Origin of the sequence: Pseudomonas poae (assembly GCF_001439785.1) — a bacterium.
GTDB classification, from domain to species: Bacteria; Pseudomonadota; Gammaproteobacteria; order Pseudomonadales; family Pseudomonadaceae; genus Aquipseudomonas; species Aquipseudomonas poae.
The window spans coordinates 57,070-114,740 of record NZ_JYLI01000016.1; the positions used below are offsets into that span (position 1 = coordinate 57,070).

Below are 57,671 nucleotides of genomic sequence, written 5' to 3' on the forward strand. Positions count from 1 at the left end.
GCCGACCAGCCAGAAGCAAATGATGTAGTGGTCGTAGTTGACGCGCCAGTGGTGCCGGGTGAATTGCTGCTCTGCAGTCCACACTGCTGCTCCGAGCCGCTCAGCTTCTTCCCAAGCATCTAACAGACCGGGGAAGTAATGCGCCAAGTCAGTAATTGGGCATCCGGCTGAGTATTTGCGCAGAATTTGGTGCCAGTGTTTCTGAGCAAGTGTAAATTGGAATTGGGGCGCGTAATTCTGATCACCTGAGTTGTTATCAGCCGCTACAGATTCTTTTTTTATGTAATCGTCGTTGTACTCAATCCACTCAGACCAGTAGCTTATTTCCCCTAATGGTGCGCGAGTCATTTAGCGGCCCTTCCTAATAGTTTTGATGTGGCAACTGGATCAGCTACAAATTTTCCATTTTTTTCCAGGACGCCGACAGTGACATTTCCAAACGGGTCTGTATGGACTAGCCATTTTTCGACACGGCCTGCCTGTAGTGCTTTGTTGATGCTATCAGCAGCTTTTTCATTACCGTTGACAGACTCCAGAATCCGATTGTAGTTAGTAGAGCTACCTTGTAACCAATCATCACTCATCTGCAGCCCATCTCAAGTAGGCTTCAACTTGGACGAGCCAAATTTGTACTCAACGATCAGGTAGTCGACACCAGGCTTATCTACCTTGTACAAATCGTCAATGCCTGTCTGGCCAATATCGGGAGCCTGGCCAATTTTTTCAGCGCCGGGCACCAACGTCTTGATTTGCTCTTCACCCATGATGTCCCCGACGATGCTCTTCTGCGCGTTGGTCATGGCGCGGAAGTCCATCAGCGGGGTGCCGTTAGGGTTGAACTGCCCGCCGCGTGCTACAAGCTTGTCGAATTTGGAGAGGCTCGCCACCTCAGCCATCTTTTCAAGCTGCTGCGCTCCAACCTTGATCCCCGCCTTGGCCAGCGCCACGCCACCTTTCGCAGCCCCGCCGACGCCCGTTGCAATGCTGCCGACCTGCCAGGCGATTTCGCCGATGGCCTTGCCCAACGCTTCGGCGTTTTCATCGCCGCCGACTTCCAGCGAGGTCTTGATTGTTTCTATCTTGACGTTGAGTTCGTTGACGACGCTGTCGCCAAACTGCTTTCTGGCCTCCGGGTTATTAATCAGTTGGCCAAGGCCGGTAAGCCCTTCGATGGGGTGCGCGACAAATTCGGCGAGGCCCGTGACGTCATTCCAGCCTGACTGGGCCAACCCCTTGCCGATGCCGAATTGGGTCAGAACATCCTGCCTGCCGCTGATGTACGACCATTTGGCAACGACTTTGCCAGCGGCAATCAGGCCTTTTGCTTCGTCGTATTCCTTCTTGAACTGCACGACCTGCTGTGTCGCCAGCCAGTTGTTATCCACCGCCGCACCCGCCGCACCCGCCGCACCCGCCGCGGTATTGGCGGTGGTCGGGTCGATGGAGGCGCTGGTCGCTGCCAGGCCGGTTACCAGGCTGACGATCAGGTTGCGCTTGGCTTCGCGTTGTTCTTCGCTTTCGTCGGGGCTGGTTTGTGAGAACAGGCCGCCGCCCAGGCTGACGGTATTGGCGTCGTAATCCGCCTTGTTCTTGATGTCGTGGCTGGTGAGGCTGGATGTGACCAGGCTGTTTTTGCCTTGATGCCCGATTGTTCGGTGACGCTGGCATAGTTGGAGTCGATGTTGGTTGCGCCAAAGTTTGCGCTGGCACCGCTTATCGAGCTCATGCCGTAGCAGAACGGTGGAATACAAAGACTGATGCCGATGCCCAGGCTCTTTTCATCGACTTTGTACGTGTTGGTGTCTTGCAGGCTTTCGATATTAAGATCGCCGCCGACATTGGCGATCACCTTCTTGCCACTCGCCACCGCGCCTTTGATCTGGGTATCGAGTTAAAAGCGGGAAAAGTCTGATTATCTGATCGGGCGAGTTTTTTGAAAATCAGGCCATGAGGGCATCAAAAATCAATGTCTACTTCAGACCTTCCCTAGGTAAACTGTATTTTCTATGAGCATCTCAGTTGTCAGGGTATTTGAACTTTGTACTGACTTGCTCTCCATGTTTATATGAAATCACGAATGAAACCCAATCTTCACCGCGTTGCTCAGCGCTATGTTTAAGCTTATCTACCAATTCATACAACTGTGTATCGTCAATATCTGTCCGGGCGTTGGTAGTCTCCGCTCCATCCTTTTCGACAAGTAACTCTGTGTCTATGAATCCTTTTCCTACTACCACCTCGTAACGAAAACGATCATAGCCGTCGATAATTCCGTTATCAATAATGGAAAATATTTCTTTAATTAATGCAAAATCTTCGGTAATCATACGTGTTCCTTTCAAGGCTTGCTGGATTCATTTTTGAAAATACTGGTTCTGGTCCTGCCATAAATGGTATAGGTGACTGATAAAGTGTCGGGCCTAATAGAGTCCGCAGTTGATCTGTTGAATTTGATTGTGGTTGAGCCAACTGTCTTCGTCGGGTCGTCCAGAGCCTTTTTGATGATATTTTCTTAGAAAACTTTATAGGCTGAATTATTGAAGTTTTTATCTTGCGGGAAAAGGTTGTAGCCGTCACATGTTCCGCCTTGGCTGCAAGCTTGAGCATGACCACCCACATCAGTGTCTCGGCCCTGATGGCCCATCTCTGTTTGCCTAGAGTCGCGAGGGATTTTTTCATTCACAGGGGTAAAGGTCAACTCTTCAACCTGACCTGCGCTGTTGGTTGTGAAGGATTTCCCATTGTCAAGCTCATACCGTGTATTTGCAGCTCGTGCACTCGGGTTATTAAGCAGCTCATATTCTGGAGTACCCTTAACTGCATTTTCAGTTTTAACTTTTACGATCGGTATTTCAGTCGCCGACTTTACACGTTGAGCATCCCGAAGCTCAGCCTCAGTTTTAGCAAGCTGCCCGAATTTGGAGCTCGCACTTCCCTCCTGGCTATCTGCAACTCAGACCAGATAGCTTATCTCCCCTAGTGGTGTGCGAATCATTTAGCTATTCCTCTACTGAGTACGCCGGCCTAAGCCAACCGCCCATCATGCTCCATTCTCCTTTAGACCCATGTGGAGTACTGGTTAACTCCACAATTGATCCTGTTGCGAACGGAATAGTTATTTTATCTATTTAATCTTATTCAACGTCGTAATTGATCAAGAATCATCAGGTGAACATGAATATCCACCTTTTTCATATGCTCCAGGTCAGCCTTTCCTCCAATGCAAAGGGCGGGCTCGAACGCGAACATCTCATCTGCGCCAACCGGCCCAAGCTTTGCCAGTGCGCGCTGGAACAGCGGCTTGCCTTGATTGTCCTCAAAGTCGAGACTTTCTCGACTGGTAGAACCGAGGAATATACCCAGCATTCTATCCGGGACCGGGTTGGGCTTACTCAATTGGTTCTGCAACGCAACAATACCGCCCGCTAGACTTGATATTGTAATTTTGCGCTGGTAACGCTCACCCCATGCATACAACGAACCAAATGCATCCCTGGCGATCACATTATAGTTGTCGACTTCTGCCAAGCCACTGCCCTGCAGCCACCTATCGAGCGTCGCCTTGTATGGCTCGGGGTCTACAATCCAGAACAGCCCATCAGCATAAGAGCACCAACCTTCATTCTGCCAATAACCAAGCAGGGCCTTGGGTAATATTGAGCGATACTTGTCGATACTTGACTTGGGCACTTCTCGACGCGAGTTAGGTTCGCCTAGATTATCGATCAATGATTGAAAAAATTCGTCTCTCAATTTCCACGCCTTCTTAGTAACTCCAGTCTGACATTCATCTTCGCCTGCCCTGAACCGTTGGCGATGGCGGAAGACACTGTCTGATCCAGCGCTTTCAAGCGGCTCGGCCATCTACCGTTATCCTTTGATCCACTTCCTGGTCACGCCACCCTTTGCACCGCCGTCGCCTTCAGTCGCAATGCTGCCGACCTGCCAGGCAAATTCGCCGATGGCCTTTTGCGAGCTGACTGTTATAGGCGGAAATAAATTGCCATCTAGCAAACGACAGTATTCTCCCCGTTTACACTTTCAAAGATAGCGCCTGTCACACCAGCTTGCTCCATTCTAAGCTTGACTTTTTCGCTGACGATTAGAGCGCCTAGGTGTTTTTTGATTCGAAAAATATTTTCCCCATTAACCTTTGCTGGGTCAATAACAAGGTTCAAGAAAATTCTATACTCACCTGCCCTGTCTGGGCGGACTGAATCATCTGATTTGTATTTTTCAAATATAGAGCGTGTCTCATCTACACAGTCGATTTGCGTTTCCACAATCATTACATAAAATTCATCTTGGTGGCCTGCGACTTTCGCAGGCTCAAGTACGACGTGCCTGAAGGGTTCATCAAAATCGGAAATACCGATAAGTGATTTTTTTGCTTTATGACTGATGATGGGAACGGAGGCGTATCCAGCCAGGGAGAAGTCTAGAGCAACACCATCACTTTGCATTTCAATTTCATAAGTGCAAGGCTCCATATATTCTACCGGTGGGTCTGTAAAGAACCAGTTATTGCAGTGTTTGATGCTGCCTAAGTACCATCTATTGTTAATGTTTGTATCTTCTCGAAATAAGTAGGATTTCATGTCAGTCTCTCGTGAGCCACTTGTTGACGGCGCTGCCGGGTGTACTGCTTCAGTCTTGATTTTGTTGACGACACTATCGCCAAGCTGATTTCTGGCCTCCGGGTTATTAGTCAGTTAGCTAAGGCCGCTAAGCCCTTCGATGAGATGTGCGACGAATTCGTGCCGTCATTCCAGCCTGACTGGGCCAACCCCCCTCACCACTGGTTACGGCGCGCTTGAGCGGGGGTATCGCCGCCGCCGGCTCGTAGCAAACCCTAACTGAAGTCGATGCCGACGTTGGCACTTCTCGGCGGGTGCGTGCCTTGCGATAGCCGTGTCTTGCTTGATCACACTGGCGCTTATCTATCACTGGACCGGGTGAAAATTCGGGCCCAAAAGCCGGCTTTCTTTGCTGAAGCCAACGGTGGATGTGGCTCTGTTGTCTCTCTTGCCGGGTGAGTGCCAGGGCCATCAGGTCTCAAAAGGTCTCCCGGATAATGCTCTTGACCTAGACATGGCGAGTCATCCATTCCAAACGCCTTCACGGCAGCCACGGCCTCTACACACCAACGACCAAAATAAGCCCCGCCTTCAAAGTTCTGGTCGCCATAGGTATACCAATAAGGATGTCGATAGCTGACCGCTTGCGGGTCTGATCCGGATTTCGCGCCAGTGCGCACTTCCAGATACCAGTGCTCGACAAAGGCGTTGAGCAGCGGCGGCTGAGAGTCTGCGGGTGCATCCACGGCCTTCAACAAACGACCATACGGCTTGGGATATAGAAGCACGGCTCCTATCTTGCGGTCTGGACTGCGGCTGGCAATGATCCGATCAAGAAGTACGTCTTCGCCATCATTGCCGATCAAGGCCAGCAAGCGATGCCATTGCTTGTCTGGAATATCGAGTGCGAGTGCCAAGCCGACCAGCCAGAAGCAAATGATGTAGTGGTCGTAGTTGACGCGCCAGTGGTGCCGGGTGAATTGCTGCTCTGCAGTCCACACTGCTGCTCCGAGACGCTCAGCTTCTTCCCAAGCGTCTAACAGACCGGGGAAGTAATGCGCCAAGTCAGTTACTGAGTATCCGGCTGAGTATTTGCGCAGGATCTGATGCCAGTGTTTTTGGGCAAGCTTATACGCGTATTGAGGCGCGTAGTCAGGATCACCAGCGGGCTCCTTGAGAGTCCGTTGAGAACTTTTGATGTAGTCGTCATTATCATTGACTACTCGGCTCCAGTAGCTGATATCGCCAAGAGGGGCGCGTATCATTTATCTGCTCCTATAAGCTTAGAAGTTTTTATGGGGTCTACAACAAATTTTCCACTTTTGTCTAGAACACCCACAGTCACATTACCAAACGGGTCAGTATGAACTAGCCATTTTTCAACACGGCCAGCTAGCAAGGCATTGTCTATATTTTCTGCCGCTTGGGCATTACCTCCCACAGACTCAAGTATACGGTCATAGTTAGTGGTTGTGCCCTGCAACCAATCATCACTCATCTGCAGCCCATCTCGGGTGGGCTTCAGCTTGGACGAGCCAAATTTGTACTCAACAATCAGGTAGTCAACACCAGGCTTATCTACCTTGTACAAATCGTCAATGCCTGTCTGGCCAATATCGGGAGCCCGGCCAATTTTTTCAGCGCCGGGCACCAACGTCTTGATTTGCTCGCCACCCATGATGTCCCCGACGATGCTCTTCTGCGCGTTGGTCATAGCGCGGAAGTCCATCAGCGGGGTGCCGTTAGGGTTGAACTGCCCGCCGCGTGCTACAAGCTTGTCGAATTTGGCGAGGCTCGCCACCTCAGCCATCTTTTCAAGCTGCTGCGCTCCAACCTTGATCCCCGCCTTGGCCAGCGCCACGCCACCTTTCGCAGCCCCGCCGACGCCCGTTGCAATGCTGCCGACCTGCCAGGCGATTTCGCCGATGGCCTTGCCCAAGGCTTCGGCGTTTTCGTCGCCGCCGACTTCCAGCGCGGTCTTGATCGTTTCTATCTTGACGTTGAGTTCGTTGACGACGCTGTCGCCAAACTGCTTTCTGGCCTCCGGGTTATTAATCAGTTGGCCAAGGCCAGTAAGCCCTTCGATGGGGTGCGCAACAAATTCGGCGAGGCCCGTGACGTCATTCCAGCCTGACTGGGCCAACCCCTTGCCGATGCCGAACTGGGTCAGAACATCCTGCCTGCCGCTGATGTACGACCATTTGGCAACGACTTTGCCAGCGGCAATCAGGCCTTTTGCTTCGTCGTATTCCTTCTTGAACTGCACGATCTGCTGGGTCGCCAGCCAGTTGTTATCCACCGCCGCACCCGCCGCGGTATTGGCGGTGGTCGGGTCGATGGAGGCGCTGGTCGCTGCCAGGCCGGTCACCAGGCTGACGATCAGGTTGCGTTTGGCTTCGCGTTGTTCTTCGCTTTCGTCGGGGCTGCTTTGTGAGAACAGGCCGGTGAGCAGGCTTGATGCCGCCGCGCCTGCCGCGCCGCTGCCGCAACTTTGACTGCTGGCGGCGGCACCGGCGCAGGCGACGATGCCGTGCAGTGCCGCGTGCAGTGGCGAGCCTTCGGTGAGTTCGCCTTTGGCCACCAGGTCGCCGATGTAGCCGGCGCCCCGTTGCTGCACATAATTGACCACCAGGCCTTGCACGAAGGCAGCGTTGCCCGCGCTGATATTGCCGCCTGCAGCACCGATCAGGGCGGTGGTGATCTGGCGATAGGTGCCGCCTGCGCCCCAGTTTTCGGAGATCGCGTTGGCCTGTGCCGAGTACTCCCGCGCCTGGAGCTGCAGTTGCAGGCGCGCAGCGTCACTCATTGGCGTGTCACGATTGTCTGCTTTTGACTGCAGCTCTTTTGCCTGTTGGCGTTTGAGGTCCGCTTCCCTGGCTTTGTTCGCAAGGAAGGTACTGGCTTCGTTGGAGAACGCGCTGACGATCTCAAAACCGGCGCGGATTTCATCTTCGTCGAAGATCGGTTTGAGCGAGTTGCTGCCATCGCGATCACTGGACACATCACGGTTGAGGCTGGCGACGGTTTGTTCAGCGGTCTGGCCGGTGCGTTTCTGCTGCTCGGCGTCGTCGGTAATGACGACGGCACCGCCACTGATGCCGCTGCGTGTCACGCTGCTTGCCTTGTCGCTGGCGCTGATGGCGATCGGCATATTGGCGCCGATCTTGTTCTCGTTTTTGGCCAGGTCGGTGCCCGGGTTAACCTTGCCGCCAGTCTGCGCGTTGCCCTTCTGGTCCTTGCCGACTTCGTTGTAGCCGCCGCCCAGGCTGACGGTATTGGCGTCGTAATCCGCCTTGTTCTTGATGTCGCGGCTGGTGAGGCTGGATGTGACCAGGCTGTTTTTGCCGTCCTGCACGGCCTTGTCACTGCTGGCGATCACGGCGCCGACCAAATCGGTGTTGCCCCGCACGTTGATGTCGAAACCGTCATCGCCAGCCTTGATGCCTGACTGCTCGGTGACGCTGGCATAGTTGGAGTCGATGTTGGTTGCGCCAAAGTTTGCGCTGGCACCGCTTATCGAGCTCATGCCGTAGCAGAACGGTGGAATACAAAGACTGATGCCGATGCCCAGGCTCTTTTCATCGACTTTGTACGTGTTGGTGTCTTGCAGGCTTTCGATATTAAGATCGCCGCCGACGTCGGCGATGACTTTTTTGCCACTGGCCACCGCCCCCTTAAGCTGCGTGTCGCCGCCGGATGACAGCAGCAACTGGTTGCCAGCCTCCACTTTGGTATTGGTATGGTTCAGCTCGTCGCCGTCGGCCTGGCCCCGGTTTCCGGTGGCACCCAGGTCCAGGGTAAAGCCGTTTCTGCTACCGCCCAGCGAGAGGCCGATACCGATGCTGGCGCTGCTGCCTTTGCTGTCGGTGTTTTGCTGGCTGGTGTTGTTGGCGGCGAGCAGGTTGATGTCGCCGTCGGCCATCAGGCTGGCGTCACGCCCAGCCTTGATCTGGCTGCCTTGGACCGTGATGTTGCTGGCTGCACCTGCGCCGGTCGCGCGCAGGCGCACATCTTGACCGGCGGTGATGGTCGAACCGGCGGCGCTGTCGCTGGTCTGGGTGGTTTTGCTTTCGTTCTTCTTGGTGCCCAGCGACAGGCTGATGTTGATACCGCCTGCCGCGCCAGGGTCCATTGCCACCGCCGTGGCGGCGTTGTTACCGGCCAGCAGGACCGTGGCCGCTGCCAGCGCCTTCATGCGCCCATCATCGGTTTTCTCCGATGCCTGCTTCATCTGCTGGGTGGTCTGGATTGCACTGATGACAGGGTTAGTCACCGTCAGAGTGAACCCGGTCTGTTTGAACAGGGTTTCACGTTCGCGCTTGCTGGTGTTGCGGGCTTCAACGACATCGATGGTTTGCCCGGTGATATCGACGCTGCCTTCGGGCGCGCTCACCTGGCTGCCCACCTGGCGGTAGCCTTTGCCCGCTTCCATCAGCACATCGCCCTTGGTCGAGCCCACGGTACTCGCCGCTGCGGTCTGGCTGGTGGTGAGGTCCTTGACCGTCTGCTGCTGGGTGCCGAGCGTGACCGCGATGCCGCCGCCGCTGAACAGGCCGCTTTTCTTGACTGACTTGTCGTGACGTTCGCTGCTGCTTTCCGTCGCGGCTTCGATATTGATGTTGTTGTCAGCCACCAGAATGGTCTGGGTGGTGGACACCACGTTGCTGCCGCTGACGTTGATGTCGCGACCGGCCTGCACATAGGTTTTCTCGGCACTCAGCGTCGAGCCCTGCGCCTGGGTCTGGTTGACGGTGTCGCGTGTGGTGGTGGTCTTGCTGGAGAACAGGCCGTTGCTGCCTTTGAATTTGTGCGCTTCATCGGCGAACTGGGTGTTTTGCGCTGCGGTCAGGTTCACGTCGCGCCCGGCGTCGGCGATGATTGCACCTTGCTGACTGGTGACGCTTGCGCCTCGGGCATTGAGGTCCTGCCCGGCACTGAGGCGCACATCGCCTTGGCCTTGAATGGTTGAGCCGGCTTCGGTCTGGCTGGCGTCTTTGCGCCAGTTGCTGCCATTCCAGTTAACCGATTGCTGATGGGCTTCGCCAACGGTGGTCAGGTTGATGTTGTCGCCTGCTTGCAGCGAGGTATTGCCGCCGGCGCCTGCGTTGACCACCTGAGCGCCGGTCAGGTTGAGGTCTTTGCCCGCGTTGACGTCCATGGTGCCGCCAGCACCGCTGACAAACAGCCCGGCCACCCGCGAGAGATTGGTGCGCGTACCCTGGGTGCTGCTGCTGTCACGGCTGTTGGACACAACGTTGACGTTTTGCGCTGCATTGATCGCCAGGGTATCGGTGGCGCCGATCAGGCCGCCGAGGTTGTCGAGGTTGTCCCGTGCCGTCAGGGAGACCTTGTCGGCCTGGATGCGTCCGCCGAGGTTTTCGATGTTCTGCGCGGTAATCGCCATCACACTGCGCCCGGCCAGGCTGCCGCTGTTGACCAGATCGCCTGCAATATTCAGGTTCAGACGTTGCCCGGCGATCAGTGAGCCGGAGCCGTTGAGGTCGCTTTCCTGCACCCGCACGTAGACCTGTGGCACCAGCACGTTGCGGGTTTCGCCGTTGGCGAGGGTGACCTTTTTTTGTACCAGCCAGACGATGTCGCTGGTCAGTTGCGCCATCTGCTCGGGGGACAGCTCGACGCCGGGCACCAGTTGCCATTGATTGGCCAGGGTGACGGCGTTGTCGATCAGCGCCCGGTATTGCGCTTCGTCGTTGGCGTAGCCGTCGAGAAAGCGTCGCCCCGTCAGTTGCGCGACCTGTTCGCGAATCAGTTTCTGCTCATAGAAGCCATCGCCGAGGCGCTGCTGGGTCAAGGCAGGGTCGACTTGCAAGCGCTCCAGCATGTAATCCGACGACAGCCAGGTGCGATAGCTGGCGAAACGCGGATCTGTTTCGACCAGGTAATTGCTGGTGGTCTGCGGATGGGTGGTGAACAGGCTGTTATTCGGCAATTCCAGGGACGGGCCCCCGGTGCGAATTTGCTCGGCCACGCCTTGTGCGTTCTGGGTGGTCTGCGCTGCGACCTGAACGATCGGAGCTACTTGAAAGGTACGGGCGGCCGGAGCGCTGACCGTACCGGTGGAAGCGATCTGCTGACCGACGGCCTGAGTACCGCGTGCGCTGATCTGGGTGCCCGTGCCGCTGACCGCTGTGTTCTGCGCGAAGACGGTAGGTTGCAGGGAGATATCCTGAATCAGCGGGGCAGGGGTATAGGCTGCGCTGTTCGCGCCTTGCCGGTCGCGGCCCTTGCGCTGGATGCGGTAGAAGTTGGTGACGCTGCCGCTGTCGACGGTGGCGCGCTGGCCCGACACTTCGGTGTTGGTCAGGCTGGTGACGTCTGCCTGCAATAGTCCGCCGGCGATGATGCGGCTCTTGTCGTTGAGCACGTCGCCGGCGCTGATCTGCATTGTCCCGCCAGACAGGATCTGCGCCGGGGCCGAGGTGGCGATCTGGGTTTCGTTGACGACGCGGGTGTAGTCGTAGCGGTTCCAGTTGTCGCGCTGGCCCTCGGGGGTGACCAGGTAATTCACCTCATCGTGACGTAGGGAGATCTCGTTGGCTTGGTAGCGGTTGGTCGAGCCGGTGAGTTGAAACTCCTGCTCGGGAGTTCGACTGACCTCAACATCGCGCGTGCTGAAATGTTCGTTGGTGTTGCGCACGCTTTGTACGTTCAAAGACAGATCGCCAAGCGCTTCGAGGGTCGCGCTGGCATTGGTCAGTAATTGAGCGCGACCCTCGGCGGTATCGAGCGCGCTCAAGGTCCCGCCAATGGCGAGGTCGCCAGCACTGAAGACCAGCGATTGCTCGCGGTTATTCAGGGTTGAGGTGCCGATATTCAGTGATTCACGGGCTGCTATCGTTGCTGCGGTGCCATTTTCATCGAGGTTGTTCAACGTCGAGGTGGCTATCGCCAGTTGGTCGCCATACAGGCGCGCGGTGCCGAGGTTATTCAGCGTCGCTGCCTGCACGCGGACTTGCTGGCCGTCGATCAGCCCACGGTTGGTCAGGGTGCCAGCGACGTTCAGACGAACCTGGCCCGCGCTGATTTCGGCGTTGGCGCTGTTGTCGAGCGTCTGCGCGCTGACTAGCAGGGACTTGCCCGCCAGCAAACGCCCGGTGTTGTTGAGCGCCCCGGCGGTGCTCAGATCAACGTTGTTGTTGGCCTGAATCTGCCCGCTCAAATCAAGGCCGCTCTGCAACCTGAAGTTGATGTCACCCAGGCTCAGCGCCCGGCCCGTGCCGCTGTAATACGCGGCGTTGAGCGACAGCAGCTTGCCCGCAATCAGCGTGCCGTCGAGGTTATTCACCGATTGGCGACGCTGCGCGGTATCGCGGTCGCGGATGGTCAGGTCACCGGTCGAAGAGATCAGCCCGCTCTGGTTATTCAGCGTCTGGCTCACGCCCAGCAGCAGGCCTTCATCAGTGCGCACGGCACCGGTCTGGTTGTTGAAGGTGTTGAGCGCCAGGTTCATGCTGCGGCCTTCAAGGCCTAGGTTGGTGCCCTGGGTGGCGCTGTTGTCGAGCACATCGGTGCTCAGGTTCAACGCGCCTGCACTGCGGACCAGCCCACCCTGATTGATGAGGGCCTGACCCAGTGCCAGCTTGACGTCGCCGAGGCTTTGCAACTGGCCGCCACGGTTATCCAGGCGTGCGCCGTCGACGTGTACGGTTTTCTCGCCAATGATTTGGCCGCCGTTGGTGTTGACCACGTCGCTGGCGGTGAGCAACAGATTGCCCTTAGTACTCAAAAAGCCAGTGCTGTTATTGACGCTGGCGCTGCGGATTTCCACGGCATCCTGACCGCTGATGCCTTTGGTGGTGCCGGAGTCGAGGTTATTGAGGGCCTGATTTCCGGTGTCGATAAACAGTTTGCCTGCAGACTGAATCAAGCCCGCCGCGTTACGCAATTCGCCGCTGCGCAAGTCGAGCGTGGCGCGTGCGTCGAGCGTGCCATCGCTGTTGTCAAACAGATTGCCGTTGCTGTTGAGGTCCAGTGCCAGGCCACTGATCACACCGCTGTGGTTGTTCACACCTTGCGCCGCCACGGCGATGTCGCCCTGGGCTTCGAGACGCCCTGCGTTGTTGTTCAGTGCGCCATCGGTCACGTTCACCGACAGCCCGGACTGCACCGAACCCAGCACGCCATGGGTGTTGTTGAATTGTCCGGCGATGATCGCCATGCGCTGGGTCGAGGCGAGCGTGCCGCCGATATTGTTCAGTTGACCGAAGTGGGCTTGCAGCGTGCTGCCGGCGCTGAGGGTGCCCTGAGCATTTTCCAGGCGCGCGCCGCTCAGTTCAGCGCCGCCGCTGGCAGCCAGCGTTCCGCCGCTGTTGTCGATCAAATCACTGGCGGTCACCGTCAGCAGGCCGCCGTCGGTTGCAACAACTTTGCCGTTCTGATTATTCAGCGTGCCAACGTCGATCACCACAGCGCCAGGGCTGCTGACCTGGCCGTTCTGATTGTTGAATTGCTCGCTGACATTGATCTGTAAAGGCTCCAGCCCCGTTTGCAGAATGCGCCCGTATTGATTGGACAGGGTGCGGGCCTGGAGCGTGAGCTGTTGGCCCTGGGCCAGACCTTCATCCAGCACCACGTCGTCAGCCTTGATCGACACGCTGCCATTACTGGCAATGCTGCCTTTGGTACTGCCGAGTTGGTTGGCCTGAATGCCCAGCGAACCCTTGCCTGCGTGTTCGATGCTGCCGCTGCCGTTGTCGATGCGACCGGCGCTGATCCGGGTATTGGTCGCGTTTGAGGCAATTCGTCCGCTACGGTTGTCGAGGCTCACGGTGGCGTTTATCGATGTGTCGGCGACGCCGGTCTGCACCAGCTCGCCGCCGACGTTGGACAGATCACCGGCGTTCAGTTGCAGGTTGTCGGCGTTGACGCTGGCGCTGTCTGTGCGCAGGGTTTTTGTCGCGTTGGCCGCGAGGGTCTGGCTGGCATCCACGCGGCTGCCACTGAGATTGCTATCGCCGTTGTTGGCGGTCAGGGTGACATTGCGGCCTTGAGTCTGGCTGCCGCTGAGGTCCAGATCATCGGCCTGGATGCTGACATCGCCTGCCGCCAGGTTTTGACCCTGCGCTTTGACGTTGGTTGCGCGCACCGCAAGGTTGCCGCTGCTGCCCAGTTTGCCGTCCACGCCTGCGCCCGCCGCCAGGCTTGAGCCCTGGGTGCTACGAATCGATTTGGCGCTGAGGGTTGTTTGATTCTGGCTGGCAATCGTGCCGCTGTTGTCGATATCCCCGGAGCTGGTGAGGTTCAAATCGCCCTTGGCGTAAAGCGAGCCGCTATTGTCAACGCTTGTGGCAGTGATACGGGTGGCCGTGGTGCCGCTGATTGTGCCCATGTTGTGCAGTTTGCCGTCTGCGCTGACGACCACTTCACCCGCCATGGCGCCAATTTGCCCGGCATTGCGCATGCCGATACCCGATTCGGTCCCCACCAGCACGATCTTCCCGGCGTACATTCCACCCAATTGCGCCACGTCGATGCCGACGGCTGGCTTGTCGCCGTCGGCGCCGGCCTGAGGCTTGGCCTGGGTGTTATCGGCGTTGACCTGATTGCGTCCGGCAGTGACCTTAAGGTCATTGGCCCAGATACCCGCATTGACCTGCACGGTACGGGCAATCAGGTCGGTGTAATCGGCGTCGCGGCTATCAAGGCCCTTGCCCTGAATGTTCAGGGTGCCGCCGTTCACGGTGTAGCCGCTGATGCTGCCGTTCTCCAGCTGCACCTGACCGGTGCTCAGGGTCGCACGGTTGGCGTTGATGAAGCCGCAACCGTCGCAGGTAATGCCGGCCGGGTTGGCGATGACTACTTGGGCGCGTTGCCCGGCGACTTCGACATAGCCGCGTAACTGGCTGGGGTTGCTGGCGTTGACCTCATTGAGGATGACCCGCGCGCTGCCTTTGGCCATCGCTGCGTTGCCTTCGATCCAGCCACCCAGTTGCGTTTGGGTATTGGCGCCGCTGTTGTTGAGGATGACGCCGCGCGGGTCGACATCGAATTGATTGTAGGTGTTACGCGAAACCCCGGCCGCGCTGGGCGCCTGAATATTCACCTGCGGCGTGCCGTTGGCGCTTTGAATCACCGTCGGACGCTGGCCGGCTGCGGCAGTCGGATCGGCCACAATCGTGCCCGCCGCCCACGCCGGTACAGTGCTCCATGACACCAGCCCGAGCGCGATCATCAATGCAAAACGCATCGGCCCGAGCGTTGCCGTGCAGCCCGCGTCGGCGGTGGTGAGGCTGACGCGAGTGCCCGGCGCCTTGACCTGGCTGGTGACGTTCTCCGCCACCACCATCAACAGCCCGCGTGCCTTGTTGAAAACAATTCGGTACAGGTGCTTGTTCATAGCAATTCCATTTGCGGAGCCGGCCCGCGATACAAAAGTTGAAGTTACGGTGCTGTGGCAACCGGGTGAGCTGCAAACCAGGCTCTGGCCTGTTCAGGGATCACACCGATGCCCTGGAATGTCTTGATTTGCAGGCCTCGCTCGTCGCCCCGGTGATACAGCGCGCGACCGCATCGGTTGGCGAACAGGTGGCGCTGGAGGATTCTGGTAAAGGTGGCCGTATGGCCAAACGGCGCGATCCAGTCGTTGAGCCAGAGGCGCTCGCCGCAATTCCAGTCCGCGTCGCTCAATGTCAACGGTGATTGCTGCAAATAGCGCTGTTCTGCTGCTTCATCGACGTTAAGCCAAGAGAGGTAGCACACCGGCTTGCCGTGCTCGCTGCCCAGCACGAATTGGCGATGCTTGAGCGCCGGCAGCAGAAGTGTCGGTAAGCTGTGCAGTGGCGCATCACGGTGAGCGCTGGAATGCATCCACAACCAAGTGACCGAGCCCAGCACTGCCGCCTCGTTCCAAGGCTCGTCGATCAGGCCGGGTGCCGTGATGTCCAGGGTTTCAAAACGCATGGCATTACCCCTCAGAACGACCAGATGACGGTAAAGTCGCTGGTCACGTTGGCGGTCTTGAAGTCATCGGGCTTCTTGAGCGGCGTGCCTACCGACCAGTCATAAGACAGGCCCTTGTAACCACCACGCACACCCACCACAGCCCCCGCCAGTCGTTTACCAATCAGGAACTTACTGGCCTGACCGCTGACTTCGCCGTAGTCGACACCGGTGTAAAGCTCCTGGCCGGTTTGCCCCAGCGCCAGGCCGACTTCGTTGCGCAGTGTCCAGCCGCGATCGGCAGAAAGAATGTTTTCGCCGTCAAACCCGCGCACGCTGTAGCGTCCGCCAATCGAGAAGCGGTCTTGCGGCACCAACGGTGTGCGGTTCCATTGCGACCGCCAACTGCCGATATAGCGCAGGCGCTGGTCGCTGAGGGCGAATGGCACTTGCAGCTGGGCGTCGGCGGTGATGATCTGCGAGCGGGATGTGCCTGCACCAGAGGCTTCTTCGGGGGCCGGCAGCGAGTCATGTGCGCCGGTGCCGCGACGGTAGGCGACGCCAAGGTCCAGAATAGAGGTGCCGATAAATTCCCGGTGATCCAGGCCGAGCTGCCAGCCCGCCATGCGCCGATCCTGGTTGCCGATCTCGGTGTCGTCGATGAAGTTTTCAGAAGACCGTGTCCACAGGCCACCCCACGCCGTGGTCTTGCGCACGGCATCGCGGTAAAGCAGGCGAGACAGGCGCAGATCGTTGGTACGGCTTTCGCCTCGATACTGGTACGTCTGGGTGGCGCCGGCGACCGACTGCTCGTAGTTATACTCGCTGGTGGTGAACGCCAGTTGCCAGTAACCCATCGGCAGCGAGTAGTGGAGCGTATTGCCATTGGAGCCGTGTCGGCCGGACTCGCCGCCGCCCAGGTCGTGGTTGAAGCTGGCGTAGAACAAATCGTTGAGCGATAGCAGGTTGTCCAGCGACAGCGACACATTGCCCTGATACTTGCCTGTGGATTTGCTGCCCGAGTTGTCGACGGACAGGCTCACGCGGGCCGGAAACTGCTGGCTCCATTTGATCACCACATCGCTTTCGCCGGGCTTGGCATCAGCCGCCAGGGTGGGTGTGATCTGAATGTCGGCGTCGGCAGTGGGCACGCGCTTGAAGTTTTCCAGCGCCTGTTCGATATCGCGCAGGTTAAGCAGGTCGCCGGGGTTGGCAGGCATCGCATTCCATAGGGTTGCGCGACGGCTGGTGCCTTCGGCAAAGCGGATTTCGCGGATGCGCCCCGGCACGATTGTCAGCACCAGAATTCCGCTGTTGAGGTCCTGCGCTTCGGCAAGCACGCGGGTGGTGACAAATCCCGCCTGGATGATCGCATTCTGCATGCGCTTCATCGTCATGTTGATGCCCGCGCCACCCAGGCAACGCCCCACTGCGGGGTCTTCCTCGGGGTTGGCGGCCTTCAGCGCCCATTGAAACTTCTCGGATGCGTCGCCAATCAGGCGGATGTCTTTAATGGCGAAGCAGGGCGCTTCTTTTACGGGAAGACGAGAGCCGCCTTCGTCGAGCGAAGGTGCCTGAAGACGCACATCGGGCCGCGATTCCAGTTGATCACGCAGCGCGCGTTCACGCTCCTGCTGACGCAGTAATTCCTCTTCAGGCCCGGCAGCCTGAGCGGTGGCGGTCGTAAAGAGTGTCCACACTGCCAGCGCCGTCAGCGCGAGGTGTCTTGCATTCATCGACGACAAGCGGGCCAGCCCCACGACATATCGAGAGGGGCCAAGCTTGTGCAGTGGGCAGCGTGAGTCCGCAGGCATTTCACATCCTTGTGATCAGAATCAGAGGCACAATAAGTGAACCGCCTGGAACGGCAGTGGCACTGAAGAAAATAGAAAAATGTAAAGGTTTCGACGAGCAGAAAACGAAAGTTCCTACATTTAGTCATACGCTCTGATGGAGGCTTAGCCCGAAAGTTCCGTGACGGGCAAGGCTGCGATAACAACGCTCAGGAAAACGCTCAGGAATGTGACGATCTTCACGCGTACTGCGAGTGCTGAGGCAAGCGAATCAGATAGTTTGCTAGATATTAATACCTGGATCGAGCATATCCAGGAATGCTCGCGCCTCATTAGCGGGGTTGTGCTGATCTTAGGGGCTCGTAGCGCACGAGGCATTTGCCCTGTTGATGCGGCGCACGGTCTTATGGTCTCGCAGGTGAAATGTCCCGGTAGATCTTGCGCCGCTGTTTACGGTGTTGCAGGAAGTTTTCCTACATGCCGTCAGGCTTGGGCTCCAGCAAGGGCTATTTGAACTAAAAGAGGAAAGAAGAGGCAATACGATGAAACGTTGGGAGGTGTACCAGAAAGGCAAACGGTTTGAAGGTGTTCAGGCCCGCGACCATTCCGAGGCATTGCTTGAAGCATTGCGCAAACTCGACCTCGATGACGAGTCGGGGCTGGACGTGCGGCTGGCCGCGCAGTAATTCGGGAAAAGTCAGCCATGTCGTCCAGCACTAATCCGCTTGTTCTCTGCGTGTATAGCTGCACCGTGTATGGCCAACTTGCATCTGCCTTAATCATCGCCCGAGCTGACTAAGGCCTGCTCCGCATGCGGTGCCGAAGTCCTGGCTGAATGGGGCGGCGGCGTAGAGATGGTCACCAATCAACTCGAATAACGGAAAAATATGTGACGCAAGTTTTTGCTCCTAACCGATGACCGAACCGCATGAGTAATGCAATGCGTACGAAAACAGCTTTTCGTTAATGGAATTTTTCGTGGCATCAGCTGAAAAAATTAAAATAAAAATATGATTTTTAAAGAATTTTTATGGTTGTTTATGTTCGAGTGGGAGTGAGGTTTTTCGTCAACTATCTGATTTTTTTGTAAAAAATAAGAGTTGATAGTGATCTTTACTATGTCATTAATGGCATTGTTAATGGCGCACATTGTACGTATGTGAGAAAGCTCTATCGATACCCTGTCCCGGATAAGGAATGCCGGCATGGTATCGAGAACGCTTAGCCGCGCAGATGTCAGTAATAACTGTTTGCCCATCTCCCCTATGGTATGTGTCTTGAATTACTTCAAGCGCAGCCTTCAACCCGCGCAGATTTCGGTCTAGAAGTTATCAATCGCGTTGCACATCGACACCTTCCCCGCTGGCTGCGGTTGGGCCATGACCCACTGTTTGCCACCCGCCTCCAATTCATCCAGCTGGAACGAACAGTTCGCCGACATGGTGGCCTGCACCATGTAGTCCACGCCAGGCCGAGGCACGAAGGTCATGGTCCTGGCACACTGCCGGGAATATTGCAGGCGCCCCAGATAATGGAACGCGATCGGCTTGTTCGCTGGCACCACCAGCTCCGACGAGACCGCACCGGCCCACGAAAAGATCGGTCCGGGAATGCCGAGGTTTTCGCCGTTATGGTCGGGGAAGCCGGGTTTCGCCGACGCCATCACCCCCGCGCCGGGCACGTTCCAGTCGAGACAGTCACGCCCCGGCACGGCGCGCACCAGGCCGTCGGTGAGCAGGCGGATACGGGCAGTCTCGCCGCCTTGCGGGGGCACGTAGCCAGTGGACAGCGAACGCACGTTCGCCACTTGGCCGCAGCCGCCGAGCGCTAGCAGCAGCACGGCGGGGATTACAGGCAACAGTCTCATCGGGTATCGACTCGCAGGGGGAAGTTAAGGCTGACGGCAGTTGGCGCTGACCGACAGATGCGGCGCCGGCTCATAGCTCACGCGCTGCAAACCATCTGCGTCCTGGAACAGGAAGTACTTGACGCGACAGTCCTTGAACATTGCTGAGTAACCCTCCGCCCGGAAGCCTTGGCCATCGACCTGTTTGGTCACGGTATTGTTGCGGCTGACCACCGCGAGCACCTTCTGATAGCTGTCGCCCATGTTTACCCCAGGCTCGCCGGTGATCGCGGCCGAGGAGGCGCAACCTCCCAGCGCTGTTGCCGCCAGGGCCAATGCGGCGCCATACAGTCCGTTGCGTAGATTGTTCATTCCCTGTGTCCTTTTGGTGATGGGTTAATGGCGGCCGTCGCACACCGGCGATTCGCCAATACGGCCTAGCTTGCACAGATCCAGATCGTCCGTGCGGATAAAACCCGCATCCTTCATGCAGTAGAAGCGCGTCAGCACCACATCAATCGGCGACTTGTCGCCTGCGCCATCAAGATTGGTATACCCGCAAGCACGCATGGCGTTGTCAACGCCCGATTGGGTTACCCCCTTTTTGTACCACTGTGTGTAGTCCCCGGGTGGCGGTTGGAAGCCCCGTCCCGTGCAGCCAACCAGTAACACAGCGCAAAAACTCAGCAACAGGCTCCTCGTGAACATGGCGTTCTTCCTGATGGGCTGACTCGTATCAGTGTGAGACGCCGTAGGGTGAGTCGTTGTAGGCGTTACCCACGGCCTGAAACAACAAAGCCCGCATCAGTCGGCTTTGTTGTTTCAGGCGAAGGCGTTAATCAGAAGTCGTAACGCACGTTCGCAGTGAAGGTGTCGGCGTCGAAACCACTGCTGGTCAGGTAGTTGTACATCCCTCCCACACTCCACGCGCCCACGCGGTAGTTGGCGCCCAGTCCCAGCTCGTAGCTGTCGCGCGCCGGTGTTGTGCCTGTGGTGGTGAACGGGGTGCCGCCGAGCACGAAGGTGGAAGTGGTGCCGGCTTTGTCGCCGATGAAATCGTGCCAGGCCATCAGCTTGGCTTCCGGTTCCAGGCTGCCAGCACCTAGGTCAAAAGCGGCCGCCAGGCGAGCGCCCAGGCCCATTTCGCCGATTTCATAGCGCTGGCTGCCGACGTTGAGGGCGGCTGAGCTGCCTTTTTCACGGTACGAATCAATCGAGACATTGGCATAGCGCGCCCCGACCTGTGGTTCGAGCAGCCACTGCTTGTCCAGCTGGAACGTATAGCCTGCCAGTGCGTTGACGCCGAAGATCTCACTGTCGTAGTCGGCCTTGGCGCGAGTGCCGGCGATGTAGCGTTTGGGCTCGTTGTCATTCCAGCCGTACATCAGCGAGGTGTCGACAAAGAAGTTGTCGCGGGCCCAGTTGCCGTACAGGGTCAGTGCATGACCGCTCACGTCGGTTTTTTTGCCGAGGTCGGATTTGACGTCGCTGGTCAGGTAGCTGTAAGCCAGGCCAACGGTGGTGTCGGTGTTGAGCTTGCCGTCGGCACCCACTGCTATGCCGTGGGTGTTGGTGTCGTAGCCGTCGATACCGTGGCGGCTGTCCTGGTTGGCATCGCTGGACAGCGCCTGTATCCACACGCCTTTTTCTGCCAGGACGTCTCCGGAGGACAAACCGTTACGGGTTTTGCTGGCGCGGCGGTTGATGGCACCTGCGACCAGGTTCTGGCTGTTGGTGGCGGCGTTGATCACCCCACGGCTGACGTCCGGGGTCAGGGTTTCGGTAAGTTTGGCCAGGTCTTCACGGGTGGTGGCGTTGGCGAAACTCTGGAATACCGGATCGCTTTCGTCCATCAGGCCCAGAACCGTGTTCTTGAATGGCTTGATGGCGTTCACCGCGTTGCGCGATCCACGGGCACCCAGCAGGTCTTGCGTGATCACCTCATCACTGCGAGTGGCAACCAGTGCTTTCACGTCCTGGCCTTCAATGCCGAAGTTCCTTACCTCAAGCAGCGCCGAGGAGGAAACCACGGACAGGTTCTGCGGCTCTTCCCAAGTGCCAGAGTTGATGAGGGTGTAGCGGGTGCCCTGGGTCGACGTGCGGAAGTCGTCGGAGCGAGCCTGCAGTTCGATCTGGCTGCCTGGAGAGAAGAAGGTATTGCCGGTGACTTTCAGGATCGGCGTGTTGGGCAGCGTGTTGTTATCCAGCAGCAGGCGCAGGCGCGCAGTGTCGCTGTCCATATCGAGGTCGCCCACAATCGTGGTTTGCGGGCGAAGCAGCGTCAGGCGGCCACCGTCGATATCGACGAAACCGGCGCGGATGGTCGAGCCATCGAACATTGCGTCCCCTTGCACCAGCACACCACTCAGGCCCAGCAGGTCACCCTTGACCTGACCACCTTGCCAGTAGAAGTACGACGGGGAGGCATTGTCGTCCGCCGAAATTGCTGCAGTGCCGCCTTCGATCAGGCCACCTGTCTGCCTGATGGAGAGGGTGTCGAAACCGCCGGAAGTGTCGAGACTGCGAAAGCGGATGCCGATCCCGTCAGCGGAGATAGTCCCGCTGTTGTTGATATCACTCTGGAAGGGAGCGCCTGTCATCTGACCTGTAAAGCGGGCCTTCTCGACGTCAATACCGATAGAGTCGATGCCACGCGCGGTGATAGTGCCCGAGTTATTGACGCGCGCCTGGGTCGAGGTGATCAGCATGCCTTCGGCTTGTTCGCCAGTCACAGTGATGTTGCCATTGTTGTTCACTTCACCGGCGATCTTCGCCAGATACACGTCCAGCCCGACAACGGCGTTGCCGCTCACCGTAATGTCACCATTATTTATCACGTCGCCACCGACGTTGGAATCGAGGGTCATGGCGATACCGGACGGGAAGTAGGTGGGGGTCGCAGCCGTCAGGTTGATTTTGCCCTGGTTGACCAGGTTGCCTGCCAGGGTCAAGTTGTTCAGCACTACACCTGCATTTTGCGAGGTCCCGCTGAAGGTGGCGTTATTGAAAACATCACCGGAGCTGGTGTACGCCCCTGTGCTCAGATCGTAGTTGAGGTCGGGGGCGGAGGCGGCATGGACCGTGGCAGCGGCAGCCGCGACGGACAGCGCCAACAACGAGCGGCGCAGGTGGGAAATGTTCAAGGCAGTATCCTTACAGGGCAGAAACTGACAGGGAACAACCTACGCGTCAGCGTCTTTTTTTTGGCTTCCCTGCCAGCTTGTCAGTAAATGGCTGATTCAAGCGCGTGCGAATTTACACGATGCGTGTAAGAAAATTCATCATAAAAAAAGAATCAATGAAGAAAAAAAGCTGAAAATGCGACGCTGTGAGTGTTTTTTCAAGGTTCCACGAGGCTCTTTAGCAATAAGTGGAACTTTAGATGTGCGGTTGCGGTCTCGTCCGAGTCCGGCACTATTCGGATTTTTTTAAACGAACTTCTCAGCGCTTGATCTCAGTTGCCAACGGCGTTTCAGCCCATCGGCTCCATGTCGTTTCCCACCCCCTGTCATGGCTCGCTTCTGGTACCTGGACGCATTGTGAGAGGGGAGAGCCAAGCGCCTGTTGGTACCTGTCAGCTAAACCCGCTGGAATAATCAGGTCTGCTTCTGCGATGAGATGACGCTGGGGTACCAAAGCGAGTCGATCACGATAGTCCAATGGATCCAGTGAGCCGTCGAGCGGCGACAATCCTTTCATCGTCGCCCATAGACGTGGACTGAGATTGCCAGCAAGGGTTTGTACCTGAGTAACATCACTGCGCTGCGCCGCTAACAATAATGCGAGAGCGGCTCCACCAGAGTATCCCACCAGTTCGAACTCGCTGTTGCCATATCTTCGTTTTAATTCGTCCAGCGCCTGGTTGAGGCGGGTGACTACTTCCTGGGAAAATCGTCGATCAGTCCAGAGTGCGGGTTGACAGGCTGCGGTCATGACGAACTGGCAGGGGCGTGCCAGGTACGCATTCGGTGTCGGATCACCCACCGCCAGCCGTGGCACTAATAAATTGTGCGGGCTCGGATCCAGGCTGGGTCGATTCGCCGTCGCCCAGGCATGGCCATCGCCTTCCAGGTAGACACGCAGGCGAGTCATCTTTTCTGCAGTGTGCGGCGCAAGTATGACGAGGGGGAAGCTGTGTCCCGACAATACCTCCAATTGCCGGTCGTGCTCTTCAGCCAGTTGTTGCAGTGCCTGGCGCGGTGATTGGCAGGCGATGAGCAGCGCGCTGATCATTACCATCCAGACTTTATAGACGCAGGTCTGACAACAAGAAAAGTATTTGCTCATCAAGTCATCACGCATCATTACCAATGGAGGCCTCGGCGGGTTGTGATAACTGACTGACATTTTTGTTGTCCGGTAGAAAGCGAAAAAGTTACCTATATCGTTTAATAAACTGCAGGAATTGGCGTAGAGATTAAAGAAACTGCGATCGAATTAAATCCGTGTCGAACGGAGTTATTCCTTGGTCAGGCGCAAAGATCGCCTGTGCCTGCTGCGCCGAGGCCACCCGTTCTCCCCTGGCTCGCACATGTAAATCGAACAGCGTTTCCGGGTCCGGCCTTGGTGTGTGTATCAAGGCCCGTAGCATCAACGATACGCCACTGAGGTTATTGTTGACGTTGTTCCACCGCGCAGATGAAGTTAGCCCCAGATCGGCCCAAATCATCCGTCGTTCCTGCAGGTCCATCACGAAAGGCAGGCAGATTTGCGTGTCGGATGCGATGTCGATACGGTCGAACACGGAGCGCGGCTCGAATACTTCACCCGCCGCCACATCGGCGCGGGCCATCCAGCCTGCGAAGCATTCTGGAAGGTCGCAGTACGGTTGTTGGGTAAATGAGTTGATGGATGTAACAACATAGCGGATGCCTTTCTCGACGAGAACATCCAGGTCAAGGTCTATAAATTCCGAAGCGCCCTCGGGCGCGGTGACGATGTCGCCGCTATGGTAGCCGCCGAAACTTTTGAGGTTGTAATACGCGACCGTTTCTTTGAATACGAAGTCGGCGTCGAAAAAGGCTGCGGACAAGTCGATGTCCGTGCGTCCACTGCCGTTCTTCCACCACAGGAACAGGCGAATGAAACGTGTGTCCGGCATAGGCAACCGACTGCCCCGCACCAGCGTACGCATCGACTTCGATGAGGCGCGCTGCGCTAATGGTACTCGGTAGTCGCGTAACGCTGGGTCGATGAAGCAGCGACCCAGTGAGGGAAGTGACGCAAAACGCTTTACCAGAGCGGCCTCGCAGAGGCTTGTTGCCCGTGCGAGAACGTCGGGAGGGGGAGGTTCGCGTCGATCCTCGATGCCATAGATTTTGGCAAACGCACCTTTGGGGGTGAAGGCCCGCAAGGGGAGGGGGCGGGGGGCGCTTACCTGAGCCAGCAACTGCAGCAGAACAGGCGAGGACACCTGCGGGGCAACCGTCTCGAATGCATCGAGAACCGACTCTTGTTCTGTGGCTCGCCGCAGAGTCGCATCCAGTCGTCGTGCGAACTCACCAGGTCGGCTCTGCAGCAGGGACGTGAGAGTGGCAATATGACGCTGTGCGAACAATGTCTCGACACGCGATCCAAATGAGCCCCACGCTTCGTTGCGACGTGCTGCCGTGATGGCGGCTAACGCTGCTGGGTACTTGTCGGCGTAGTCGCCCGGATGCAGTACCTCAGCCAGGCGTTTCCATCGCTCGGCATGTCGCATGACGTCTTCTGTGGCATTGGGTATGCGGTCCAGCAGGCGCAGCAGCAGACGGCGCATCGAGCGCTTCATTGCAGTGAAGCGTGTCGACGCTGTGGTCAGTGACACGTCTCCGCCAGTCAGCGCGACCGCAAGTCGTAGCACGTCGGTCGTCGTTTCCACGTTTCTTCCCAGGAATGCGTTTACCCGTACATCGCCGGCTACATGCAGGATAAGTGCGCCGCCAACCTGCGCACGGATTTCCCGGAACGGTACGGTCTCAGGTAGCAGGCGGAACACATCGCTTTTGTAGGTTCGGATGAACCAGGCGACATCGGCAGCGTCCTGTTCGGAAAGCGAGGTGCGTGATGAAATCAGCGGTTCCAGCAGTGAGTCGAACTCGGAGACGCTTCCCGGTTCAATAACGCGGGATATGAAGTTGCCTTCAAGCATCGCGGGACGAGAGTCTTCAGTTGCCGGTAAACGTGCAAGCGTGAGGTAGTGGATTACCGCGTTAAGGTACAACTCCGCCTCTGATGCCTTTAGAACTTGCTCGGGAAAATCAGGATAGAACGGTCGGTGGTGTACATGGGCGCCAGTCTCCCGCCGAAGGACTCCAACGATTTCGCGCAGCCAATACTTAAGCTCTGTCGCTGACAATAGGCCGATTTGCTCGATCAGAGATTTTGATAGTACGCATCGGAACGCCGCAATTTCCCGAACAGCCGACGCAACCTGAGCACGCGTGGCGCCGCCAGTACCTATCGGCACATGGACTTTGCTACGACGACGCAGGAATATCCCTTGATTCATGCTTGATTTTCTCCTTTGGCCGCCGTCGTGTAGGGGCTGCAGCATCGTTTTACAACTGATGTAAAAACGCCTGCAAGCAGCAGGCGCAGTGTGGAGAGCGAAACCCCTAGGTCATAGGAGGTTAGAAGGAAGGTGTTCCATAGCCACGGACGCATTCTAGGCAATTGCGTCGTTTTTTGTCAGGTGGCGACATACCTTCAATGGTGGCAAGTTGCTTCGCCAGAACAACAGGGCTGAGAAACGCCAGATCGTTTTCCGGCGACTATGTTAACGGCGGCGTGATTGGCCAAGGTTTTGCGTTTTTGCAGTATAGGTTGGAGAATAACCAAGGCTTTCCCGTAATCGATTCTGCCGGCACTAGCGCCGTTTAAAATGCATGTGAGCGAACTGATACCGAGGTCTGTACATGAAGCTTGAAGATCGTATGCAGGCTGCCATCAATGGCATCCAGGGAAACGTGATCCTGCGCACGGATGTTGCGAAGCTTGGTGGGCATTCGCAGGTTTCTGTCGGCTTGGATCAGCTAATGCGCAAAGGCCTGATTGTCAGGATGGGCATCGGTATTTATGCAAAGGCTTCCCGCAACCCTCTCACGGGAGTCATCACGCCTACAGCAGACCTTGAAACACTCGCCGTTGAGGTTTTTCGTCGATTGGGTATAAGCGCCTCTGCCGGTACCGAGCGGTCAACTGTGTCAAAAGACGCAAAAATATGGGTAAAAGGTAGTCGCCGCATCCGTCGCAAGCTGTCACTTGGCGGACGATCGGTGGTTTACGTCAACGAGCTCTCCTCTCCCCGCAATGCAAATAGCTCCGTAAGGCGCCATCCAAAAACCGGAGCACTTATCATCCCAACGTCAGGCCTTCGGCGTTACGTAATGGATCTGGCGGACTCCTGTCAGGTTGCTTATACCAGGACCTACGCAGATGAATGGGCCGAAAATGTTTCCCGACTTTCGGGCGACGATGTCCGCACTGACGTGATTGAGAGTTTGGTAATCGCACTGAAGAAACAGAAGAAAGTTACTGGATTGGAAGCGGTTCACCTGCTCACAAATTACTTGAGGGAAAAGCAGCGTGTTTGACCCATTCAAGGATTTCGACGCAAGGGGTTATCTCAGAAATGTAGTGGGTGAAAAAAACCTCAATATCGTCAAGCAGCTGGAGCACGACCTGTTTACCGCGAACCTCGCGGACGCGATGGCCTACTTGTCCAGGAAAAAAAAGCTCACTTATCACGATTTCCTCAAGGTACACGCAATTCTGTTTGGCGACCTTTACCCTTGGGCCGGTAGCGACAGGATGACGACTTCTCCTGATCTGGCTATCTCAAAAGCGGGCACTTGTTTTTGCCTGCCCTATGAAGCCCGGAGAGCCGTGGAGGAAGGCCTTCGTCTTGGGCAGGATAAAGCTTTGCTAAGGCAATCGCCGGGTCTGGTGATGGGATTTTTCGCCTATGGCCATCCGTTCCTTGATGGAAATGGGAGAACGATGCTGGTAGTGCATTCGGTCCTTTGTCATCGTGCCGGGTTCTCGATCAGTTGGAGCAGAACTGACAAGGCTGCTTACCTGCTGGCACTGAGTGAAGAGATTGAGACCCCGGGGAAGAGCATTCTGGATGCGTACCTGAGCGACTTTATCGAGCCACCGCTTGAGCCGGCTGTCTGGGAGGCTGCTATTCATTCTGTCAGAGGATTGAATGGTCTGGCAGCAACGGACACTGTTGAGGGGTGCTCCGATGATCCTGCGATTTCAAAAAAATATGAGGAGTTTGATCAGCGTCGAGGCTACATCATCGATTGAGTATCCCTCGATACCGTCACGCTCAGCCTACCGCCGCGCCACATCCGAAAAATAAAACTTATCCAACGTATGCCGCGACTCGGTGTACTCAAACTGCCGCCCATCCTGCAAAAACGTCTGGTTACTCACCACAATCACATGACTCTGCCCGTCAAGGTCCAGGTGCGTCTGGTCGTCCTTGCTGCGGGGCAGGGCTTCGATGGTGCGCTGCGCGTAGCTGATCTGCAGCTGTAACTTTTCTTCGATAAACGCATAGATCGACTGTTCGGCAATCGAGCGATCCAGCCCGGGGAGCAGGTCGGCGATGAAGTGGTTGATGTCCAGGATCACCCGTTTGCCGCCAATGCGCCGCACCCGTTTGATGCGGGTGATCAGGGTGCCGGGTTCGGCTTCGATGTGCTGCAGCAGCGCGCCTTCCAGCGGCAGTTGGGTGAATTCGACGACGTCGGTGTGTACGTCATCGCCCAGATCGGCGTGGGTTTCATGGAAGCTGACGATGCCGCCCAGTTGGAATTCGATGGGGTTGGGTGACAGCACGAACGTGCCCTTGCCGTGGATCTTTTGCGCGAACCCGCGCTCCTGCAACTGCTCGATGGCGCGGCGCACGGTGCCTCGGCTGGCCTGGTAGCTGTCCATCAGTTCGGTTTCGGAGGGAAGGCGCGTGCCGCGCTGCAGGCGTTCAGTGGTGATGCTGGCAAGCAGATCCGTATAGATCTGGTTGTATTTGCTCATGGGGATGGCTCTGTGCCGGCTTTATGAAGGTGAACGGCGCGTTCAAGGCAGGAACCTTAGTGGCAGAGGTGGGGTTTGTCCATTGGGCGCGGGTGGGTGATCAGAAATGTCTTACTTCAAAATGGGAAAATTAAGCATTTTGTAACTCGTACAGACGAGTTATTGCTTTAACTCGTCTGTACGAGTAGTTTTGTCCTCGGCGTGCTGCCAATGGCTGCCCTCAATAAAAAAATCAAAGTGGATACCACAAGCATGAGCCACGACTATTCCAACATCGCCCGCGAGATCCTCGACAACCTCGGCGGGCGCGACAATCTTGAGCAAGCCGCCCACTGCGTGACGCGCCTGCGTCTGGCGCTCAAGGACCCCAGCCTCGTCAAGGGCAGCGCGTTGAATCAGGTCGATCTGGTCAAGGGCTCGTTCTTCACCGGCGGCTTGTTCCAGGTGGTAATCGGCCCCGGCGAAGTGGAAAAGGTCTACGCCGCCCTGCGCGAGCTGACCGGTCTGGCGGCGGCCACTATCGCCGACGTGAAGAAAGCCGGCGGCGACAAGACCAACCCCATGCAGCGTCTGGTGCGAGTGTTCTCCGACGTGTTCATGCCGATCCTGCCCGCGCTCATCATCGCCGGCCTGCTGATGGGCATTAACAACCTGATGGGCGCCAAGGGCATGTTCATCGAGGGCCAGACGCTGCTGGAGGCGTACCCGAACCTGGACGGTCTGTGGAGCCTGATCAACCTGATGGCCAACACCTCGTTCGTGTTCCTGCCGGCGCTGGTGGGCTGGTCGGCGGCCAAGCGGTTCGGCGGCAGTGAAATCCTCGGCATCGTGCTCGGCCTGATGCTGGTGCACCCCGACCTGCTCAACGCCTGGAACTACGGCAAGGCCGTCGCCGGGCTGGACGGCCAGAGCCTGCCGTACTTCGATATTTTCGGCTGGTTCCGGATCGAGAAGGTCGGCTACCAGGGGCAGATTTTGCCGATCCTGATGGCCGCCTTTGTGATGAGCGTGATCGAAAAATGGCTGCGGGCCCGGGTGCCCAATGCCATTCAGTTGCTGGTGGTGCCGATCACCACCATCGTGGTGACCGGCGTGCTGGCGCTGGCGATCATCGGCCCCGTGACGCGTCATCTCGGCATCCTGATCACCGAAGGGCTGGTCACCCTGTTCGAGATCGCGCCCATGCTCGGCGGCGCGATTTTCGGCCTGCTCTATGCGCCGCTGGTGATCACCGGCATGCACCACATGTTCCTCGCGGTCGACCTGCAGCTTATCTCCACCCAGGGCGGCACCTTTATCTGGCCGATGATCGTCATGTCCAACCTGGCCCAGGGCAGCGCCGCGCTGGCGGTGTTCTACATGACGCGCAATGCGCGGGACAAAAGCATGGCCTCGACCTCGGCGATTTCCGCCTATTTCGGCATCACTGAGCCGGCGATGTTTGGTGTGAATCTGCGCTTCAAGTTTCCGTTCTATGCCGCGCTGCTGGGCTCGGCCCTGGGCAGCATTTTCCTCGCACTGAACAAGGTGCAGGCGTCGGCCATCGGCGTGGGCGGGTTGCCCGGGTTTATCTCGATCGTGCCGAGCGCCATCCCGGTATTCGTGGTGGGCATGGTGATCGCGATGGTCGTGCCGTTTGCGTTGACCTGTGTGTTGAGCATGAAGATCGTTCGGCCGGGGTACAGGGTTGCCTGACCTGCCGCTATCGGGAGCAAGCCCCTCCCACAGTTGGAATGCATTTGAAGTGTGGGAGGGGGCTTGCTCCCGATGAGTCCCTCCTCCACGGCACAAAATCTACTGAAGGAACCCGCCATGCAACACTGGCAACACTCGGTGATCTATCAGATCTACCCCAAAAGCTTCCACAGTCACGCGGGGAACGCCACCGGTGACCTGCTCGGCATCGTGGACAAGCTCGATTACCTTCAGTGGCTGGGCGTCGATTGCCTGTGGATCACGCCATTCCTGCGCTCGCCGCAGCGCGACAACGGCTACGACATCAGCGATTACTACGCCATCGACCCCAGCTACGGAACCATGGCCGACTGCGAGTTGCTGATCGGCGAAGCAGCCAAACGCGGTATTACATTGATGCTCGATATCGTGGTCAACCACACCTCCATCGAGCACGAATGGTTCCAGCAGGCGCGCAGCAGCCTCGACAATCCGTACCGCGACTTCTACATCTGGCGCGACCAGCCGAACAACTGGGAGTCCAAGTTCGGCGGCTCGGCCTGGGAGTACGAAGCGCAGACCGGCCAGTATTACCTGCACCTGTTCGACCATACCCAGGCCGACCTCAACTGGGACAATCCCAACGTGCGCGCCGAGGTGTTCAAACTGATGCGCTTCTGGCGCGACAAGGGCGTGGGCGGTTTCCGCCTGGACGTGATCAACCTGATTTCCAAGCCCGCCGATTTCCCCGAAGACAGCAGTGATGGCCGGCGCTTCTACACCGACGGCCCGAACGTGCACCAGTATCTGCAGGAAATGCACCGCGAAGTCTTCGAAGGCCACGAGTTGATCAACGTCGGCGAGATGTCATCCACCAGCCTCGAACACTGCATCCGCTACTCGCGGCCGGAGTCGAAAGAACTGTCGATGACCTTCAACTTTCATCACCTGAAAGTCGACTACCCGAACCTGCAGAAGTGGGTGAAGGCCGACTTCGATTTTTTGCAGCTCAAACGCATTTTCTCCGACTGGCAACTGGGCATGCAGGCCGGCGGCGGCTGGAACGCGCTGTTCTGGTGTAACCATGACCAGCCGCGGGTGGTCTCGCGCTTTGGTGACGACGGCGAGTATCGCGTGGTGTCGGCCAAGATGCTCGCCACCGCGCTGCACTTTTTGCAGGGCACGCCGTTTGTGTACCAGGGTGAAGAGCTGGGCATGACCAATCCGGGGTTCGACCATATCGAGCACTACCGCGATGTGGAGACCCTGAATATTTTCCGTCTCAAGCGCGATGCCGGTGAGTCCGAGGCCTCGAGCATGGCGGCGATCATGCAGAAGTCCCGCGACAACGGGCGCACACCGATGCAATGGAGCCGCGAGGCGAACGCCGGCTTCAGCAGCGGCGAACCGTGGATCGGCATCCCGGCCAATGCGGCGCAGATCAACGTCGACTGCCAGCGCGATAATCCGGATTCAGTGCTGCATCACTACCGCACGCTCATCGCCTTGCGCCGTTGCGAACCGCTGATCCAGGAAGGTGTTTACCGCGAGTTGCTGCAAGGCCATCGGCAGGTCTGGGCGTACCTGCGCGAAGGCCATGGCGAACGTTTGCTGGTGATCAACAACTTTTATGGTCAGCCCTGCGATATCCAGCTGCCTGAGCATGTGATCAATGCGTCGACAGAGCAACGCCTGCTGATCAGCAACTACCCCGATTGCCCGGCGCGCACGGGCACGGTGGCCTTGCGTCCTTACGAATCCTTTGTGCTGCACCTCAAGGACTGAGCCTCGCTGCAACCCCTGCATGAGCGTGCAGGGGCGCTTCAAAAAACATAATAAAAATGAGTGGAGTGCGTCATGAAAACAACAATAAAGCTGGGCCTCGTTGCCTCCTGTCTGAGCCTGCCGTTGGGCGCCCAGGCGCTGGAATTTGCCGGCTATTTGCGCAGCGGCGTGGGGACGTCCACGGGCAGTGGCAAGCAGCAATGCTTCCAGTTGCCCGGTGCGCAGACCAAATACCGCTTGGGCAACGAATGCGAGCAATACGGCGAACTGGAACTGCGCCAGGACCTGCTGACCCTCGACGATGGTTCGGTACTCAGCGTCGATGCGATGGCGTCGCTGTACAACAAATATGACCGCGCCCTCAGATTTCAGGGCGAAGACCACGGCACGGCGCGTATGCCGCAGATGTATGCACAGTGGTCCAATTTGCCCGCCCTTAACGGCGGATCGCTGTGGGCCGGGCGGCGTTACTACAAACGTAACGACATCCATATTTCCGACTTCTACTACTGGAACCAGAGCGCCACCGGCGGCGGGATCGAGGACGTGCTGATCGGCGGCCTCAAGTACAGCTACGCGCTGTCGCGCAAGGACAACCTGTACCAGAAGGAATACGCCACCCGTCACGACTTCAACGTCGCCGGCTTCAATACCAACCCCGGCGGCGAGCTGGAATTGGGCTTGAGTTACATCGCCAAGGCCGGCGGGCGCGACACCAACAGCGGCTGGGCCCTGACCGCGCAGCATGTGCAGACGGCGTTTCTGGGCGGCAAGAACAAATTTGCCCTGCAATACGGCGAAGGCCCTGGCACGGGCCTGGGCTACACCGGCAATACCTTCCTCGACAAGAGCAGCAAAAGTTACCGTGCCGTCGAATTCTTCGACTGGCAGGTGACCCCGCGTTTCGGTGGACAGGTCGAGGCGGTGTACCAGAAGGACATTCGCCCCGGCAGCCAGGACCAGACCTGGATGTCCATCGGCGTGCGCCCCGCGTATGCGCTCACCGAGCAATTCAAACTGGTCACCGAACTCGGTCATGATCAGGTCGAAGCCGCTGGCGGCACACGCAAGCTGAGCAAATTCACCTTCGCGCCTACTTGGTCGCCCAAAGGCCCGGAATTCTGGGCACGACCGGAAGTGCGTTTGTACTACACCTATGCGAGCTGGAACGGCGCGGCCAAGCGTGCGGCGAATGAGCTGGCGGCCGGTTCGGCGCTGTCCGACACCGGTGCCTACGGCAGCGCGCGGCATGGTTCGAACGTGGGGGTGCAGGTTGAATACTGGTGGAAATGAACGCGAACCCATTCAAAAAACAACAGGTGAAGTCATGACCCCATCCAAACCTCTGGAACTGCTGGCGCCCCTGTCCGGTGTGTTGCTGACGCTGGAGCAGGTGCCCGACCCGGTATTTTCCAGCCGCATGATTGGCGATGGCCTGTGCATCGACCCTACCTCGCAGACCCTCTGCGCGCCGCTCGCCGGGGTGATCAACAACATTCAGGACACTGGGCATGCTGTCAGCGTCACCGACGACAACGGTGTGCAGGTACTGATGCATATCGGCCTGGACACGGTGCACCTGGCCGGCAAGGGCTTCACCCGGCTGGTCGTGGACGGCCAGCGGGTGGAGGCGGGGCAGGCGCTGATCGAGTTCGATGCCGATTACGTGGCGCTCAATGCCCGCAGCTTGCTCACGCTGGTGCTGGTGGCGAGCGGCGAACCGTTTGTGCTGCTGGCGCCGGAAGCCGACACGGTAGCGCTCGGGCAGCCATTGATGCAGGTGTCGCCCGCCCAGGCCAGTGACGCGGCATGTGAAGAGCAGGGCGATGCCGTGTTCTCGGAGCCGCTGACCTTGCCCAATGCCAACGGTTTGCACGCGCGCCCCGCGGCGGTGCTGGCGCAGACGGCCAAGGGTTTCAAGGCCACTGTTCATCTGCACAAGCAAGCCCAGCGCGCCAATGCCAAATCGTTGGTGGCGATCATGGCGTTGCAAACCGCGCAAGGCGATACCTTGCAGGTGAGCGCGGCGGGGGAGGATGCCGACGCGGCGATCAAGGCAGTGGTGACTCTGTTGGCGCAGGGTTGCGGCGAGACCGTCGAGGCTGCGCCGCAGGCAGCGCAAGTGGCCACGCCCGATACGTCGGCGACGTTGCTGCGTGGTGTCTGTGCGTCACCGGGCTCGGCGTTCGGCCAGGTCTTTCAAGTGGCCGAACCCGCGCTGCACATCACCGAAGAAGGCGCCGGCACCTCGCTTGAACACGCAACGCTCACCCGCGCGCTGCTGGCCGCCACCGAAGCCTTGCAGGCGCTTCAGGACAAGACGGCCGGCAGTGCCCAGGCGGAAATCTTCCGCGCCCATCAGGAACTGCTCGACGACCCCACTTTGCTGGAGCAGGCCCATGGCCTGCTTACCAAGGGCAAGAGCGCCGCCTACGCCTGGAACAGTGCCACTACGTCAACCGCCAAGCTGTTCCTCGGCATGGGCAATGCGTTGCTCGCCGAGCGGGCGGCGGACCTGGCCGATGTCGGTCGGCGCGTACTGAAGCTGATCCTGGGCATTCAGGACAGCGCCTGGGAACTGCCCGAGCGCGCGATCCTGATCGCCGAGCAACTCACCCCGTCGCAAACCGCCGGCCTGGATACCGGCAAAGTGCTGGGGTTTGTCACCGTCGGTGGTGGCGCCACCAGCCACGTCGCGATCCTGGCCCGCGCCCTTGGCCTGCCATCACTGTGTGGCGTGTCGATGCAGGTGCTGGCCCTGACCAACGGCAGGCAGGTATTGCTCGACGCCGACAAGGGCGAATTGCACCTGGAGCCGGACCTGGCCGAAATCGAAGCACTGCAAGTGGAGCGTGAACAGCAACTGCAGCGGCGTGAGCGGGACATGGCGCAGGCGTCAGCGCCTGCCACAACACGTGACGGGCATCGCATCGACATCACCGCCAACGTCGCCTCGTTGCAGGAAGTGCAACAGTCCCTGCCCCTGGGCGGCGAGGGCGTCGGCCTGCTGCGCTCGGAGTTCCTCTACCTGGACCGCAACCGCGCGCCAAGCCACGAGGAACAGGCGGACACCTACAGCGCCATCGCCCGTGCCCTGGGCACCGAGCGAAGCCTGGTGGTGCGCACCCTCGACGTCGGCGGCGACAAACCGCTGGCGTATGTGCCGATGGATGCCGAGGCCAATCCTTTTCTGGGGCTGCGCGGCATTCGCCTGTGCCTGGAGCGTCCCGAGCTGTTGCGCGAACAGCTCCGAGCGATCCTCGCCAGTGCCGGGCTGGCGCGGCTGCATATCATGTTGCCGATGGTCAGCCTGCTGTCGGAGCTGCACCTGGCGCGCAAGATGCTTGAAGAGGAGGCGCAGGCGCTGGGTCTGAGTGAGTTGCCCAAGCTGGGCATCATGATCGAAGTGCCGTCCGCCGCGCTGATGGCGGATGTGTTTGCGCCCCACGTGGATTTCTTCTCCATCGGCACCAACGACCTGACCCAATACACCCTGGCCATGGACCGCGACCACCCACGGCTGGCCAGCCAGGCCGACAGCTTTCACCCCGCAGTGCTGCGCCTGATCGCCAGCACCGTCAAGGCCGCCCACGCCCACGGCAAGTGGGTGGGCGTGTGCGGCGCGTTGGCGTCCGAAGTGCTGGCGGTGCCGCTATTGATCGGGCTGGGGGTGGACGAGCTGTCGGTCAGCGTGCCGCTCATTCCCACCATCAAGGCCACGGTGCGTGAGCGTGCACTGAGCGGCTGCCAGCTTATCGCCCGGCAAGTACTGGGCCTGGAAGAGGCCGCCCACGTGCGCGAGGCCCTGCGCCAATTTCACGCGGCCACCGTCGACACCTCACCTGTGCGGGAGAACTGAATATGCTGGATAAATTGAAGCAGGCGTTCTGGAAGGCGCTGACCCCGGACCTGATCGCCGAGACGGACACCGCGCCAGTGCCTGGGCTGTTGTCGGCCGAGGTGCTGAGTGCCTTGGGCGGGGTGGATAACCTCAAGTCGCAGCAACGGGTGGCGCTGACACGGGTGAGGGTGCAATTGCAGGAGGCGGGGCGGTTGGATGAGGCGGCGTTAAAAACGGCGGGGGTGCCGGGGGTGATGGTGTTGTCAGGCGGTGTCGTACACCTGATCACTGGCCTTTAAGCCCGAATGCAGATCCACCCAACAATGGAGATCCAAATGTGGGAGGGGGCTTGTGCTGTGTTCAGAGCTTGGGATTGTCTTCCGGCGGCTTGCTCTTGTCCACGCCCGGTACATGCAGGTCGCCTTCCACCACCTGATTGCCCTCAAGCTGCGGCTGCGTCACCCAGGTGAGGATGTCGTAGTAACGCCGGATGTTCGCCACGAAGTGCACCGGCTCACCGCCACGGGCATAACCGTAGCGGGTCTTGCTGTACCACTGCTTCTGCGACAGGCGCGGCAGCATCTTCTTCACGTCCAGCCACTTGTTCGGGTTCAGGCCTTCCTTCTTCGCCAGGATTCGCGCGTCATCCAGATGGCCGGTGCCCACGTTGTAGGCGGCGAGGGCGAACCAGGTGCGGTCCGGTTCGGCGATCTTGTCGTCCAGCTCATCCTTGATCCGGGCCAGGTACTTGGCGCCGCCCATGATGCTCTGTTTGGCGTCCAGACGATTGGACACGCCCATCGCCTGCGCCGTGTTCTGCGTCAGCATCATCAGGCCGCGCACGCCGGTCTTGGAGGTGACGGCCGGTTGCCACAGCGATTCCTGATAGCCGATGGCCGCCAGCAGCCGCCAATCGACCTTTTCTTCCTTGGCGTAGGCCCGGAAATGCTTCTCGTATTTGGGCAGGCGTTGCTGCAAGTGCTGGGCGAAGGTGTAGGCGCCGACATAGCCGAGTACATCGACATGCCCGTAATAGCGGTCTTTGAGACGCTGCAGGGTGCCGTTCTTTTCCACCTTGTCGAGGTAGCTGTTGATCTCGTTGAGCAGGCTGTTGTCGGTACCTGCGGCCACGGCCCAGCTCTGGTTGCTGGCATTGCCCAGGTCGAAGGCCACGCGCACGTTGGGAAAGTACACCTGGTTCATCGCCACTTCGTTGGAGTCCACCAGGGTCAGGTCGATTTGCCCCTCGTCCACCATGCGCAGCAGGTCGACCACCTCGACGGCATCGGATTCTTCGTAGTCGATGGCCGGGTTCTGTTTTTTCAGTGCCGCCAGTTGTTCGGCGTGGGTGCTGCCCTTGAGCACCATGATCTTCTTGCCCACCAGGTCCGCCGCGTTGGTGGGGCGTGACTGGCCGTTGCGGTAGATAACCTGCGGCGTCACTTCCAGGTACGGATGGGAGAAGCGCACCTGTTGCTGGCGCGGCTCGCTGCGCACCAGGCCTGCGGCGGCGAGCACCGGGCCGTTGGGTTTGCCCAGTTGGCCGAACAGGTCGTCGAGATTGTCGGCGGTCTCGATCTCGAGCTTCACGCCCAGGTCATCGGCAAAGCGCTTGACCAACTCGTACTCGAAACCGGTTTCACCGTTGCGGTCCTGGAAATAAGTAGCGGGACTGTTCCGGGTGATCACCCGCAATACGCCATCCTCCTTGATTCGTTCGAGCGTGCTGGGTTTGTCAACACAGGCGCTGAGCATCAGGAAGAGTCCGGTTGCGAGCAGCCATTTGGCGCATCGCGGGCGCAAAGCAGTTGGGGAGAACATCTGCGCAGTATACGCAAACGGCCCGTGGCGCCATATCTCGACAGCGGCGCACTTGTCTGCTAGCGCCGCGAAAACTGTGCTGCAGCCCGCAGAAACGTGGCTTGGCGCACGATTGTGACGGTTAAAATAACTGCGCCCAACGCCGAGGATTTTGCCCCGATAGGGTGCGACGGCTGCCAACTGACGTCCGGCAACGGCCAGCGGTGCCGTTTCGGGTGCCGTTGGCGAAGGTTTACGCTAGAATGCACGGCCTCAAAGCACACCCCCTCCGAGGCTGTCCCGAAGATGTTGATCCTGCGCGGCGCTCCTGCCCTTTCTGCCTTTCGCCACAGCAAACTCCTTGAGCAACTGAGCCAGAAGGTTCCAGCGGTTACAGGCCTGTATGCTGAATTTGCTCACTTCGCCGATGTGACCGGCGTGTTGACCGCCGACGAACAGCAAGTGCTGGCACGCCTTCTGAAGTACGGTCCCAGCGTTCCCGTTCAAGAGCCCGCGGGCCGCTTGTTCCTGGTTCTGCCGCGGTTCGGCACCATCTCGCCCTGGTCGAGCAAGGCCAGCGACATCGCCCGCAACTGTGGCCTGGACAAAATCCAGCGCCTGGAACGCGGCATCGCCTTCTACGTCGCCGGGCAGTTCAGCGAGGCCGAGGCCGAATTGATCGCCAGCAGCCTGCACGACCGCATGACCCAGATCATCGTCAGCCAGTTGGAACAGGCTGCCGGCCTGTTCAGCCACGCCGAGCCCAAGCCGCTCACCGCGATTGACGTGCTCGGCGGTGGCCGCGCCGCCCTCGAGAAGGCCAACACCGAACTGGGCCTGGCCCTGGCCGAAGACGAGATCGACTACCTGGTCGACGCCTTCACTGGCCTTGCGCGCAACCCCCACGACATCGAACTGATGATGTTCGCCCAGGCCAACTCCGAGCACTGCCGTCACAAGATCTTCAACGCCAGTTGGGACATTGACGGCCAGAGCCAGGAAAAAAGCCTGTTCGGCATGATCAAGAACACCTACGTGATGCACAGCGAAGGCGTGCTGTCGGCTTACAAGGACAACGCCTCGGTGATCGTCGGCTCCGTTGCCGGCCGCTTCTTCCCGGACCCCGAGACCCGCCAGTACGGCGCGGTGCAGGAACCGGTGCACATCCTGATGAAGGTAGAGACCCACAACCACCCGACCGCGATTGCCCCGTTCCCGGGCGCAGCAACCGGTTCGGGCGGTGAAATCCGTGACGAAGGCGCCACCGGCCGTGGCGCCAAGCCAAAGGCGGGCCTCACCGGTTTCACTGTGTCCAACCTGCAGATCCCAGGTTTTGAACAGCCGTGGGAAGTGCCGTACGGCAAGCCTGAGCGCATCGTTACCGCACTCGACATCATGATCGAAGGCCCGCTGGGCGGCGCCGCGTTCAACAACGAATTCGGGCGCCCGGCGCTCACCGGTTACTTCCGTACCTTCGAGCAGTCCATCACCACCCCCCGTGGTGATGAAGTGCGCGGCTACCACAAGCCGATCATGCTGGCTGGCGGCATGGGCAACATCCGTGAAGAGCACGTCAAGAAAGGCGAGATTCTGGTCGGCTCCAAGCTGATCGTGCTCGGCGGCCCGGCCATGCTGATCGGCCTGGGCGGCGGCGCGGCCTCTTCCATGGCCACCGGCACCAGCTCGGCAGACCTGGACTTCGCTTCCGTACAGCGCGAAAACCCCGAGATGGAGCGTCGCTGCCAGGAAGTTATCGACCGTTGCTGGCAGTTGGGTGACAAGAACCCGATCAGCTTCATCCACGACGTCGGCGCCGGCGGTTTGTCCAACGCCTTCCCGGAACTGGTCAACGATGGCGACCGTGGTGGCCGTTTCGAACTGCGCAACATTCCAAACGACGAGCCGGGCATGGCCCCGCACGAAATCTGGAGCAACGAATCCCAGGAACGCTACGTACTCGCCGTCGGCCCTGACGACTTCGCGCGTTTCCAGGCCATCTGCGAACGCGAGCGCTGCCCGTTTGCCGTGGTTGGCGAAGCCACCGCCGAGCCGCAGCTGACCGTGACTGACAGCCACTTCGGCAACAGTCCGGTGGACATGCCGCTGGAAGTGCTGCTGGGCAAAGCCCCGCGCATGCACCGTTCGGCGGTACGTGAAAGCGAGCTGGGCGATGATTTCGACCCAAGCACGCTGGACCTGTCCGATAGCATCGAGCGCGTGCTGCACCACCCGGCCGTGGCGAGCAAAAGCTTTTTGATCACCATCGGCGACCGCACCATCACCGGCCTGGTTGCCCGTGACCAAATGGTCGGCCCATGGCAGGTTCCGGTGGCCGACGTTGCCGTCACCGCCACCAGCTTCGATGTGTACACCGGTGAAGCCATGGCCATGGGCGAGCGCACACCGCTGGCCCTGCTGGACGCCCCGGCGTCGGGCCGCATGGCCATTGGTGAAACCCTCACCAACATCGCCGCCTCGCGCATCGGTAAGTTGTCCGACATCAAACTGTCGGCCAACTGGATGTCGGCCGCTGGCCACCCCGGTGAAGACGCGCGCCTCTACGACACCGTCAAGGCCGTCGGCATGGAGCTGTGCCCGGAACTGGGTATTACCATTCCGGTGGGCAAGGACTCCATGTCCATGGCCACTCGCTGGAACGAAGACGGCACCGACAAGAGCGTCACCTCGCCGCTGTCGCTGATCGTTACCGGTTTTGCGCCGGTCACCGACATCCGCCAGACCCTGACCCCGCAACTGCGCATGGACAAGGGCACCACCGATCTGATCCTGGTCGACCTGGGCCGTGGTCAGAACCGCATGGGCGCCTCGATCCTCGCGCAAACCCACGGCAAGCTCGGCAAACACGCGCCGGACGTGGATGACGCCGAAGACCTCAAAGCCTTCTTCGCCGTGATCCAGGGCCTCAACGCCGATGGCCACCTGCTGGCGTATCACGACCGTTCCGACGGCGGCTTGCTCACCAGCGTCGTGGAAATGGCGTTCGCCGGTCACTGCGGCCTGAACATCGTGCTCGACAGCGTTGCCGAGGATGCCTCTGAAATCAACGGCATCCTGTTCAACGAAGAGCTGGGCGCCGTGATCCAGGTGCGCCAGGACGCGACCCCGGACGTACTCGCCCAATTCAGCGCCGCCGGCCTGGATGACTGCGTGGCGGTGATCGGCCAGCCGATCAACAACGGTGAAGTCAATATCTCGTTCAATGGCGACACCGTATTCTCCGGCCAGCGCCGCCTGCTGCAACGTCAGTGGTCCGAGACCAGCTATCAGATCCAGCGCCTGCGTGATAACGCCGACTGCGCCGAGCAGGAATTCGACGCGATCCTGGAAGAAGACAACCCGGGCCTGAGCACCATGCTCAGCTTCGACGTCAACCAGGACGTGGCCGCGCCCTACATCAAAAAAGGCATCCGCCCTCAGGTTGCCGTGCTGCGTGAGCAGGGCGTCAACGGCCAGGTGGAAATGGCTGCCGCGTTCGACCGTGCTGGCTTCAATGCGATCGACGTGCACATGAGCGATATCCTCGCCGGGCGCGTTGACCTCAATGAGTTCAAAGGCTTGGTCGCCTGTGGCGGTTTCTCCTACGGCGACGTGCTGGGAGCCGGTGAAGGCTGGGCCAAATCGGCCCTGTTCAACAGCCGTGCCCGCGATGCGTTCCAGGGTTTCTTCGAACGCAACGACAGCTTCACCCTGGGCGTGTGCAACGGTTGCCAGATGATGTCCAACCTCAGCGAACTGATCCCCGGCAGCGAGTTCTGGCCGCACTTTGTGCGCAACCGTTCCGAACAGTTCGAAGCGCGCGTTGCCATGGTGCAGGTGCAAGAGTCCAACTCGATCTTCCTGCAGGGCATGGCCGGTTCGCGCATGCCAATCGCCATCGCTCACGGTGAAGGCCACGCCGAATTCAGCAGCGAAGAAGCGCTGCTCGAAGCCGACCTGTCCGGCACCGTCGCCCTGCGTTTCGTCGACAACCACGGTAAGGTCACCGAAGGCTACCCGGCCAACCCGAACGGCTCGCCGCGCGGGATCACCGGCCTTACCAGCCGCGACGGCCGTGTGACCATCATGATGCCGCACCCGGAACGTGTGTTCCGCGCCGTACAGAACTCGTGGCGCCCGGAAGAGTGGGACGTAGACGGCGCGTGGATGCGCATGTTCCGCAACGCCCGCGTTTGGGTGAACTGAGGCCGTGTACAAGCTCGCCTTCTTTGTACCCGCAAGCCACGTGGAGACGGTGAAAACCGCCGTCTTCGCTGCCGGCGGCGGGCGCATCGGCAACTACGACAGCTGCGCCTGGCAAGTACTCGGCCAGGGCCAGTTCCGCGCGTTGGACGCCAGCCAGCCGTTTATCGGGGAGGTCGGCCAGGTTGAAGTGGTTGAAGAATGGAAGGTTGAGCTGGTAGTGGCGGATGAGTTGATCGTGGCTGTTGTGGCTGCGTTGAAGCTGAGCCACCCGTATGAGACACCGGCGTATGAGGTGTGGCAGTTGGCGGATTTTTGATCTGTTGGTTGCATGAATGAGAAACCCGCTGGGCCAGTTTGGCCGGCGGGTTTTTTGTTGGCTGTGAAGGCCTCATCGCGGGCAAGCCCGGCTCCCACAGTTTGAACGTGTTGTCCTGTCATGCATCAATCGACGGTGGGAGCTGGCTTGCCTGCGATGGCAGTGGTGCAGGCACCTCAGACCTTTCCCACAAGCCTTCAGGTTGTCCGTCGGAACTCGCACAACTAACCTTCGCCAGTCACTGCCAATTCAGCGACCGGGACTGCAAGCCCGCCGAAACCTCACCAGTTAGTCACAAGCGCCTTTATAATTGCGGCGCTTTTTCATGGTCGCCATTTATGGCGGCTGTATGTGGGAGACCTTCGGGTCTACCGAGACTTGCTGGTGACTCTCGGTCTTGCAGGCCCGCACACAGCTGCCACCCATCATCTGCAAGTGATGCTGGTAGTTCTTACTTCACACCAGAGGTTTACCATGATCGAAGACAGCCCAAATCCCCCATCTGACTCCCTGCCCACCGACCAAATCTTCACCGTCCTAACCTGCCTGAACAGCGAAACCCTGCTCGCCACAGGGGATATCAGGCGTTGATCGGACGAGTCACCAACCGCTCCAACGCTTCACCCAACCCGGACGCCTTGGCACCCATCAACAGGTGCCAAACACCGCTCTCAAGCTGACTCACACCCTGGCAACCAAGCGTAATGAGCTGAGCTTCAGACAACTGCGAATCATCCCCCAGCTCCACCCGCAACCGCGTCATCGCCACTGCCTCCAGCTGCCGCACATTGGCTCGTCCACCCAGTGCACTCAGCCATTTCTCGGCCTCCTGCACATTCACCGCGGCTGGCTTATCCACAGGCGCAACCGGCGCACTGGCAACAAACGACGGCATCGCCAGGCGAATTTCATCAGCAATGCTGTCAGCCATCGGCCCGACCACCACCTGCAAACTCCCGCCATTACCCGGCCGCACCACCGCCATGGCGCCCAGCGCTTTCAGCTCAGCGTCGACGGCTTTGTTGCGATCGACCATGTCCAGCCGCAGCCGCGTGGTGCAGGCGCCCACACTCAGCAGATTGTCCGCACCGCCCAGGGCCTGGATATAAGCCGTAGCCCGCTGGTTGTCGCTCATCACCTCGGCCTGCACCACCTGGATATCTTCCCGGCCCGGCGTTTTCAGATTGAAACGGCGAATGCAGTAGCTGAACACGCTGTAGTAAATCACCGCATACGCCGCCCCCACCGGGAATATCAGCCAGCCGTTGGTGGACTTGCCCCAACCCAGCACCATGTCGATAAACCCACCGGAGAAGGTAAAGCCCAAGTGGATATTCAGCAGGTTGGTCACGGCCATCGACAGGCCGGTGAGCACCGCGTGGATCAGGTACAGGAACGGCGCCAGAAACATGAATGCAAATTCAATCGGCTCCGTCACCCCGGTGAGGAATGACGTCAGCGCCATCGACAGGAAAATCCCGCCCATCACTTTGCGCCGCTCCGGCAGCGCATTGCGGTACATCGCCAGGCACGCCGCTGGCAGGCCGAACAGCATCACCGGGAACATGCCGGTCATGAACTGGCCGCCTTTGGGATCGCCGGCGAAGTAGCGCGTCAGGTCGCCTGTGACAACTGCGCCGGTGACCGGGTCGGTAAAGGTGCCAAACACGAACCACGCCATATTGTTGAGGATATGGTGCAGCCCGGTGACGATCAGCAGCCGGTTGAACACACCAAACACGAAGGCGCCGAGGCTGCCGCTTTCCATCAGCAACGCGCCGAAGCTGTTGATGCCCTGCTGGATCGGCGGCCAGATCAGCCCAAAGATCACGCCCAGGCCAACCGCGCTGAACCCCGTGACAATCGGCACGAATCGTCGCCCGCCAAAAAAGGCGAGGTACTCCGGCAACTTGATGTCCTTGAAGCGGTTATACAGCGCGCCGGCCATCAAGCCACTGGCGATACCGGCGAGCATACCCATGTTGATGGTGGTGTCCATCACCTTGAGCGTGGAGATCATCACCAGATAACCAATCGCCCCGGCCAGGCCCGCCGTGCCGTTGTTGTCGCGGGCAAAACCCACGGCGATACCGATGGCGAAGATCAGCGCCAGGTTGGCAAAGATCGCTTGCCCGGCATCGTGCATTACCGCGATGTTCAAAAGGTCCGTATCGCCCAGGCGCAGCAATAGGCCGGCAATCGGCAGAATCGCGATCGGCAGCATCAAGGCGCGGCCCAGCCGTTGCAGGCCTTCGATAAAATGTTGATACATGGCGTGTCTCCTTTTTTGTTGTTGTCAGCTCAGCGGCCAGTGGTGTTGACACGCGTGGCGAACTGCCTTGGCGCTGCTCAGGTCGAGCAGGCCCTGGCTCAGTTGCCGGCAATGCGCCGCGTCCAGGTGGCGGACGCGGTCCTTGATTTCGCCGATCTGCAGCGGGCTTACCGACAATTCGCTGACCCCCAGGCCGATAAGCACCGGTGTCGCCAATGGATCGGATGCCAGCGCACCGCACACACCCACCCAACGCCCGTGCGTCGCTGCCCCCGCGCACGTCTGGGCGATCAGCCGCAGCAGGGCCGGGTGCAACGCGTCGACCCGTGCCGCCAGGCCAGCGTGGTCGCGGTCCATGGCCAGGGTGTACTGGGACAGGTCATTGGTGCCGATGGACAAAAAGTCGGCATGCCGCGCGAGCTGCTCGGCCATCAGCGCGGCGGCGGGCACTTCGATCATCACGCCCAGTTCCGGGCGCTGTGTAAGGCCCAGCTCGGCGCACAGTTCATCCAGGCGCTGGCGGATCTGCAGCAATTCATCCACCTCGCTGACCATCGGCAGCAGAATGCGGCAGCGTCCGAGCGGCGATACTTGCAGCAGCGCGCGCAGTTGCTGGTCGAGCACATCGGGGCGCACCTGGGCCAGACGAATACCGCGCAGGCCCAGCACCGGATTGGCTTCGGCGGGGAGTGGCAGGTAGTCGAGCTGCTTGTCGCCGCCCACGTCGATGGTGCGGATGATCACCGATTTATCGCCCATGGCATCCAGCACGGCCTGGTACGCCTGGCGCTGTTCCTGTTGATCCGGCGCGGTGCGGCGGTCGACGAAGAGGAATTCGGTGCGCAGTAGACCCACGCCATCGGCACCGTTTTCGAAGGCCACCTGGGCCTCGGCGCTGGAGGCGACGTTGGCGGCCACTTCAATGCTCACGCCATCGGTGGTGAGGGCCGGCAGTTGAGCCTGAGCCTGTTGCTGCCGGCGACGCAGTTGCTGTGCGTCGCGAATCTGGTGCACCTGGGCATGACGCGCCTCGCTGGGCGCCAGTTCCAGGCGACCGTTGGCGGCGTCCAGCACCACGCGCTGACCCTGGGGCACATCGAGCAGTTCGTTGCCCAACGCCACCACGCAGGGCAGGCCTTTGCCGCGCGCCAAAATAGCTACATGGGAGGTCGCGCCGCCTTCGGCCATGCAGATACCGACGGCCTGTTGCGCGCTCAGTTGCAGCAGGTCCGAGGGCGTCAGCTCATGGGCGCTGACAATCGCTCCCGCCGGTAATTCGACGTGCCAGGCTTCACCGAGCAAGACGCGCAACACGCGCTGTTGCAGGTCGCGCAGGTCATTGGCGCGTTCGGCGAACAACGGTTTGCCCACCGCCAGCAACACCGCGCATTGGGCCTGGATTGCATCGCGCCAGGCATGGGTGGCGGCGCTGCCCTGTTCGATGGGTGCGCTGGCGGCGTCAAGCAACGCCGGGTCTTCCAGCAGGGCCAGGTGGGCGGCGAAGATGTCTTCTTCCTCGGCGTTTTTGCGCTGCCGAGCCAGCGCCAGCGTGTTGCGGATTTCGCCGCGTACCTGCTCCAGTGCTGCGTCCAGACGTTTGAGTTGTTCATCGACGCGATGGCCGCCGGTATCGGCAGGCAGCTCAATACCGCTGAGGCGGATCAACGGCCCGCACACCAGGCCGGGTGCGGCGCACACGCCTTGCAGCACGTCGGCTTCGCTGCTGACCCGGTGTGGCGCGGCGGCAACAGCCTCAGCCTGACGGGCTTCGCTGATCGCCACGGACAGGGCTGCCACCAATGTCTGCAACGCCGCATCGGCATCGTTGCCGTGACAGCTGACGCGCACTTCATCGCCCTCGCCAATGCCCAGGCCCATCAGGCCAATCAGGCTGTCGCAGGCGGCGGATTGACCGGCGAAGTGCAAGTGCGACTGGCTGCTGAAGCCAGCGGCCGTTTTGCGAATCAGCGCCGCCGGGCGCGCATGCAGACCGCCGCGATGGGTAATGCGTACGCTGGCGCTGGCCTCGACGCCGAGGTTATCCACAGTGGCTTCAGCGGAAATTGACGAACGCACAGCGACCCGCATCAATGGCTCGCCAACCTTCACGGTTTTCAATGCACACGGCGCCAGTTCAAAGCGCTCGCTGTTGGTCAGAATGATCGGACTCACCAGGCTCTTGCACCGTCGCGCGATGCGGTCCAGGTCAAAGCGCATCAGCGCTTGCCCGTCGCTCACCTGCGCGCCGTGCTCGACCAGCAGCTCAAAGCCTTCGCCGCCCAGCTCCACGGTGTCGATGCCCAGGTGCATCAGCAATTCGGCGCCGTTTGCCGCGCGAATCGTCAACGCATGCCCGGTGCGGGCGACGTGGATGATGACCCCGTCGCACGGCGCATGCAGGCAGTCATTCAACGGGTCGATGGCGATACCGTCGCCCAGCGCGCCGCTGGCGAACACGTCATCGGGGACGCTGCCCAGGGCCAGCATCGGCCCACTGAGGGGGGCGCTGAGGGTCAAAACATTATTGTTGTTGGACATGGGCACGGTACTCATCAGGAAAACACCACTCAGTGAGTGCGGGTAACTTTGCTCAGGTGACGCGGCTGGTCCGGATCCATGCCCCGTGCTTCAGCGAGGCCTGCGGCCATCACGTAAAAGCTCTGGATGGCCAGGATCGGGTCCAGGCTCGGGTGCTCGGCGCGGCTCAAGGTCAGGTCGCGCTCGATGACATCGTCCGGCGCGGCCAGCAACACCCGAGCGCCGCGTTGGCGCATATCGGCGGCCAGGCTCAGCAGGCCGGCCTGCTCGGCACCGCGCGGGGCGAATACCAGCAGCGGGTAGTTTTCGTCGATCAAGGCCATCGGCCCATGGCGCACTTCGGCGCTGCTGAAGGCTTCGGCCTGGATTGCCGAGGTTTCCTTGAGCTTGAGCGCGGCTTCCTGGGCCACCGCAAATCCGGCGCCACGGCCGATCACCATCAGGCGCTGGCTGTCCTTCAGGGCCTCGATGGCCTGGATCCAATCCTGTGTGGCAGCTGCACGCAACTCATCGGGCAAGGCGCGGCATGCCTGCAGCAAATCGGCTTCCTGGCTCCAGTGCCCGATTAACTGCGCGCTGGCGCTGAGGGTGGCGATAAAGCTTTTGGTCGCCGCCACGCTGAGTTCCGGCCCGGCGCACAGTGGCACGTGGAATTCGCAGGTGGCTTCCAGCGGTGAGTCCTCGGCGTTGACCAGCGAGATACTCAAGGCCCCGCGCTTGCGCAGCAGGCGCAGGCTGTCGACCAAGTCCGGGCTCTGTCCCGATTGCGAGAAGCCGAACGCCACCTGGCCTGTGACCTGCAACGGCGCCTGCAACAGGGTCACCACCGACATCGGCAGCGACGCCACCGGGATGCCCACATGCTGCATGGCGAGGTAGGCGAAGTAGCTGGCGGCATGGTCCGAACTGCCCCGGGCGATGGTCATCGCCACCTGCGGCGGCTGGCGGCGCAGGTGCCCGGCGATGTTCTCCAGTGGCGGGCCGAGCCGTTGCAGTTGTGCGGCGACGGCATCAGCGGAGGCCAAGGCCTCTTCAAGCATTTTTGAAGTCAATGGTTTCTCCTTCGACCATTACGTCGGTGAGGGTCAGGGCGCGGTCCAGGCGCACGCAGTCGGCAAAGCTGCCGGGTTGCAGGCGGCCGCGCTCCGGCAGGCCCAGGTAGTCCGCAGGAAATTGCGACAGGCGTTGTGAGGCTTCGCTGATGGCCAGGCCGATCTTCACCAGGTTGCGCAGCGCCTGGTCCATGGTCAGCGTGCTGCCAGCCAGGGTGCCGTCGGCCAGGCGTACACCGCCCAGGCATTTGGTCACGGTGTGGCTGCCCAGCTTGTATTCGCCGTCGGGCATGCCGGCGGCGGCCGTGGAGTCGGTCACGCAGTACAGGCACGGGATCGAACGCAGGGCCACGCGCATGGCGCCGGGGTGCACATGCAGCAGGTCCGGGATCAGTTCGGCGTATTGGGCGTGGGCCAGCGCGGCGCCGACGATGCCGGGTTCGCGGTGATGCAGCGGGCTCATGGCGTTGTACAAATGGGTGAAGCTGGTGGCGCCGGCTTCGAGGGCGGCCACGCCTTCTTCATAGCTGCCCAGGGTGTGGCCGATCTGCATGCGCACGCCGCGTTCGCTGAGGGCGCGGATCAATGCCGCGTGGCCGGCGATTTCCGGCGCGATGGTGATCACGCGGATCGGCGCCAGGGCCAGGTAAGCCTCCACTTCGGCCATCAAGGCGGTGTGGGCGAAGTTGGGCTGGGCGCCGAGTTTGCCCGGGTTGATGTAGGGGCCTTCCAGGTGGACGCCAAGCACCCGCGCGCTGCCGGATGGGCGTTGCTTGCAGAAGGTGCCGAGCTGGCCGAGTACGCGGGAAATTTCCTCCACCGGCGCGGTCATGGTGGTGGCCAGTAATGAGGTGGTGCCGAAGCGCACGTGGGTGCGGGTGATGGTCTCGAAGGCTTGGGCGCCTTCCATGATGTCGGCACCGCCACCGCCGTGCACATGCAGGTCGATAAAGCCCGGCAGCAGGTAAGGCAAGTCGTTGTCGGCCGGATCGCAGGGCGTGCCTTGGATGGCGCTCACGCGGCCGTTTTCGTGCACCAGGCGGCCGCGAATCCAGCCGTGGGGTGTGAGGATATTGTCTTCGGACATGGGCAGTTCTCTAGAGCCGCAGCTCAGCGGAGTAGTCATGGCGGCGCAGCTCTGCGACAAAGTCGTAGTAGTCGTTGCGGCAGTAGGTGTCGGTGATCTCAATCGGCGTGTTGTCGGCGGTATAGCCGACACGGGACATCAGCAGCATGGCGGTGCCGGGGGCGATGCCCACGAGGGCGGCGAACTCGTCCGACGCGTTGATCGCCTGCACGTGCTGCAGGGCGCGCACAATGGGCTTGCCGATGCCTTCCAGGTATTCGTAGAGCGAATTGCCCAATGCCTGCGGCTGCGGCAGCACCGAGGCGGGTAGGGTGGTCATTTCGATGGCCATGACCGTGTCATCGGCTTTGCGCAAACGCTTGAGGCGCGCGACCTTGTCGGTGGGCGACAGGGCGAGACGGATCAGCTCTTCGTGGGTTGGCGGGGTGATATCGCGCTCCAGCCAATGCGAGCTGGGCACAAACCCCTTGAGGCGCAGCATTTCGCTGAAGCCCGAGAGGCGCGACAGCGGTTGTTCCAGGCGTGGCGTGATAAAGGTGCCGGAGCCCTGGCTGCGGCGGATCAGGCCCTGGGAAAACAGCACTTGCAGGGCTTTGCGTGCGGTGACCCGCGAGATACTCAATTGCTCGCTGAGTACGCGCTCGGAAGGCAAGGCCTGCTCCGATTTCCACTCGCCGGCATGGATGGCCGCTTCCAGGTTGCGGGCCAGCTGCAGGTACAGCGGCGTGGATTGTGTGTCGTCGGGGCGCAAGGCCAGGATGGGGTTCATGAGTGAGTGTCCGATGCGTTATTTGGAATGTTGTCGCCCGGTATTGGCCGGAAGCTAATACCACTTAGATACCATGTCAATGCACCCAAAATCGTGCAGGCGGCGGTTTCAAGGCCCTGTATTGGGGCCTGGTATCAAGTGGTATTAGAGAGGTCTTTATGGCGCGCAGAACGGCGCAAGCCCGCGCGGTGAACTGGTATTCACCTGCAGGCGCTGCCAGGGGCGGGAATTTATTTCGAATTATTTTACGAGCGGTTGAGGATCAGGGGCGGATCTCGATCAGGGTGCCGTCCTTGACCAGGTTCCATACCTCGCGCATGTCGACATTGCGCATGCCGATGCAGCCATCGGTCCAGTCCAGGGTGTGGAACCACTGCTCCGGGTAGTCTTCGGTGTCGGGTGTGCCGTGGATCATGATCATGCTGCCCGGCTTCACGCCTTCGCGGCGGGCGCGGGCGGCGTCGCTGATATTGGGGTAGGAAATGTGCATGGCCAGGTTGTAGCGATCGCTGACCTTGCGCCAGTCGAGCCAGTAAAAGCCTTCCGGCGTGCGGCGGTCGCCCTCGATCAGCTTGTGGCCCTTGGGGTTCTTGCCCAGGGAGATGCGGTAGGTCTTGAGGGGCTTGCCGTCGTTGATCAACTGCAATTGGTGGGCAGATTTAAGCACCAGGACTTTTTCCACCGGTTTGCCGCCCAGGGTTTCCAGGGTGGACGCCGGCGACAGCGTGGCGAACGACAGGCAGAGCAGAGCAAGCAACCAACGCATTGACACGATTTCCTGGGAGCCGGATCAGGACCGGGCGATTTTCGACATGGGTGGCACCGCTTCGCTACGCACCGGGAAGGTCTGTTGCCGACGGTCGGCAAAAAAGCATTCCAGGGTACGCCCAACCGTGCGGAAAGCCAGGTCGGACCAGGGGATATCGGCCTCGTCGAACAGCTTCACCTCAAGGCTTTCGATGCCGGCGGCGAAGTCCAGGTCGACCAGCTCTGCGCGGTAAAAAATATGCACCTGATTGATATGGGGCACGTCGATTAACGTGTAGACCTGCAAATTGCGTATGCGCGCGCAGGCTTCTTCAAAGGTTTCGCGCACGGCGGCCTGTTCGACGGTTTCGCCGTTTTCCATGAAGCCCGCAGGCAGGGTCCAGTAGCCCAGGCGCGGCTCGATGGCACGGCGGCACAGCAGCACTTTGTCGCCCCAGACCGGCAAGGTGCCGGCGACGATATTGGGGTTCTGATAGTGGATGGTGTGGCAGTGATCGCACACATAACGCAGATGCGCGTCGCCATCGGGGATGCGTTGGGTGACCGGTTTGCCGCACTGGCTGCAGAAGTTCATGCTCGGGTTCCTGGAGAGTGCGTGCATCTTGGCTTGGTGCCAGGCGTTCCTGCAAGTTGTCGTTTCACGACAGGCTTGCGGTTTTGGGGTTGGGCGCCCGCTGGCTTTGGTGCATGATGCGAGGTAGCCAACAGACCGAGATGACTCATGCTGGACGAGCTACTTCGCCGGGTAAGCAATCACACGCCGCACACGCTGGAGACCGACGGGCGGTTCCCCGAGGCCGCTGTGCTGGTGCCCATCACCCGCAGCGACGAACCCGAGCTGATCCTGACCCTGCGCGCCAGTGGGCTGTCGACCCATGGCGGCGAAGTCGCGTTTCCCGGCGGGCGCCGTGACCCCGAAGACCCGGATCTGATTTTCACCGCGCTGCGTGAAGCCGAAGAGGAAATCGGCCTGCCGCCGGGCCTGGTGGAGGTGATTGGCCCCTTGAGCCCGCTGATCTCCCTGCATGGCATTCGCGTTACGCCTTACGTGGGGGTGGTTCCCGATTACGTCGAGTACCTGGCCAACGACGCCGAAATTGCCGCTGTTTTCAGTGTGCCACTGGATTTTTTCCGTCAGGACCCGCGCGAACACACTCATCGCATCGATTATCAGGGCCGCAGTTGGTATGTGCCGAGCTATCGGTTTGGCGAGTACAAGATCTGGGGACTGACCGCCATCATGATCGTCGAGCTGATCAACCTGCTGTATGACGACGCCAGGATCAGCCTGCACGAACCGCCCAAGAGCTTCATCAATATCTAAGCCATCACCCAAATGGCAAGCCGCGAGGACACACCATGAAATACCGCCTGGGCGACGCCCGCGTCGAGACGCACCCCGACAGCTGGGTGGCACCCAATGCCACGCTGGTGGGCAAGGTCAAGCTGGAGGAGGGCGCCAACGTATGGTTCAACGCGGTGTTGCGGGGCGACAACGAACTGATCCTGATCGGCAGGAACAGCAACGTGCAGGACGGCAGTGTGATGCACACCGACATGGGCTACCCGCTCACCCTGGGCACCGGCGTGACCATCGGCCATAACGCCATGCTGCACGGCTGCACGGTGGGTGACTACAGCCTGATCGGCATCAATGCGGTGGTCCTCAATGGCGCCAGAATCGGCAAGCACTGCATCATAGGCGCCAATTCGCTGATCGGTGAAGGCAAGGACATCCCCGACGGCTCACTGGTGATGGGCTCGCCGGGCAAGGTGGTGCGTGAGCTGACCGAGGCGCAAAAGCGCATGCTCGAAGCCAGCGCTGCACACTATGTGCACAACGCCCAGCGTTACGCGCGTGACCTGGTTGAGCAGCAGGAATGAACCCGGCCGAACGTCCTGTCGCCTCGCCGTGTGTGAGTATCTGTGCGTTGGATGATGACGATATCTGCACCGGCTGCCAGCGCACGGTGGATGAAATTACGCGCTGGAGCCGCATGGACAATGCCGAGCGTCGGGTGGTGCTGGGGTTGTGTCATGAGCGGGCGGTGGCCGGTGGTTTGGTGTTTATGATGCCGGGGAAGTCCGGCGCCTGACAGGCCGCTATCGCAGGCAAGCCAGCTCCCACCCTGGAATGTATTCACAGATCAAGCGATGTGAACCCCCTCCAGGGTGGGAGCTGGCTTGCCTGCGATGAGGCCTTCTCTGACAACATAATTACCCACAGGCCCTACCCCCATGCTCTTCCTGATCGCCTACATCAGCAGCGTCGTGCTGATCAATTTCGCCTTCTCCACCGCCCCGCACCTGGACGTCATCTGGTCCGCTTGGGGCGGGCTGGTGTTCATCCTGCGCGACATGGTGCAAACCCGCTTTGGCCACGGCGCGATCATTGCCATGCTGGCCGCGCTGGTGCTGTCCTACATCACCTCCGACCCGTCCATCGCCCTGGCCAGCGCCACGGCGTTCGCGGTGTCCGAATGCATCGACTGGTTGGTGTTCAGCATCACCAAGCGCCCGTTGCACGACCGCCTGTGGATCAGCTCGGCGCTGAGCATTCCTCTGGATACCTTCATCTTCTTCGGCCTGATCGGCGCGCTGACCCCGGCCGTGGCAGGCACGGCGTTGGTGTCGAAGTTCGCCGGGGTGACCGTGGTGTGGCTGGTGATGGCCTGGCGCATGCGTAAACGGGCTGTCGTCAACTGAGGCCAATTTTTACAGTTCATGTAAAATTCCGGCCTTTCTCCCCATGATCCGCTCCCCTGAGGACCTGAGATGACCCGAATCGGAACTCCATTGTCGCCAACCGCGACCCGCGTAATGCTGTGTGGCTGCGGTGAGCTGGGCAAGGAAGTGGTGATCGAGCTGCAGCGCCTGGGCGTTGAAGTGATTGCCGTGGATCGCTACGCCAACGCGCCGGCCATGCAGGTGGCGCATCGCAGCCATGTGATCAACATGCTCGATGGCGCCGCTCTGCGTGCGGTGATCGAGGCGGAAAAACCGCACTTCATCGTGCCGGAAATCGAAGCCATCGCCACCGCCACCCTGGTTGAGCTGGAAGCCGAAGGCTTTACCGTGATCCCGACCGCGCGTGCCACCTCGCTGACCATGAACCGTGAAGGCATCCGTCGCCTGGCCGCCGAAGAGCTGGACCTGCCGACCTCGCCGTATCACTTCGCCGACACCTTCGAGGACTACAGCCAGGCCGTGCAGGCGCTGGGTTTTCCGTGCGTGGTCAAGCCGGTGATGAGTTCGTCGGGCAAGGGCCAGAGCCTGTTGCGCAGCGCCGATGACGTGCAGAAAGCCTGGGATTACGCCCAGGAGGGCGGACGTGCCGGCAAAGGTCGCGTGATCATCGAGGGCTTCATCGACTTCGACTACGAAATCACCCTGCTGACCGTGCGCCATATCGGCGGTACCACGTTCTGTGCGCCGGTGGGGCATCGTCAGGAGAAGGGCGACTATCAGGAATCCTGGCAGCCCCAGGCCATGAGCCCGGTGGCCCTGGCCGAATCCGAGCGCGTCGCCAAAGCCGTGACCGAAGCCTTGGGCGGTCGTGGCCTGTTTGGTGTGGAGTTGTTCATCAAAGGGGACCAGGTGTGGTTCAGCGAAGTGTCGCCGCGCCCCCACGACACAGGCCTGGTGACCCTGATTTCCCAGGATCTCTCGCAGTTTGCCCTGCACGCGCGCGCCATTCTGGGCCTGCCGATTCCGTTGATTCGTCAGTTTGGTCCTTCGGCATCGGCGGTGATTCTGGTAGAGGGGCAGTCGACGCAGACCGCGTTTGCCAACCTCGGCGCGGCGTTGAGCGAGCCCGATACGGCGTTGCGGTTGTTTGGCAAGCCGCAAGTGAATGGCCAGCGCCGCATGGGTGTGGCGTTGGCGCGGGATGAGTCGATTGAGGCTGCTCGAGCCAAGGCGACCCGTGCTTCGAAGGCTGTTGTTGTAGAGCTCTGAAAGCATCGGGAGCAAGCCCCTCCCACATTTGAATGTATTCACAAATGTGGGAGGGGGCTTGCTCCCGATAGCGGTCTATCAGGCCACCTTGTTCAGATCATTATCCCGCGTCTCTCTCAGGCACAGCACCGCAATCAAGCTGATCAACGCCGCCGCCGACACATACCCACCCACATAACTCAGCCCACCCATCGCCACCAGCTTGGTCGCGAAGAAGGGGGCCGCTGAAGCCCCCACGATGCCACCCAGGTTATAGGCCGCTGATGCGCCGGTATAACGCACTCGTGTCGGGAACAGCTCCGGCAGCAACGCGCCCATTGGCGCGAACGTCACGCCCATCAGAAACAGCTCCAGCGCCAGAAACAAGGCGACCGCCCAGGTCGAGCCCTGGGTCAGCAGCGGTTCCATGGTAAAGCCCGACAGCATCGTCAGCACCGCGCCGACGATCAGCACCGGCTTGCGCCCGTAACGATCACTGGCCAGCGCCGCCAGTGGTGTCGCCAGGCCCATGAACAGCACCGCAAAGCACAGCAGGCCGAGGAAGGTTTCGCGGCTGTAGCCCAGCGTCGACACCCCATAGCTCAGGGAAAACGCCGTGGTGATATAGAACAGCGCGTAGCACACCACCATCGACGCGGCGCCCAGCAGCACCGGCAGCCAATGCTGGCTGAACAGCTCCACCAGCGGCACTTTCACCGGCGCCTGTTTGGCCACGGCACTGGCGAACACTGGCGTTTCATGCAGCTTCAGGCGTGCGTACAGGCCGACCATCACCAGCGCCGCGCTGAGGATGAATGGAATACGCCAGCCCCAACTGCGGAACTGCTCGTCGTTCAGGCTCATCGCCAGAATCAGGAACAGGCCATTGGCCGCCAGGAATCCGATGGACGGGCCCAGTTGCGGGAACATGCCAAACCAGGCGCGCTTGCCCTTGGGGGCGTTCTCGGTGGCCAGCAACGCCGCGCCGCCCCATTCCCCGCCAAGGCCCAGGCCCTGGCCGAAGCGCAACACACACAGCAGAATCGGCGCCCAAGCGCCGATGCTGTCGTAGCCGGGCAGCAAGCCGATCAGCGTGGTGCACACGCCCATCAGCAGCAGCGAAGCGACCAGTGTCGACTTGCGGCCGATGCGGTCGCCGAAGTGGCCAAACAGCGCCGAGCCCAGCGGACGGGCGATAAAGGCGATGCCGAAGGTCAGGAACGACGCGAGCATCTGCGCGGTACCGGAGGTCTGCGGGAAGAACACCGGGCCAATCACCAGCGCGGCTGCGGTGGCGTAGATATAGAAGTCGTAGAACTCGATGGCGGTGCCGACAATGCTTGCGGTGGCAACCCGTGCGGTCGAATTGCTCGGGGCGGCAGGCGTTGCCTCGTTATACGTGGTGGTCATGAGGTATCCCTGGCGGTCATTGTTATTGGTCGAACACCCATGGGCTGGGTGGGCGGGGCTCGCGGGGATTATAGGAACAACAGGGGCGCAGCAGCCACCGCAAATCCGTCAGACGGCGACAGGCACGCGGTGGGTATGCCAGATCAGCACCTTGCTGACCCGGTTGTCCTCGGTTTCGAGGATTTCCAGGCGATACCGGCCGATCTTCAGGCACACCGCGCAATCCGGAATGGTCTCCAGTGCTTCGGTCACCAGGCCGTTGAGGGTCTTGGGGCCGTCACTGGGCAGGTGCCAGGTCAGGCTCTTGTTCAGGTCGCGGATTGAGGCGGCGCCGTCAATGATGTAGCGGCCGTCAGTCTGGGCCTCGATATGCGGGTTGTCCGCAATCTGCTCGCTTTCGAACTCGCCGACGATTTCTTCGAGGATATCTTCCAGGGTGACGATACCCATCACTTCGCCGTACTCATCCACCACCATGCCCAGGCGCCGCTGCTGCTTGTGGAAGTTCAGCAGTTGCAGTTGCAATGGCGTGCTTTCCGGGACGAAGTAAGGTTCGTGGCAGGCCGCCAGCAGCGCGTCTTTGCTCAGGCTGGCATCGGGCAGCAGGTGCTGGATCTGGCGGGTATTGAGCACGGCTTCGACCTGGTTGATGTCGCTGTGAAACACCGGCAGGCGAGTACGCGGGTTGGTACGCAGTTGTTCGATGATCTCGTCGATCGAATCATCCAGGTTGATGCCATCCACTTCACTGCGCGGCACCAGGATGTCATTGACCGTGATGTTGTCCAGGGCATGGATGCCGGGCATGCCAGGCGTGCGGTCTTCATCGGTATCGGCTTGCGGCTCGTCGTCATGATCAGGCAGCGGGTCATCGCTGTGTTTCACCACGCCGGGTTTGCGTGCGAACGGACGCAGCAGCGACAGGCCCAGGCCATTGAGCAGCCAGGCCAGTGGATAGAGGAGTTTCAACGGCACGCCCAGCAGTGCATTGCCAAACCCCAGCACCGCTTGAGGGTGGCGGATGGCCAGGGCGCGGGGCAGGTAGTCGGCCAGCACCAGCAGCAGGGCGCTGGAGATCGCCCAGCCGAGCCACGGCCCATTGTGCTCCCAGGCATAAATTGCCAGCAGGCTGCAGAGCATCACCACCATGCCCCGGCACAGGGTGTTGCACAGGATAAGGCTGTTGCGCGGGAAGTTCAGGCGTGCGGCCGCCTTGTCACCCTGGCGTGTGCCGGGGCGTAGCGCCAGCAGGTGCTGCTGGGCGGTTTCGATGGCGGTAAACAGCGCGGCCCATAACACCAGCAGGGCGATTACCGCGAGCATCGGCCCCAGGGGCAAGTTGTCCATGTTTGCTGCCCGTCAGATATGCAGGATGTATTCGCGAACCAGCTTGCTGCCGAAATAGGCCAGCATCAGCAGGCAGAAACCGGCCAGGGTCCAGCGGATTGCCTTGTGCCCGCGCCAGCCGAGGCGGTTGCGGCCCCATAGCAGCACGCTGAACACCACCCAGGCCAGGCAGGCCAGCAGGGTCTTGTGCACCAGGTGCTGGGCAAACAGGTTCTCGACGAACAGCCAGCCGGAAATCAGCGACAGCGACAGCAGCGTCCAGCCGGCCCACAGGAACCCGAACAACAGGCTTTCCATGGTTTGCAGCGGCGGGAAGTTTTTGATCAGGCCCGAAGGGTGCTTGTGCTTGAGCTGGTGGTCCTGCAACAGCAGGAGCAGGGCCTGGAACACCGCGATGGTGAACATGCCGTAGGCCAGGATCGACAGCAGGATATGCGACAGGATTCCCGGCTCCTCATCGATCACCTGCACCGTACCGGTAGGGGCGAACTGTGCGAGCAGCACCGTGAGCATGCCCAGCGGAAACAGCAGCACCAGCAGGTTTTCCACCGGGATGCGCGTGCAGGCGATAAGCGTCAGGCCGATCACGGCAGCCGCGATCAGGCTGGCGGCGCTGAAGAAGTCCAGGCCCAGGCCGATCGGTGTCATCAGGTGGGTAAGGAGGCTGGCGACGTGCGCCACCAGGGCGAGGCCGCCAAGGCCTGCGAGCAGGCGTTTGTCGGCCTTGACGCATT

General features: G+C 60.1%; 44 protein-coding genes (2 of these 44 only partly in view). 15 read left to right on the top strand and 29 right to left on the bottom strand.

What is annotated here, in order from left to right; genetic code table 11:
- From TU75_RS18750 to TU75_RS18795, 11 genes are all read right to left on the bottom strand, one after another.
- Nucleotides 1–348 carry the beginning of a PoNe immunity protein domain-containing protein gene (locus TU75_RS18750; protein ID WP_060549729.1) on the bottom strand. 558 nt of this gene lie to the left of the window's left edge, so 348 of the gene's 906 nt are visible here — the first part of the coding sequence; it begins with the start codon at nucleotides 346–348; its stop codon lies beyond the left edge, outside the window.
- On the bottom strand, nucleotides 345–584 hold the full coding sequence (locus TU75_RS28130) for a hypothetical protein (RefSeq protein WP_082630467.1): 240 nt from the start codon (nucleotides 582–584) through the stop codon (nucleotides 345–347). The genes TU75_RS18750 and TU75_RS28130 overlap by 4 nt, the downstream gene beginning before the upstream one ends.
- Before the next feature lie 12 nt (nucleotides 585–596).
- Nucleotides 597–1,385 carry a hypothetical protein gene (locus TU75_RS28135; protein ID WP_082630469.1) on the bottom strand — a complete coding sequence of 263 codons (789 nt, stop codon included), beginning with the start codon at nucleotides 1,383–1,385 and terminating at the stop codon, nucleotides 597–599.
- A 98-nt stretch (nucleotides 1,386–1,483) separates the two neighbouring features.
- Complete coding sequence (locus tag TU75_RS28140) at nucleotides 1,484–1,849, bottom strand: hemagglutinin repeat-containing protein (RefSeq protein ID WP_231981905.1); 366 nt, start codon at nucleotides 1,847–1,849, stop codon at nucleotides 1,484–1,486.
- Nucleotides 1,850–2,015: 166 nt separating this feature from the next.
- Complete coding sequence (locus TU75_RS18760) at nucleotides 2,016–2,327, bottom strand: hypothetical protein (RefSeq protein WP_060549731.1); 312 nt, start codon at nucleotides 2,325–2,327, stop codon at nucleotides 2,016–2,018.
- Between the two features lie 811 nt (nucleotides 2,328–3,138).
- Complete coding sequence (locus TU75_RS18770) at nucleotides 3,139–3,864, bottom strand: GAD-like domain-containing protein (protein ID WP_231981908.1); 726 nt, start codon at nucleotides 3,862–3,864, stop codon at nucleotides 3,139–3,141.
- Between the two features lie 143 nt (nucleotides 3,865–4,007).
- A complete protein-coding gene (locus TU75_RS18775) occupies nucleotides 4,008–4,598 on the bottom strand; it encodes an imm11 family protein (RefSeq protein WP_060549733.1) in 591 nt (196 codons plus the stop codon).
- Nucleotides 4,599–4,936: 338 nt separating this feature from the next.
- Entirely contained in the window at nucleotides 4,937–5,842 is a 906-nt protein-coding gene (locus tag TU75_RS18780) for a PoNe immunity protein domain-containing protein (RefSeq protein ID WP_015372904.1), read from the bottom strand.
- On the bottom strand, nucleotides 5,839–14,934 hold the full coding sequence (locus tag TU75_RS18785) for a hemagglutinin repeat-containing protein (RefSeq protein WP_060549734.1): 9,096 nt from the start codon (nucleotides 14,932–14,934) through the stop codon (nucleotides 5,839–5,841). Before TU75_RS18785 ends, TU75_RS18780 begins: the two co-directional genes overlap by 4 nt.
- Nucleotides 14,935–14,978: 44 nt before the next feature.
- Nucleotides 14,979–15,497: a toxin-activating lysine-acyltransferase gene (locus TU75_RS18790; RefSeq protein WP_060549735.1), complete on the bottom strand. Its 519-nt coding sequence runs from the start codon at nucleotides 15,495–15,497 to the stop codon at nucleotides 14,979–14,981.
- An 11-nt stretch (nucleotides 15,498–15,508) separates the two neighbouring features.
- The gene (locus TU75_RS18795; protein WP_060549762.1) at nucleotides 15,509–17,212 is read right to left on the bottom strand and encodes a ShlB/FhaC/HecB family hemolysin secretion/activation protein; all 1,704 of its coding nucleotides are present in this window, start codon (nucleotides 17,210–17,212) and stop codon (nucleotides 15,509–15,511) included.
- 599 nt (nucleotides 17,213–17,811) lie between these two features.
- On the opposite strand from TU75_RS18795, the gene TU75_RS27400 reads away from it, so the two are divergent.
- The gene (locus TU75_RS27400; RefSeq protein WP_156422784.1) at nucleotides 17,812–17,955 is read left to right on the top strand and encodes a hypothetical protein; all 144 of its coding nucleotides are present in this window, start codon (nucleotides 17,812–17,814) and stop codon (nucleotides 17,953–17,955) included.
- A 635-nt stretch (nucleotides 17,956–18,590) separates the two neighbouring features.
- Here the strand turns inward: TU75_RS27400 and TU75_RS18800 are convergent.
- From TU75_RS18800 to TU75_RS18825, 6 genes are all read right to left on the bottom strand, one after another.
- On the bottom strand, nucleotides 18,591–19,136 hold the full coding sequence (locus TU75_RS18800; RefSeq protein WP_082630473.1) for a hypothetical protein: 546 nt from the start codon (nucleotides 19,134–19,136) through the stop codon (nucleotides 18,591–18,593).
- A gap of 24 nt (nucleotides 19,137–19,160) precedes the next feature.
- The gene (locus tag TU75_RS18805; RefSeq protein ID WP_003238092.1) at nucleotides 19,161–19,487 is read right to left on the bottom strand and encodes a hypothetical protein; all 327 of its coding nucleotides are present in this window, start codon (nucleotides 19,485–19,487) and stop codon (nucleotides 19,161–19,163) included.
- Between the two features lie 24 nt (nucleotides 19,488–19,511).
- Nucleotides 19,512–19,823: a hypothetical protein gene (locus tag TU75_RS18810; protein ID WP_060549737.1), complete on the bottom strand. Its 312-nt coding sequence runs from the start codon at nucleotides 19,821–19,823 to the stop codon at nucleotides 19,512–19,514.
- Between the two features lie 131 nt (nucleotides 19,824–19,954).
- Nucleotides 19,955–22,258 (bottom strand): autotransporter family protein, encoded by a 2,304-nt coding sequence (locus TU75_RS18815; protein WP_060549738.1) that lies wholly within the window; start codon nucleotides 22,256–22,258, stop codon nucleotides 19,955–19,957.
- Between the two features lie 298 nt (nucleotides 22,259–22,556).
- Nucleotides 22,557–23,348 carry an alpha/beta hydrolase gene (locus tag TU75_RS18820; RefSeq protein WP_141719180.1) on the bottom strand — a complete coding sequence of 264 codons (792 nt, stop codon included), beginning with the start codon at nucleotides 23,346–23,348 and terminating at the stop codon, nucleotides 22,557–22,559.
- Between the two features lie 184 nt (nucleotides 23,349–23,532).
- Nucleotides 23,533–25,605, bottom strand: a complete 2,073-nt coding sequence (locus tag TU75_RS18825; RefSeq protein WP_060549739.1) for a TerD family protein — start codon at nucleotides 25,603–25,605, stop codon at nucleotides 23,533–23,535.
- Between the two features lie 406 nt (nucleotides 25,606–26,011).
- Between TU75_RS18825 and TU75_RS18830 the strand changes: the two genes are divergently transcribed.
- Both TU75_RS18830 and TU75_RS18835 read left to right on the top strand, forming a co-directional pair.
- Entirely contained in the window at nucleotides 26,012–26,689 is a 678-nt protein-coding gene (locus TU75_RS18830) for a hypothetical protein (protein ID WP_060549740.1), read from the top strand.
- Entirely contained in the window at nucleotides 26,682–27,407 is a 726-nt protein-coding gene (locus TU75_RS18835) for a Fic/DOC family protein (RefSeq protein WP_015372893.1), read from the top strand. The genes TU75_RS18830 and TU75_RS18835 overlap by 8 nt, the downstream gene beginning before the upstream one ends.
- Before the next feature lie 27 nt (nucleotides 27,408–27,434).
- On the opposite strand, the gene treR is transcribed toward TU75_RS18835, so the two are convergent.
- The gene (gene treR, locus TU75_RS18840; RefSeq protein ID WP_003238088.1) at nucleotides 27,435–28,139 is read right to left on the bottom strand and encodes a trehalose operon repressor; all 705 of its coding nucleotides are present in this window, start codon (nucleotides 28,137–28,139) and stop codon (nucleotides 27,435–27,437) included.
- 252 nt (nucleotides 28,140–28,391) lie between these two features.
- Between treR and treP the strand changes: the two genes are divergently transcribed.
- The 5 genes from treP to TU75_RS18865 all read left to right on the top strand — a co-directional run bounded on the left by treP (nucleotide 28,392) and on the right by TU75_RS18865 (nucleotide 35,738).
- Nucleotides 28,392–29,834 carry a PTS system trehalose-specific EIIBC component gene (gene treP, locus TU75_RS18845; protein WP_032871515.1) on the top strand — a complete coding sequence of 481 codons (1,443 nt, stop codon included), beginning with the start codon at nucleotides 28,392–28,394 and terminating at the stop codon, nucleotides 29,832–29,834.
- 117 nt (nucleotides 29,835–29,951) lie between these two features.
- Nucleotides 29,952–31,598 carry an alpha,alpha-phosphotrehalase gene (treC, locus tag TU75_RS18850; protein WP_060549741.1) on the top strand — a complete coding sequence of 549 codons (1,647 nt, stop codon included), beginning with the start codon at nucleotides 29,952–29,954 and terminating at the stop codon, nucleotides 31,596–31,598.
- Between the two features lie 72 nt (nucleotides 31,599–31,670).
- A complete protein-coding gene (locus TU75_RS18855) occupies nucleotides 31,671–32,891 on the top strand; it encodes a maltoporin (protein ID WP_003238085.1) in 1,221 nt (406 codons plus the stop codon).
- Nucleotides 32,892–32,925: 34 nt separating this feature from the next.
- On the top strand, nucleotides 32,926–35,457 hold the full coding sequence (gene ptsP / locus TU75_RS18860) for a phosphoenolpyruvate--protein phosphotransferase (RefSeq protein ID WP_060549742.1): 2,532 nt from the start codon (nucleotides 32,926–32,928) through the stop codon (nucleotides 35,455–35,457).
- Between the two features lie 2 nt (nucleotides 35,458–35,459).
- Nucleotides 35,460–35,738 (top strand): PTS sugar transporter subunit IIB, encoded by a 279-nt coding sequence (locus tag TU75_RS18865; RefSeq protein ID WP_003238083.1) that lies wholly within the window; start codon nucleotides 35,460–35,462, stop codon nucleotides 35,736–35,738.
- Nucleotides 35,739–35,799: 61 nt separating this feature from the next.
- On the opposite strand, the gene mltF is transcribed toward TU75_RS18865, so the two are convergent.
- Nucleotides 35,800–37,260 (bottom strand): membrane-bound lytic murein transglycosylase MltF, encoded by a 1,461-nt coding sequence (gene mltF, locus TU75_RS18870; protein WP_003238082.1) that lies wholly within the window; start codon nucleotides 37,258–37,260, stop codon nucleotides 35,800–35,802.
- Nucleotides 37,261–37,545: 285 nt separating this feature from the next.
- Between mltF and purL the strand changes: the two genes are divergently transcribed.
- Nucleotides 37,546–41,442: a phosphoribosylformylglycinamidine synthase gene (gene purL / locus TU75_RS18875; RefSeq protein ID WP_060549743.1), complete on the top strand. Its 3,897-nt coding sequence runs from the start codon at nucleotides 37,546–37,548 to the stop codon at nucleotides 41,440–41,442.
- A 4-nt stretch (nucleotides 41,443–41,446) separates the two neighbouring features.
- Nucleotides 41,447–41,758, top strand: coding sequence for a YqfO family protein (locus TU75_RS18880; RefSeq protein ID WP_060549744.1), 312 nt, complete (start codon nucleotides 41,447–41,449; stop codon nucleotides 41,756–41,758).
- Between the two features lie 580 nt (nucleotides 41,759–42,338).
- Here the strand turns inward: TU75_RS18880 and nagE are convergent.
- From nagE to TU75_RS18920, 7 genes are all read right to left on the bottom strand, one after another.
- Nucleotides 42,339–44,030, bottom strand: a complete 1,692-nt coding sequence (nagE, locus tag TU75_RS18890) for an N-acetylglucosamine-specific PTS transporter subunit IIBC (protein WP_060549746.1) — start codon at nucleotides 44,028–44,030, stop codon at nucleotides 42,339–42,341.
- Between the two features lie 24 nt (nucleotides 44,031–44,054).
- Nucleotides 44,055–46,568: a phosphoenolpyruvate--protein phosphotransferase gene (gene ptsP, locus TU75_RS18895; RefSeq protein ID WP_060549747.1), complete on the bottom strand. Its 2,514-nt coding sequence runs from the start codon at nucleotides 46,566–46,568 to the stop codon at nucleotides 44,055–44,057.
- A 29-nt stretch (nucleotides 46,569–46,597) separates the two neighbouring features.
- Nucleotides 46,598–47,608 (bottom strand): SIS domain-containing protein, encoded by a 1,011-nt coding sequence (locus TU75_RS18900; protein ID WP_060549748.1) that lies wholly within the window; start codon nucleotides 47,606–47,608, stop codon nucleotides 46,598–46,600.
- The gene (nagA, locus tag TU75_RS18905; protein ID WP_060549749.1) at nucleotides 47,601–48,707 is read right to left on the bottom strand and encodes an N-acetylglucosamine-6-phosphate deacetylase; all 1,107 of its coding nucleotides are present in this window, start codon (nucleotides 48,705–48,707) and stop codon (nucleotides 47,601–47,603) included. The genes TU75_RS18900 and nagA overlap by 8 nt, the downstream gene beginning before the upstream one ends.
- A gap of 10 nt (nucleotides 48,708–48,717) precedes the next feature.
- Entirely contained in the window at nucleotides 48,718–49,476 is a 759-nt protein-coding gene (locus tag TU75_RS18910; RefSeq protein WP_003238944.1) for a GntR family transcriptional regulator, read from the bottom strand.
- A gap of 262 nt (nucleotides 49,477–49,738) precedes the next feature.
- Nucleotides 49,739–50,242 carry a L,D-transpeptidase family protein gene (locus tag TU75_RS18915; RefSeq protein ID WP_015372884.1) on the bottom strand — a complete coding sequence of 168 codons (504 nt, stop codon included), beginning with the start codon at nucleotides 50,240–50,242 and terminating at the stop codon, nucleotides 49,739–49,741.
- Between the two features lie 24 nt (nucleotides 50,243–50,266).
- Nucleotides 50,267–50,818 (bottom strand): NUDIX hydrolase, encoded by a 552-nt coding sequence (locus tag TU75_RS18920; RefSeq protein WP_003238940.1) that lies wholly within the window; start codon nucleotides 50,816–50,818, stop codon nucleotides 50,267–50,269.
- A gap of 147 nt (nucleotides 50,819–50,965) precedes the next feature.
- On the opposite strand from TU75_RS18920, the gene TU75_RS18925 reads away from it, so the two are divergent.
- From TU75_RS18925 to purT, 5 genes are all read left to right on the top strand, one after another.
- Complete coding sequence (locus tag TU75_RS18925; RefSeq protein ID WP_003238938.1) at nucleotides 50,966–51,568, top strand: CoA pyrophosphatase; 603 nt, start codon at nucleotides 50,966–50,968, stop codon at nucleotides 51,566–51,568.
- Nucleotides 51,569–51,603: 35 nt separating this feature from the next.
- Nucleotides 51,604–52,128, top strand: coding sequence for a gamma carbonic anhydrase family protein (locus TU75_RS18930; protein WP_003238937.1), 525 nt, complete (start codon nucleotides 51,604–51,606; stop codon nucleotides 52,126–52,128).
- Nucleotides 52,125–52,340 carry a DUF1289 domain-containing protein gene (locus TU75_RS18935; protein WP_003238935.1) on the top strand — a complete coding sequence of 72 codons (216 nt, stop codon included), beginning with the start codon at nucleotides 52,125–52,127 and terminating at the stop codon, nucleotides 52,338–52,340. The genes TU75_RS18930 and TU75_RS18935 overlap by 4 nt, the downstream gene beginning before the upstream one ends.
- Before the next feature lie 142 nt (nucleotides 52,341–52,482).
- Nucleotides 52,483–52,950: a VUT family protein gene (locus tag TU75_RS18940; protein ID WP_015372881.1), complete on the top strand. Its 468-nt coding sequence runs from the start codon at nucleotides 52,483–52,485 to the stop codon at nucleotides 52,948–52,950.
- Nucleotides 52,951–53,019: 69 nt separating this feature from the next.
- The gene (purT, locus tag TU75_RS18945; RefSeq protein ID WP_003238931.1) at nucleotides 53,020–54,201 is read left to right on the top strand and encodes a formate-dependent phosphoribosylglycinamide formyltransferase; all 1,182 of its coding nucleotides are present in this window, start codon (nucleotides 53,020–53,022) and stop codon (nucleotides 54,199–54,201) included.
- A 78-nt stretch (nucleotides 54,202–54,279) separates the two neighbouring features.
- Here the strand turns inward: purT and TU75_RS18950 are convergent, their stop codons facing one another.
- The 3 genes from TU75_RS18950 to TU75_RS18960 all read right to left on the bottom strand — a co-directional run.
- Nucleotides 54,280–55,590: an MFS transporter gene (locus tag TU75_RS18950; RefSeq protein WP_060549750.1), complete on the bottom strand. Its 1,311-nt coding sequence runs from the start codon at nucleotides 55,588–55,590 to the stop codon at nucleotides 54,280–54,282.
- A 108-nt stretch (nucleotides 55,591–55,698) separates the two neighbouring features.
- Nucleotides 55,699–56,937, bottom strand: coding sequence for a transporter associated domain-containing protein (locus TU75_RS18955; protein ID WP_060549751.1), 1,239 nt, complete (start codon nucleotides 56,935–56,937; stop codon nucleotides 55,699–55,701).
- Nucleotides 56,938–56,949: 12 nt separating this feature from the next.
- Nucleotides 56,950–57,671, bottom strand: the 3' portion of a protein-coding gene (locus TU75_RS18960) for a cytochrome C assembly family protein (RefSeq protein WP_003238926.1). Its footprint extends 91 nt past the window's final position; only the last 722 of its 813 coding nucleotides appear in the window; its start codon lies off the right edge, out of view; its stop codon occupies nucleotides 56,950–56,952.

Coding starts and splice junctions, on each gene's coding strand:
- treC (WP_060549741.1), top strand. CDS start 29,952: ATGCAACACTGGCAACACTCGGTGATCTATCAGATCTACCCCAAAAGC.
- TU75_RS18910 (WP_003238944.1), bottom strand. CDS start 49,476: ATGAACCCCATCCTGGCCTTGCGCCCCGACGACACACAATCCACGCCG.
- treR (WP_003238088.1), bottom strand. CDS start 28,139: ATGAGCAAATACAACCAGATCTATACGGATCTGCTTGCCAGCATCACC.
- TU75_RS18770 (WP_231981908.1), bottom strand. CDS start 3,864: ATGGCCGAGCCGCTTGAAAGCGCTGGATCAGACAGTGTCTTCCGCCAT.
- purT (WP_003238931.1), top strand. CDS start 53,020: ATGACCCGAATCGGAACTCCATTGTCGCCAACCGCGACCCGCGTAATG.
- TU75_RS27400 (WP_156422784.1), top strand. CDS start 17,812: ATGAAACGTTGGGAGGTGTACCAGAAAGGCAAACGGTTTGAAGGTGTT.
- TU75_RS18920 (WP_003238940.1), bottom strand. CDS start 50,818: ATGAACTTCTGCAGCCAGTGCGGCAAACCGGTCACCCAACGCATCCCC.
- TU75_RS18810 (WP_060549737.1), bottom strand. CDS start 19,823: ATGTTCACGAGGAGCCTGTTGCTGAGTTTTTGCGCTGTGTTACTGGTT.
- TU75_RS18935 (WP_003238935.1), top strand. CDS start 52,125: ATGAACCCGGCCGAACGTCCTGTCGCCTCGCCGTGTGTGAGTATCTGT.
- mltF (WP_003238082.1), bottom strand. CDS start 37,260: ATGTTCTCCCCAACTGCTTTGCGCCCGCGATGCGCCAAATGGCTGCTC.
- TU75_RS18775 (WP_060549733.1), bottom strand. CDS start 4,598: ATGAAATCCTACTTATTTCGAGAAGATACAAACATTAACAATAGATGG.
- TU75_RS18790 (WP_060549735.1), bottom strand. CDS start 15,497: ATGCGTTTTGAAACCCTGGACATCACGGCACCCGGCCTGATCGACGAG.
- TU75_RS18795 (WP_060549762.1), bottom strand. CDS start 17,212: ATGAATGCAAGACACCTCGCGCTGACGGCGCTGGCAGTGTGGACACTC.
- TU75_RS18930 (WP_003238937.1), top strand. CDS start 51,604: ATGAAATACCGCCTGGGCGACGCCCGCGTCGAGACGCACCCCGACAGC.
- TU75_RS18865 (WP_003238083.1), top strand. CDS start 35,460: ATGCTGGATAAATTGAAGCAGGCGTTCTGGAAGGCGCTGACCCCGGAC.
- TU75_RS18805 (WP_003238092.1), bottom strand. CDS start 19,487: ATGAACAATCTACGCAACGGACTGTATGGCGCCGCATTGGCCCTGGCG.
- TU75_RS18830 (WP_060549740.1), top strand. CDS start 26,012: ATGAAGCTTGAAGATCGTATGCAGGCTGCCATCAATGGCATCCAGGGA.
- TU75_RS28130 (WP_082630467.1), bottom strand. CDS start 584: ATGAGTGATGATTGGTTACAAGGTAGCTCTACTAACTACAATCGGATT.
- TU75_RS18900 (WP_060549748.1), bottom strand. CDS start 47,608: ATGCTTGAAGAGGCCTTGGCCTCCGCTGATGCCGTCGCCGCACAACTG.
- TU75_RS18780 (WP_015372904.1), bottom strand. CDS start 5,842: ATGATACGCGCCCCTCTTGGCGATATCAGCTACTGGAGCCGAGTAGTC.
- TU75_RS18940 (WP_015372881.1), top strand. CDS start 52,483: ATGCTCTTCCTGATCGCCTACATCAGCAGCGTCGTGCTGATCAATTTC.
- TU75_RS18950 (WP_060549750.1), bottom strand. CDS start 55,590: ATGACCACCACGTATAACGAGGCAACGCCTGCCGCCCCGAGCAATTCG.
- TU75_RS18825 (WP_060549739.1), bottom strand. CDS start 25,605: ATGAATCAAGGGATATTCCTGCGTCGTCGTAGCAAAGTCCATGTGCCG.
- nagE (WP_060549746.1), bottom strand. CDS start 44,030: ATGTATCAACATTTTATCGAAGGCCTGCAACGGCTGGGCCGCGCCTTG.
- TU75_RS18955 (WP_060549751.1), bottom strand. CDS start 56,937: ATGGACAACTTGCCCCTGGGGCCGATGCTCGCGGTAATCGCCCTGCTG.
- TU75_RS18800 (WP_082630473.1), bottom strand. CDS start 19,136: ATGAGACTGTTGCCTGTAATCCCCGCCGTGCTGCTGCTAGCGCTCGGC.
- TU75_RS18785 (WP_060549734.1), bottom strand. CDS start 14,934: ATGAACAAGCACCTGTACCGAATTGTTTTCAACAAGGCACGCGGGCTG.
- TU75_RS18760 (WP_060549731.1), bottom strand. CDS start 2,327: ATGATTACCGAAGATTTTGCATTAATTAAAGAAATATTTTCCATTATT.
- nagA (WP_060549749.1), bottom strand. CDS start 48,707: ATGTCCGAAGACAATATCCTCACACCCCACGGCTGGATTCGCGGCCGC.
- purL (WP_060549743.1), top strand. CDS start 37,546: ATGTTGATCCTGCGCGGCGCTCCTGCCCTTTCTGCCTTTCGCCACAGC.
- ptsP (WP_060549742.1), top strand. CDS start 32,926: ATGACCCCATCCAAACCTCTGGAACTGCTGGCGCCCCTGTCCGGTGTG.
- TU75_RS18855 (WP_003238085.1), top strand. CDS start 31,671: ATGAAAACAACAATAAAGCTGGGCCTCGTTGCCTCCTGTCTGAGCCTG.
- TU75_RS18820 (WP_141719180.1), bottom strand. CDS start 23,348: ATGATCAGCGCGCTGCTCATCGCCTGCCAATCACCGCGCCAGGCACTG.
- ptsP (WP_060549747.1), bottom strand. CDS start 46,568: ATGTCCAACAACAATAATGTTTTGACCCTCAGCGCCCCCCTCAGTGGG.
- treP (WP_032871515.1), top strand. CDS start 28,392: ATGAGCCACGACTATTCCAACATCGCCCGCGAGATCCTCGACAACCTC.
- TU75_RS18915 (WP_015372884.1), bottom strand. CDS start 50,242: ATGCGTTGGTTGCTTGCTCTGCTCTGCCTGTCGTTCGCCACGCTGTCG.
- TU75_RS18925 (WP_003238938.1), top strand. CDS start 50,966: ATGCTGGACGAGCTACTTCGCCGGGTAAGCAATCACACGCCGCACACG.